Below are 57,533 nucleotides of genomic sequence, written 5' to 3'. Positions count from 1 at the left end.
GCCGGTTCGGGAATGCGCACCTTCTCCAACATGCGCAGCGCCTCCGCCCGCGCCGCCTTGCGGTCGAGACCCTGGTGCAGCATCACCGCCTCGGCGATCTGGTCGCCGATGGTGAAGACCGGGTTCAGCGACGTCATCGGCTCCTGGAAGACCATGGCGATGTCGTTGCCGCGCATGTCGGTCAACGCTTCGGCCGGCGGGCCGGCGAGGTCACGTTCGCGCCCGTCACGACCCTTGAAGCGGATGCGACCGCCGACGATGCGGCCGCCGGCATAATCGACCAGCCGCATCAGCGACAGCGAGGTCACCGACTTGCCGCTGCCGGACTCGCCGACGATGGCGACCGTCTCACCGGGCGCCACGGTGAAGCTGACATCGTCGACCACACGCACCGGACCATGCTCGCCGTCGAAGGCGACGCTCAGCCCCTCGACCGACAGCAGGGCCGGCGCGGTGTCGACCGCTTTCGCGGCAGCGGCCACGCTCATCGGCCGAGCCTTTCGGCGAACAGCGCGAACAGGCGGCGCCACACCATGCCCGGCGCGCCGCTGCCGACCGGCTTGCCGTTCAGGCTGGTGACGGGGGTGATTTCCTTGGTGGTGCTGGCGATCCAGATCTCGTCGGCGGACTCCAGTTCGGCCGCCGGGATGTCGCGCTCCTCCAGCCGCAGGCCGGCCTCGGCGGCCAGCCGCAGGATGACGGTGCGGGTGATGCCCTCCAGGATGCGGGTGTCGTTGATCGGGGTGGCGATGACGCCGTTCTTGACCACGAAGATGTTGGTGGCGGCGCCCTCGGTCACCATCCCGTCGCGCAGTTGCAGCGCATCGACCACGCCGGCGTCGGTCGCCGCCTGCTGCGCCAGCACGCTGCCGAGCAGCGCCACCGTCTTCAGGTCGCAGCGGCCCCAGCGGATGTCGGGGATGGTGATGGCGGCGACGCCCTGGTCGCGCCACGCCGCGGGCGGACGCTTCAGCGGGCTGGCCATGCCGAAGACCGACGGAGTGACGCCGGCCGGGAAGGCATGGCCGCGACTGGCGGCGGCGCCGCGGGTGATTTGCAGGTAGACGGTCAGATCGCCGTCGATGCCGGACTCCGCCGCCAGCCGTTCCATGATGTCCAGCCAGTCACCGGCCGACAGTGCGCAGTCGATGCGCAGTTCGGACAGGCCGCGCTGCAGGCGGGCGATGTGCGCCTCCGGCTCGAACAGGCGGCCGTTGTAGGCGGCGGTCACCTCATAGAGGCCGTCGGCGAACAGGAAACCGCGGTCCAGCGGCGACACATGGACCTCGTCCAGCGGCAGGTAACGCCCGTTCCAATAGGAGATCGTCATCGCTTTTCGGCTTCTTTGTCGCGTGGAAGGGAAAGCCCGGCTCAATCCGTCGGCTGCTTGCTTTTCGGCACGACGTGGAGGTAGGGCAGGATGCGTTCGGCCATGTCGGCGGCCTGATGGACGCTGTCGGGACCGGAGCGCGACAGCGCGGTGCCCAGCGCGACGATCAGCGCCATCAGCCCGGTGGGGGAGCTGTGGCGCACGCCATGGTCGGCCCCGGCCAGCAGGGTGACGTCGGCCAGCGGCACGATCGGGCTATCCGGCGCGTCGGTCAGCGCGATGGCCTTCGCCCCATGCTCCCGGCACATCTGCAGATGCTCGATGGTCCGGCGTGAATAGCGCGGCGAGGTGATGGCGATCACCAGATCACCGGGCTTCATCGTCATCAGCCGGCGGATGGTGCGCTCGGTGCCCGCGAACTCGATGGCTTCGTGGACATTGTCGACATAGGGTTCCAGCACGTCGGCCAGGAACAGGGCGAGATAGGCGCTGTCGCCCAGGCCCAGAGCCACGACGCGGCCGGCCTCGCGGATCATGCGGATCGCCGCCTCGCACTGCTCCGGCTGCAGCAGATCCATGGTGCGGGTGATGTTGCCGGCGTCGCTGGCCAGCGATTCCCGCATGATCTCGGCATTGGAGGTGTCGCGCTGCACCGCGACGCGCAGCTTCTCCACCGGCGCGAAGGTGGATTCGAAGGCGCGCAGCAGATCCTCGCGGAACTCCGGAAAGCCGTCATAGCCGAGGAAGCGGGCATAGCGGTTGACCGACGCCACCGACACTTCCGCCGCCGCCGCCAACTCACCGATCTTCAGGGTCGCAGTGCGGAAGGGATAGGCCAGCGCCCACTCCCCCACCTTGGCGAGGGCGGCCGGAAGCTGCTGCTGGCAGTTCTGCATGCGGATCAGCAGCGATCCCGTCTGAATGGGCGACTCCATTCCCCCGAACCCCTTCGCAGCATCAGCACGGCCTCTATGTCGATAGAGTTACAGGATCGACATATTTCTGTAAATCCATTTTCACATAGTGGCGTATGCGATGGGCATGGGTCCGGGTGAGGGGCATTTCCGCAATGTTGGGGACGCAACCAGCCCCTACCGCGAACGGTCTCGAAGAAGCTGGTCGGACTGGTTCAGCCACTCTTCCAGCTTCTGCGGCCGGCCGGTGCGGATCGGCAGCGAAGCGGGGTCGGACTCCGCGGCCGACGGGATCGCCGCGGATTGCGGCGGGCGGTCCAGCGGCGCGCCGGCGCTGACGATGCCGCGGGCGTCGATCCGTGCCCGATAACGGCGGCCGTCCGCGGTGACGAATTCGCCCGGTCCGGTCGGGCGGTTGCGGTGGAACTGGCCGACATATTTGTTGCCGCTGGGGAAGGTGAGCGTGCCGAAGCCGGTCCGGCGGTCGTCCTTCCACTCCCCCTCATACACGCGCCCGTCGGGCCAGACATGGGTCGCCTGCCCCGAAACCAGCCCGTCGCGGAAAGTTCCGTCGAGGCGGCGGCCGTCGCGCCAGGCGACGAGGGCCTGCCCTTCCAGCCGCCCGTCGACCAGCGTGCCCTCAACCTGCCCGTCATAGCGGCCGTCGTAGGACCAACTCAGCACGCCGGGACCGCTCGCCCAGCCGTTCGGGCAGGCCCCGGACCAGCGGATGGTCTTGCGGCGGTCGGGATACTGGTCCCAAACCTGGCAGTCGGATCCCTGAACCGTCACCGCCCGTTCCGCCAGGGCGGACGCCGGCAGAATTGCCGACAGGACGGCAGCGAGACAGGGCGGCAGAAGGGCGGCACGGGCGGGCATGGACGCCACCTTTCGCGCGGTAGGTTGGGGCTGCACCCTCCAACCGCCCCGCCCGGATTCGGTTCCGGCCCCGCCATTTCACACGTCGCTACGCCCTTCCTTATCGTTTGTTAACGATGTTTGCCGCAATCATCGCGCATTGTTGGAATCGCGCATCATGAAGGGTAGCAATGGCTCAGAAGGTTCGTGAGGACTACCGGACCCTCACCGGCCCGGAAAAGGCCGCCATCATGATGCTGGCGCTGGGCGAGGAGCATTCGTCCAAGCTGTTCTCGCTGATGGACGACGAGGAGATCAAGGAACTGTCCCAGGTGATGGCGAACCTGGGCACGGTGTCGGCCAACCTGATCGAGCGCCTGTTCGTCGAGTTCGCCGAACAGATGTCGTCGAGCGGCACCGTGGTCGGCTCCTTCGATTCGACCGAGCGGCTGCTGCTGAAGACCCTGCCGAAGGACAAGGTCGACCAGATCATGGAGGATATCCGTGGTCCGGCCGGCCGCACGATGTGGGACAAGCTGACCAACGTGAACGAGTCGGTGCTGTCCAACTATCTGAAGAACGAGTATCCGCAGACCGTCGCCGTCGTCCTGTCCAAGATCCGCTCCGACCATGCCGGCCGCGTCCTGGCGCAGCTGCCGGAAAGCTTCGCCATGGAAGTCATCATGCGCATGCTGCGGATGGAGGCGGTGCAGAAGGAGGTTCTGGACGATGTCGAGCGCACCCTGCGCACGGAGTTCATGACCAACCTCGCCCGCACCAGCCGGCGCGACAGCCACGAGATGCTGGCGGAGATCTTCAACGGTCTGGACCGCACCACCGAGCACCGCTTCATGGCCGCCCTGGAGGAACGCAACCGCGACAGCGCCGAGCGCATCAAGTCGCTGATGTTCACCTTCGAGGATCTGTCGAAGCTCGACCCCACCGGCGTCCAGACGATGCTGCGCACGGTCGACAAGCAGAAGCTCGGCACCGCGCTGAAGGGCGCCTCGGAGTCGCTGAAGGATCTGTTCTTCTCCAACATGTCCGAGCGTGCGGCGAAGATCCTGCGCGAGGACATGGCGGCCATGGGTCCGGTGCGCGTCCGCGACGTGGACGAGGCGCAGATGTACATGGTCCAGCTGGCGAAGGACCTTGCCGCCCGCGGCGAACTGGTCCTGGCCGAAGGCAGCGGCGAGAACGAGCTGATCTACTGACCGGCGGATGCGTTGCAGCCAATAAGCGGCGGGCAGCGCTGACTTTTTTTCCCGCATTCCTCACAGGAGATTTGACGGAAGGTCCGGAACGGTGAACCTTTGGAGTCCGAAGCAGGGCGGGATCAGGGGGGCGGCCGGGCCGGTGATGCGGCTTCCGCTCCCGTCCGACCGGCCATAAGGCCGGCGGGTGCCGCATCGGCCAACAACAGGGAGCTTCCGAACATCATGACCGCTGACACGCTGCAATCCCGTCTCACCCGCCGGATCGCCGGTCCGGTGGTCGCCAGCCTGCTCGGCCTCGGCGTCGTCGCCGCCGGGCCGCTGGCCGCCGCGGCCGAGACCTGGGACATGCCGACCCCCTATCCGGACACGAACCTGCACACCGTCGTGGTGAAGCAGTTCGCCGACGACGTGAAGGCGGCCACCAACGGCAAGATCAGCATCACCGTCCACACCAACGGCTCGCTGATCCGCCATCCGGAGATCAAGCGCGCGGTCCAGTCCGGTCAGGCCCAGCTGGGCGAGGTGCTGATCAGCTCCTGGGCGAACGAGGATCCGCTCTACGGCCTCGATTCCGTTCCCTTCCTCGCCACCGACTTCAAGGCCGCGCACAAGCTGTACGACGTCTCCAAGCCCTTTCTGGAGAAGAAGCTGGAGCGCCAGCGCCTGAAGCTGCTCTATTCGATCCCGTGGCCGCCGCAGGGCCTGTATGTGAAGGACGAGATCCAGTCGGTCGAGGGGCTGAAGGGCCAGAAGTTCCGCGCCTACAACCCGGCCACCACCCGCATCGCCGAACTGTCCGGCGCCATCCCGGTGAAGATCGAGGCGGCGGAGGTCGCGCAGGCCTTCGGCACCGGCATCGTCACCGCGATGATCACCTCGGCCGCCACCGGCGTCGACACCAAGGCCTGGGACTTCGTGAAGGTCTATTACGACGTCCAGGCCTGGCTGCCGCGCAACATGGTGTTCGTCAATTCCGAAGTCTGGAAGGGTCTGGACGCCAACACCCAGAAGGCGATCCAGGACGCCGCGGCGAAGGCCGAGGCCAAGGGCTGGGCCGAGTGGGAGAAGAAGACGGCCGAGCTGAACAAGACAATGTCGGACAACGGCATGAAGGTGCTGCCGCCGTCCGACAAGCTGAAGGAAGGCCTGTCCGCCATCGGCAAGACGATGACCGAGGAATGGATCAAGTCGGCCGGCGCCGACGGCGAGGCCATCATCGCGGCCTATCGCAAGTAAAGCGCAGGGAACCCGGCCGGCAGCCATCAGCAAGGGCGGCCGGCCGGGCCTCTCCATTCCTGACGCCCCTTCGTCACGACCGACCGCAGGAGGTGGTTGCGCCATGCGCACCGCACTGTCCATCCTTTACCGAACCGCCGAGATTCTGGGCGCGGTTTCGCTCGCCGCCATTGCCGTCCTGATCGTGACCCAGGTGGCGAGCCGCCTGTTCGACCGAATGGTGCCGGGCGCCGACGAGCTGGCGGGCTACTGCATGGCCGCGTCCTTCTTCCTCATGCTGGGGCCGGCGCTGCGCCGCGGTGCCCATATCCGCGTCGGCGTGCTGGTGGAGCGGCTGAACGGTCCCGCCCGCCGCGTCATGGAGCTGCTGTGCCTGGGCTTCGCCACCGCGCTCAGCGCCTATTTCGCCTGGTACTGGGTGCGCATGACCTATGATTCCTACGATTTCGGCGACCTCAGCCAGGGCGTGCTGCCGATCCCGCTGTGGATCCCGCAGGCGCTGATGGCGGCGGGGCTGGTGGTGCTGGTCATCGCCTTGATCGACGATCTGCTGGCCGTGCTGCAGGGGCGCGACGCCTCCTACCAGCATGCCGGCATGCAGAGCGAGGGCTGAGCGATGGACGAGACGACCGCATCCATCGTCGTCGTCGTGACGATGTTCCTGATGCTGGGGGCCGGCGTCTGGGTGGCGCTGGCGCTGGCTGGCGTCGGCTTCGTCGCCATGGCGCTGTTCACCGCAAGGCCGGTCGGCATGGTGATGGCGACCAACGTGTGGGGCGCCAGCACCTCCTGGACGCTGACCGCCCTGCCCCTGTTCATCTGGATGGGCGAGATCCTGTTCCGCACCCGCATCTCGTCCGACATGTTCAAGGGGCTGGCGCCCTGGACCGGCTGGCTGCCCGGCCGGCTGATGCATGTGAACATCATCGGCTGCTCGATCTTCGCCGCGGTGTCCGGCTCGTCCGCCGCCACCGCCGCCACCATCGGCCGCATGACCATTCCGGAGCTGAACCGGCGCGGCTACGACCCGATGATGACCTTGGGGTCGCTGGCGGGGGCCGGCACGCTGGGGCTGCTGATCCCGCCGTCGATCATCATGATCGTCTATGGCGTGGCCGCCGACGTGTCGATCGCCCGGCTGTTCATCGCCGGCGTCATTCCCGGCATCGTGCTGACCGGGCTGTTCATGCTGTATGTCGGCGGCTGGTCGCTGCTGAACCCCGGCCGGGTCCCGCCGCCGGAGGCGTCTCAGAGCTTCGCCGAAAAGATCCGCGACACCGGCGCGCTGATCCCGGTCATGCTGCTGATCGCGGCGGTGCTGGGCTCCATCTATGTCGGCATCGCCACCCCGACGGAGGCGGCGGGCATCGGCGTGCTGGGCTCTCTGGTGCTGGCCCTGGTGACCGGCACGCTGAACTGGACGACCTTCCGTGACAGCCTGTTCGGTGCCGCCCACACCTCCTGCATGATCGGCTTCATCCTGGCCGGCGCGGCCTTCCTGACGGTGGCGATGGGCTATACCGGCATCCCGCGCCTACTGGCGGAGTGGATCACCACCATGCAGCTGTCGCCGGCGGCGCTGCTGGTGGCGCTGACCGCCTTCTTCGTCGTGATGGGCTGCTTCCTCGACGGCATCTCGATGGTGGTGCTGACCACCTCGGTGATCCTGCCGATGGTCCAGCAGGCGGGGATCGACCTTCTGTGGTTCGGCATCTACATCATCATCGTGGTGGAGATGGCGCAGATCACCCCGCCGGTGGGCTTCAACCTGTTCGTGCTGCAGGCGATGACCGGCAAGGACATCTTCACCATCGGCAAGGCCAGCATGCCCTTCTTCCTGCTGATGGTGGTGATGGTGGTCCTGCTGTGGGTGTTCCCCGGCATGGTGTCCTGGCTGCCGTCGATGATGATCGGGTAACGAGGAAAACGTGCAAGTCCGCTTCACCAGCGCCGGCGACACCGCCTTCAACGTCGAGTTCGGCGAGACCATCGACCGGGCGACCAACGCCCGCGTCATGGCCCTGCACGCCCGACTGAAGGCCGCGCCGCCGCCGGGACTGGTGGAAACGGTGCCGACCTTCCGCTCGCTGCTGGTGGTCTATGATCCCGTCACGACCAGCCGCCGCCAGATGCAGGCGGCAGTCGAGGCGGCGCTGGCCGGCAGCGACGCCGCCCCGGCGGAAGGCCGGTTGTGGCGCCTGCCCGTCTGCTACGACCCCGACCTCGGCCCCGATCTGGCGGAACTGTGCGACACGCTGGGCCTGACGGCGGAGCGGGTGGCGGAGTTGCACGGATCGGTCGAGTATTTCGTCTACATGCTGGGCTTCATGCCGGGCTTCGGCTACATGGGCGATCTGCCGGCCGAGCTGGAACGGTCGCGCCGGACCGAGCCGCGGGTGCGGGTGCCGGCCGGTTCCGTCGCCATCGCCGGGCGACTGACCACCGTCTATCCCTGGGAAAGTCCCGGCGGCTGGCACCTGATCGGTCGCTGCCCGGTGCCGCTCTATGACGGTGACCGGCCCGATCCGGTGCTGCTGGCGGCCGGCGACCGGGTGCGCTTCGACGCGGTAGACCGCGCCACCTTCGACGCCATCGCCGAGGCGGCAAGCGCCGGCCGCTTCGACCCCGCCGGCCTGAGGGCCGCATGATGGCCGCCTGTCTCACGGTGGTCCGGCAGGGCCTGTTCGCGACGATCCAGGATTTGGGCCGCTTCGGCTATCAGGAGCTGGGCATGCCAGTGGCCGGGGCGCTCGACCCGGTGGCGCTGCGGCTGGCCAATGCGCTGGTCGGCAATCCTCAGGGAACCGCCGGGCTGGAGATTGCCCTGCTCGGCCCTGCGCTGCGGGTCGATACGCCCACCGTCCGCATCGCCGCCGTCGGACCGCTGGCCCTGACACTGGAGCGCGAGGGAGATGCCCCGCAGCCGCTCGCCCCGCACCGCAGCCACACCCTGCGGCAGGGCGACGTTCTGCGGCTGGGCGCGGTGGACGGCGCCTCCGTCGCCTATCTGGCGGTTGCCGGCGGTTTCGCGCTGGCGCCGGTGATGGGCAGCCTGTCCACCTATGTGCGCGCCGGCATCGGTCCGCTCGGCGGGCGGCCGCTGGCCGAGGGCGACCGGTTGCCGCTGGTCTGCGACAGCGCCCCGGACGCTTCGGATGTCGAACTGCCGCAGCCGCCCGACTATGGCGCCGGCCCGCTACGCGTCATGTTGGGACCGCAGGAGGACCGCTTCACCGAAGCCGCGATCGACAGCTTCCTGTCGGCGACCTACCGCGTCGGCAAACAGGCCGACCGCATGGGACTGCGGTTGGAGGGGCCGGCGCTGGCGCATCGGGGAAGCGCCGACATTCCGTCCGACGGGCTGGTCACCGGCTCCATTCAGGTGCCGGGCAACGGGCAGCCGATCCTGCTGCTGAACGACCACCAGACCGCCGGCGGCTATGCCAAGATCGCCACGGTGATCTCCGCCGACCTGCCCCGCGCCGGCCGCCTGCGCCCCGGCGACAGCCTGTCCTTCCAGGCGGTGACGGTGGAGGAGGCCGAAGCGATCCGCCGCCGCCAGGAACAGGCGATCGCCGGCTGGATCCGCGCCATCCGCCCGGTGCGCCCCACCGGCGGCGTCGACCTGGAGGCGCTCTATGCGGAGAACCTGATCTCCGGCACCGTCGACATCGTGAACGGCGGCAGCGACATCCCCCTGCTGTGATGCCCCCTGGTGTAACGGGCACCCGCCGGGGACGGCTCAGACACCGACGATCTGCAAGCCGCCGCTGGGCAGGGTGAAGGGCTGCGAGCTGGCGAGTTCCCTCACCACGCCGCTGTCCACATCCATGCGGAACAGGGCACCGGCCTGGGTGGAGTCCGTCGCGCTGAAATACAGCTGGTCGCCGACCGCATCCACGCCGGTGGGCTGAGTCCAGGTCGTACGATGGGTCTTGTCGGTGACCATCCGCGTGCCGGCCTCGGTGCCGTCGGTTCTCCACAGGGCGTTGCCATGCACGCCGTCATCCGCGGTGAAGAACAGCCTGTGATCGGCGACGGTCAGGTTTCCAATGGCGGCGCTGGCGCTGCCGGGCGCAATGTCCTTGACCATGTGGGTTCCCTGCGCCGTCCCGTCCGAGAACCAGAGTTCGTAGCCGGTCTGCTCGGTGCGGGTATTGAAGACGACGTTGTCGTCGACGGCAAGGAACTGATTGGGACCGGAAAGACCAGCTGGTGGGAACGTCTTGACCAGGACCGTGCCCTTGGGTGTACCGTCGCTCTTCCACAGATCGTTGCCGCTGTTGAAGAACAGCGTATCTTCGGCGGCGACCAGAGACACCGTGCGCCCGATCCTCACATTCTCACCAAGACCTTCCAGCAGCTTGACCGTGCCCTTCTCCGTCCCGTCGGTCACCCACAGCTGGCTGTAGGAGCCGGTGCCGTTCCAGGCCATCAGGAACAGCCGGTCGCCGACCGCCGTAAGATGATGGGGCAAAATCGGCACAGGGACCGGCGGATCGAATCCCCCGGCATAGAAATCCTTCACCAGAACCGTCCCGGCTGCCGTTCCATCCGACCGCCACAGCGCCCTGCCATGCTCGCTGTCGGTGGCGGAGAAGAACAGCTCGTCCCCCACCGCCGTCAGATCGCCCGGCGAGGAACCGGCCGGTCTGTCGCTGATGTCCTTGACCATGTGCGTCCCGGCGGCGGTGCCGTCGCTGACCCACAACTCCGCTCCGTGCTGGCCGTCGTCCGCCTGGAAGAACAGCTTGCCATCCGCGACGGTGAACGCCGTCGGCGACGAGCCCGTCGCCCCCGGATTGATATCGGCCACCATGTGTGTCCCGCCCGCCGTTCCGTCGGTCGTCCACACTTCGCGGCCATGCACCCCGTCATCCGCGCTGAAATACACACGCTTGCCCAGTCGGACCAATTCCCGCGGGTCCGACGAGGCCGCACCCGGAGCGATGTCCCGCAGAAGGAAAGTCCGGTGGCCGTCCGTTCCCCACAGCTCATCGCCATGACCCGTGTCCACGGCCGCGAAGACGGCATCGGCCCGGACATGGCTGGTCTTGAGCAGCAGATTGTCGGCGCTCAGGTCGTCCCGTGTCAGCCCCATCAGCTTGACCCCGTCGCGCGGCCCGAAATCGAGGACCAGCCCGTCGCGATCCTGATGGGAATGGGCCAGCACATCCTCCAGGCTGCCGATGCCGCCCCAGCCCCGCAGGTCCAGCAGGTCGCCGCCCGCACCGCCCTGGAAATCGCCGATGCAGTCCCAACCGTCACCGGGCTTGAGGACGAAACGGTCACTGCCGCCATCGCCTTCCATATAATCGTTGCCGCGATTGCCGGTGATCGTGTCGTCCCCGCTGCCGCCGAACAGAAGATCGCGATGCGGGCCGCCCGTGATCCGCCGACCGGACACGCCGTGATTCTGCGCCTGATCCCACGCCATGACCGCACCCTCCCAATGGTGCCGACGCGGATGGCATCGGCAGGGTGTCTATATTATACGGTTCTCATGTGTGCATTCTGCATGTGCACGCAGCCAGTGATCCATCGCTCCGCGCCGCTACCCCGGTTCGGCCGGGGACATCCCCGTATCGTCCGAAAGAAAGTACGGCGGACGCTTCACTCCGCAGCCGGCACCGGCTCCTTCACGCCGCTTTCCCGATGGCGGCAGACCCGGTCCCGGCCGCCCTGCTTGGCGCGGTAGAGCGCCATGTCGGCCGCCTTGATCATGGCGTCGGCCCGGCCGATGTCGGGGGTCAGGGTCGACAGGCCGATGCTGACGGTCACATGCAGGATCGTGCCGTCCTGCGGAATGCTCATGTCGCGGACGGCGCAGCGCAGGCGTTCGGCGAGTTGAAACGCCCCATCGCCCGGCGCATTGGGCAGCAGGATGGCGAACTCCTCGCCGCCGAAACGGGCGACGAGGTCGCTCTGCCGCACGCTGCACTGGAGCAGACGGCTGAGCGCCACCAGCACGGCGTCGCCGGCATCGTGCCCGCGGCTGTCGTTGACCTCCTTGAAATGGTCGATGTCAAGCATCAGGAGCGACACCGGCGTGTCGTGGCGCAGCGCGCTGGCCACGGCCCGGTCGATGAAAGCGAAGAAGGCCCGGCGGTTGGCCAGTCCGGTCAGCGGATCGCTCAACGCCGCGTTGCGCAGCACATGCTCGGTGTCGACGCGGCGGCGTTCGCGCGCCAGCATCGTGCCCAGCAGCAGGATGCCCGCCATCGTGAACAGGGCGACGGGAATCCCACCTTCGATCAAGACCGGCAGCGCGACCTCCCACGGCAGCACGAAGATGCTGAGGGGGTGGAACGACGCAACCGGGCCGAGGATGAGCAGCGGTCTGGTGTTTCGCCACTCCGCATCCGGCACCAGCCGCCGGAGTAGCAGACCGACCGACGCCGCCAGCAGGATCCCGAGCACCCCCGGAAGCGTCCCGGCGCCGCCGATCGCGATGCGGACCGCCGACACGATCCCGGCGGCGAGCACGGCGGCCAGCGGTCCACCGAAGGGAGCGGCCAACGCGACCGGCACCGCCTTCACGTCCAGAAAAACGCCGGGGGAGATGGGAACCGATTGCAGCATGGCGGCCACCCCGCCGAGGCCGAACAGCAGCCCCAGGCAAAGCTGCCGGACCCGGGGCCGTTCCTCCATCCGATACAGGATCGTCCCGTAAACGAGCGTCACCAGCGCCAGCAGCCCGACACCGCCCGCGAGTGCCGTTGCGATCGTCGTCGTGGCGCTGGGTTCCTCCACCTGCCGCTCCCCTTCGAACCGCCGGGTTGCCGACCTTCAGGCATCCATCTTCGTGTGAATATTCTAATATGCTTAGTGCGGACATCCTAGTGTGATGCGGAGGGTTTGTCGCAAATGCGGTTCATTGTCCGGGACGTTGCCGGACCGGAACCGGTTTTCGGGCACCGCCTCCCCGCCGATAAGCCGAAGACGCCCGACGGAGTGATGCGTATTGCGCGAAAAGAAGGCCGATCGCGACTTGTCAGCTCTCCCCATCGCCGACGGGACACAGCGACTCGCCTCTCCCGCCCACGGAAGCCGCCGTCACCGGACCGAACGCCAGCTTGAACGCAGGATCGAACGCTTCTGCCGGAAGGGGCCGGCCGAGGAATGCCCCCTGCGCGAAGCCGCAGCGGACCTCTTCGGCCAGGAGGTGCTGCTCTCCCGTCTCGACCCCTTCGGCGATCACCGTCAGGTCCATGCTGCGGGCCAGTGCCACGATGGCGCGCACGGTCTCCTGGTTGGCGGGATTGCGGATCATATCCTGCAGGATGCCCTGGTCGATCTTCAGGAATTCCACCGGAAGCCGCCTCAGATGGCCGAGCGACGCATAGCCGGTGCCGAAGCCGCCGACGGAGAAGGTGACACCCAGCGTCCTGAGCGACTGCATGGTCCGCGTCATCTCCGCCGACGGCGCCAGCATGGCGGCCTCCGGCAGTTCCAGGATCAGCCGGTCCGGCGACGCGCCATGGCGGGCGAGGCAGCCGGTGACCTGATCGCCGAAACCGGAATGCTTGAGCTGCAGGGTGGACACCGGCACGGTCAGCCGCAGCCCGGCGGCGCCACGGTCGCGCCAGCCCGCCAGTTGCCGGCAGCCGGCGTCGAGAAGCCATGCGCCGATCTGCAGGATCAGCCCGTTCGCCTCGGCCAGATGCAGAAAGTCGATGGGGGGCAGCAGGCCACGGTCGGGGTGGTTCCAACGCACCTCCGCCTGCGCGCCGGCCAGCAGGCCGCTGCCGACCTCCACCACCGGCTGGAGGAACAGCGCCAGCTGGCCCTTGGCCACCGCGTCGTGCAGCAGGTTCTCCATCTGCAAATGGTCGAGCGCGTCGGCGTCCATCTCCGGATCGTAGTAGGTCCAGTTGGCCGTCCCCTGCCGCTTGGCCTGATACATGGCGACATCGGCGTTCTTCACCAGCAGTTCGGGGTCGGTCCCCTGTTCCGGCGAGAAGGTGACGCCGATGCTGGCCGAGATGTGCAGGGTCTGGCCGGCGATGTGGAAGGGTTCGCCCAGGCTTTCGAACAGGCGGCGGGCCACCGTCTCCGCCTCCGCCCGGTCGCCGACCTGCGACAGGATGACGGTGAACTCGTCGCCGCCGATCCGGGCGATGGTCTCCGACCCGCGGACGCAAGCGGCCATCCGGTGCGCCGCCTCGCGCAGAAGCACGTCGCCGGTCTGATGGCCCAGCGTGTCGTTGACCCATTTGAAGCGGTTCAGGTCGATGAACAGCAGCGCCATGCAGGTCCGGTCGCGCGCCGCCCGCCGCAGCGCCTGTCGCAGCCTGTCATAGAACAGCGGCCGATTGGGCAGCCCGGTCAGCGCATCGTAATTGGCCTGATGGCGGATCGTCTCCTCCGCCCGGCGGCGCGCGGTGACGTCCTGGATGGCGGTGATCAGCCCCAGCACGAGGCCGCCGGCATCATGGAAGGGCTCCCCGACCTCCTGAAGGTCCAGATGGTCGCCGTTGGGCCGGGCGACGCGGTATTCGATGTCGAACCGCGCGTTCTCGGCCCAGGCCCGGCGATAGGCGTCCTGCACGTCCGGCCGCTGTTCCGGCACCACCCGGTCGAGAAGCTGCCCGACGGTGAGCCGTTCGGCCCCGCCGCCCGAGCCGATCGGGTTCAGGCCATTCGGGTCCACGCCGACCAGTTCGTGGAAATTGGCCGAGACCTCCACCAAGTCGTCGGGCAGATGGACGGTGTAGGCCAGCTTTGCGACCCGCTGCGCCTGGGCCAGCCGGGCCTCGCTGAGGCGCAGCGGTTCCTGCCGCTTCAACCGTTGCAGCACGCGCTGGAACAGGAACAGCAGGGCCAGCAGCGCCAGCGCGAAGCCGCCGGCATAGGGCGCCGTCTCGCGGACAAGGGTGTGGCCGGGCTGCTCCGGCGTCCAGGTCAGCACGCCGAACCGCTGCCCGGCGATGCTCTCCAGCGGCAGGCTGACGACATCCATCAGTGCAGGTCCGTCGGCCGCAGCCACGTGCAGATCGGCGATCCGGCGCGAGCTTGCGAGTTTCGCCAGCTCCGAGTCGAGCCTGGTCATGAAGACCTGAACCGGCCGGTCGGGATTCGGCGGCAGCGGGGCGTGTCCAGTTTCGTATTCGATCACCCGCGCGCCGAAGACGAAGGGGATTTGCCCGATATGGACGATGCCGCTGACCGGCTTTCCGGTGGCGCGCGCCGCCGTCAGAACCGGCCGCAGATCGGCAGCCTCGCTGGTCGCCGCGTCCAGGTCATCGCGCAGGGCGCCGTCCTTCGACGCATAGATCAGCCCGTCACGGCCATTCCAGGCATAGGAGCGGTCGAGCCCCCACAGCCGCTCCGCATAGGGGCCGACATTGGCGTTGGCCCAGACGGGGTCGTAGCCGACGACCAGATGGTCGACGGCATCGTTCCACAGGCTGTATTCCTCGGCCTTCTTTCCCATCGCGGCGCCGAGGTCCGCGACCGCGTCGGCGATCTCGTCCTTCGTCCGCTCCGCCGTGGCCATGTCGATCCGACGGGCCGTCTCCAGTGCCATGAACAGCACGAACGCAATGGTCATCACAACCATGGCGACAAAAAGCAGTCCGGCCATGTTAAGGCGACGGGCATCGCCCGTTGCATGATCGAAGTTTCCTGGAGTGCGGGCGGAGATCATCGCAGCGGTTACCAAATTCCCGACATTGCAATTATTCTACCCCCGCCTCCGTTAATTTTCCGCTTATGAGAACAGTTCGCAACGCAAGCACACCAATCTTTTGTTTACGCCGAGCTGCCCATGGCCGGAATCCCGCCAGTCTTTCGGCGATTTGCGCCGATACAGACAAACCGCAATTGAAAAAGCGACCCGGCGGCTGGACCGGGCGGGCGGTTTCGCCTTCGCCCACTTCGCCATCGTCCATTTCAAGGAGCCTATGCGCCGGGCCATGGTTCTGGCGTTCCACACCGGCCGGAGGTCATCGGACCTCATCAGGATGCGGTGGGATGATTATGACGGCCCCGAGATCCAGGTTACCCAGAAAAGACCGATAGCCGGCTGTGGGTACCGTGTCACGCGGACCTAAAGGTCGAGTTGACGGAGTGGAAGAGAAACGCTACCTCCGTAACAATACTGGTCAACCCCGCTTCCGGACATCCCTGGAACAGAATAGGATTTTCCAACGCCCTATGTTTGGCAATCAAAGCTCATGCGGAGGTGAAGGGTTACGTTTTCCATGGCTTGCGGAAAGCCTCTGCCTCGCTGCCGGCGCAGACCGGCTGTTCGGCTCTGGAGTTCGCGGCCGTCACCGGGCACATCTCACTGAAAAATCCCGAAATCCACACAGGTCGGGCGGACTGGCGACAAACGGCGAACGCCGCCATCGCGAAGCTGGAAAGCCTCCGGCGGTAAACACAGAAAAATTGGGCAGGTAACCCGTTGGAAACATTTGTTTATTGCAGATTGAAACAAAAGTTGACTTGGGCTTCCCCGGCGTGCTGTGGCACACCACTCTCGGAATTGCCGATGGTGCGGCGCCCACTCCGGAAGAAGCGTCGTCCTTTCCGGCAGTGATGTCTTAACCTTTCCCGGCTCAAGTACGACGCCATTTGCGACCGGTTTCCCCCTCCACACAAGGCTCGACCAGGAACACCACCATGGCCAATCGTCCGCTCGCCTGCGTGATCCTCGCCGCCGGCAAGGGCACGCGCATGAAATCCGATCTGCCCAAGGTGCTGCACCGGGTTGCCGGCCGGCCGATGGTCGGGCATGTGCTGGCCGCGGTGAAGACGCTCGACCCCGACCATGTGGTGGTCGTGGTCGGCCCCGGCATGGACAGCGTGGCCGCCGCCGTCGCCCCCTACCCCACCGCGGTCCAGCATGAGCAGCGCGGCACCGCCGACGCCGTGCGCGCCGCCTTCGGCCTGCTGGAGGGCTTCACCGGCGACGTCATCGTCCTGTACGGCGACACGCCGCTGGTCACGCCGGACACGCTGCGCGCGCTGGTGCAGGCGCGCCGGCAGGCGAGCGACCCGGCGGTGGTGGTTCTGGGCATGCGCCCCGACGATCCGGGCGCCTATGGCCGGCTGATCCTGAACGCCCGCGGCGGGCTGGAGAAGATCGTCGAGTATCTCGACGCCAGCGAGGAGGAGCGCGCGGTCACCCTGTGCAACGCTGGCCTGATGGCGTTCGACGGCGCCCGCATGTTCGACCTGATCGGCAGCGTCGGCAACGACAATGCCAAGTCGGAATATTACCTGACCGACGTGGTCCAGATCGCGCGCCGCGCCGGCATGGCCTGCGCCGTGGTGGAGGCCGCTCCGGCCGAGGTGGTCGGCGTCAATTCCCGGGCCGAACTGGCGGAGGTGGAGAAGCTGCTGCAGCGCCGCCTGCGCAAGGCCGCGATGGACAACGGCGCCACCCTGATCGATCCCGACAGCACCTTCCTCAGCGTCGACACAAGGCTCGGACGCGACGTGGTGGTGGGGCCCGGCTGCTTCTTCGGCGCCGGCGTGACGGTGGGCGACCGGGTGGAGATCAAGCCCTACTGCCATCTGGAAGGCGTGCGCATCGACAGCGGTGCCGTCATCGGCCCCTATGCCCGCCTGCGTCCGGGTGCGGAGATCGGTCCGGACGTTCACATCGGCAACTTCGTCGAGGTGAAGAACGCGGTGATCGAAGCCGGGGCCAAGGCCAACCACCTGACCTACATCGGCGACGCCCGCGTCGGCGCCAAGGCCAACATCGGCGCCGGCACCATCACCTGCAATTACGACGGTTTCACCAAGAGCCGGACGGACATCGGCGCCGGGGCCTTCATCGGCTCCAACAGTGCGCTGGTCGCCCCGGTCGTCATCGGCGACGGCGCCATCGTCGGCGCCGGCAGCGTGGTGACGATGGCGGTGGAAGCGGATGCGCTGGTGGTCGCCCGCGGCAGCCAGAAGCTGTACGCCGGCTGGGCACAGCGGTTCCGCGAACGGAAGCAAAACGAGAAAGCGAAAAAGGCGTAAGGTCGGTTCGGGTCTTCTCTCCGGTCGGCATCTATTCAGGAGCATCAGGTCCATGTGCGGCATCATCGGCATCAACGGCATTCACGACGCGTCCCCCCGGCTGGTGGAAGGCCTGCGCCGGCTGGAATACCGCGGCTATGACAGCGCGGGCGTCGCCACCCTGGTGAACGGCCACATCGAGCGCCGCCGCGCCGAGGGCAAGCTGAGCAACCTGGACATGAAGCTGCGCGACCAGCCGCTGTCCGGCACGGTCGGCATCGGCCACACCCGCTGGGCCACCCATGGCGGGCCGACGGAGAACAACGCACACCCGCACGCCACCAAGCGCGTCGCCGTCGTCCACAACGGCATCATCGAGAATTACCAGGAGCTGAAGGACGAGCTGACCGGCCACGGCTACGTCTTCGAAAGCGCGACCGACACCGAGGTGATCGTCCATCTCGTCACCTATTACCTGGACCAGCACGGCATGACGCCGGTCCAGGCGTCGGCCGCCGCCTTCAAGCGCTTCACCGGCGCCTTCGCCCTGGTGCTGATCTTCGCCGGCGAGCACGAGCTGATGATCGGCGCCCGCCACGGCACGCCGCTGGCCGTCGGCTATGGCGAGGGCGAGATGTATCTGGCCTCCGACGCCTTCGCCCTGGCGCCGCTGACCAACCGCATCTGCTATCTGGAGGACGGCGACTGGGTCGAGGTCAGCCGCACCGCCGCCATCGTCCACGACGCCACCGATGCGGTGGTGGAGCGGCCGGTGAGGACCACCGCGGTGTCCGGCGCGCTGATCGGCAAGGACGGCTACCGCCACTACATGCTCAAGGAAATCTATGAGCAGCCGCAGGTCATCGGCGACACGCTGAACGCCTACATCAACCCGGAAACCGGCACCTTCTCCCTGCCGGACTTCCCCTTCGATCTGGCCGGCGCCAGCAAGCTGACCATCGTCGCCTGCGGCACCGCCTATTACGCCGGCTTCGTCGCCAAATACTGGTTCGAGACGCTGGCCCGCATCCCGGTCGAGGTCGACATCGCCTCGGAGTTCCGCTACCGCGAGGCTCCGCTGCCGCCGGGCGGCATCGCGCTGTTCATTTCGCAGTCGGGCGAGACGCTGGATACGCTGGAGGCGCTGCGCTACTGCAAGCGCCAGGGCCAGAAGATCCTGTCGATCGTCAACGCCCCGGAAAGCACGATCGCGCGGGAATCCGACGCCGTGCTCTACACCATGGCGGGTCCGGAGATCGGCGTCGCCTCGACCAAGGCCTTCACCACCCAGCTGACCACGCTGGCCTGCCTTGCCGTCACCGTCGGCCGCGCCCGCGGCGCCATCGACCAGGAGCGGATGCAGCAGATCGCCCACGCGCTGCGCGAGGTTCCCGCCCGCGCCGCCGACGTGCTGGCCCATGACGAGCGGCTGAAGGAACTGGCGCAGGAGGTGTCGGAGGCCCGCGACGTGCTCTATCTCGGCCGCGGCGCCATGTACCCGCTGGCCCTGGAAGGAGCGCTGAAGCTGAAGGAAATCAGCTACATTCACGCCGAAGGCTACGCCGCCGGCGAGCTGAAGCACGGCCCCATTGCGCTGATCGACGACAATGTCCCGGTGATCGTGCTGGTGCCGTCCGACGCCCTGTTCGAGAAGGTGGTGTCGAACGTGCAGGAGGTCTGCGCCCGCTCCGGCAAGGTCCTCCTGCTGGCCGACCGGAAGGGCATCGACAAGCTGAAGGACAAGGTCCGCTGGTCGGTCGAACTGCCGGCCTGCGATCCGCTGGTGGCGCCGCTGCTGTATGCCATTCCGGTGCAGTTGCTGGCCTATCACACCGCGGTGCTGAAGGGGACCGACGTGGACCAACCGCGGAATTTGGCGAAGAGCGTGACGGTGGAGTAAGAGACCGCTTGAAAAGGATTGGTGTTGTTCACGGGGAACAAAGTCTCACACTGAAGAATAAACCATCATACCCGAGAACAAAGCTTCATCCTGAATGACCTTGCACCGTCTGGGGATTCGGCACGCCATCGAAAGAGGTAGCCGCACCCCGGAGGTGCCATGGCTCGCCGCCGTTACGCGTTCGATGAGGACAGGAAGGCGGCGTGTCTCAACACAAGCAGCCACCGGAAAACCCGGAGCGGTTTACTGTGTCCCTCTTTCCATGCCGGTTCACAGGTCGGGCTGCTCGGTTGCGCTGCGCAGATCGCGTTTCAGGATCTTGCCGATGATCGACGTGGGCAGGGCCGATCGGAACTCGATCGTCGACGGCCGTTCGAAACGCGACAGGCGAGGAACGAGGAAGCTGTGCAGGTCCTCCGCCGACAGCCCGGCGCCGGCCTTCGCGACGACGAACGCCTTGACCGTCTGGCCGCGCATCGGATCGGGTTCGCCGATCACGGCGACATCGCTCACCGCCGGGTGTTCGCGGATCGCGGCTTCGACCATGCGCGGATACACATGCTGCCCGCCGGCAATGATCAGGTCCTTCAGCCGATCGACGATGTGGAGATAGCCGTCCTCGTCGAGAAAGCCGATGTCGCCCGTGTGGAGATGTCCGCCGGCCATCGCCGTCGCGGTCGCTTCGTCGTCGCTCCAATAGCCGGCCATGAGCTGGGGACCCCTGACGCACACTTCCCCAACCCTGCCGACCGGTTGGGGCGTCGTGCCGTCTTCAACGGACACGATCTCGACGATGGTCCCCGGCAGGGGCAGCCCGGCCGAACCGGGTTTGGTGGCGCCTTCGTAGGGAGTGCAGGTGACGACGGGGGATGCTTCCGTCAGGCCGTACCCCTCGACCAGCCTGCTGCCGGTCATCGCCTGGAAGCGCTCCTGCAGCAGCGGCGGCAGGCTGTCGCCGCCGGAGATGCACAGCCGCAGCGACGACAGATCATGGAGAGCTGCGGTGGGGCAGTCGATCAGCGCCTGGAAAAGCCGGGGAACGCCGGTCATCATGGTCGGGCGCTTGTTCTGGATGGTGGCGAGAATCTCCCGCACGTCGATCCGCGGCAGCAACACCAGCTCGGCGCCGAGTGCGATGCCGAAGTTCATCACCGCGGTCATGCCGAAGACATGGAACAGCGGCAATACGGCAAGGAGGCGCTCCTGCTCCACCGTGCTTCCGGTGAGCCAGTCCCGGCATTGGCAGGCATTCACGAAGAGGCCGGCATGGGTGAGGACGGTCCCCTTGGGCAGTCCGGTGGTGCCGCCGGTGTATTGGATGACGGCCGGCGCATGCTGCGGATCGAGGCCGACCGGAACACAGCGGCCGTCATTGTCGAGCAGGCTGGAAAAGGAGAGATGGCGTCCGTCTTCCGGAAAGTCGGCGACGTCCCCGCGGTGCAACAGGGGATACAGCCAGTTCTTCGGGAAGGGCAGGCTTTCCGCCAGGGAGGCGACGATGATCCGGCGCAGCCGGCCCGGCCATCCCACCGCCGACAGCGTGGCCTGGAATCTTGGCAGGTCGAGGGTTATCAGGATCTCGGCGGCGGAGTCGGCGATCTGCCGTTCAAGCTCCAGCTCGGCATTCAGCGGGTTGGCGTTCACCACCGTGCCGCCAGCCTTGAGGATGGCATAGAAGGCGATGATGAAATAGGGACAGTTGGGCAGCAGAAGCATGACCCGTGTCCCCTCGCCGACGCCCAGTTCCTGCAGTCCCTTTGCGGTCCTTTCGACCAGATCGAGGGTTTCACCGAAGGAATGGCGCCGCCCGAGGAAATCCATGCAGGACCGGTCCCGGTGGGTCGCCGCCGCCTCCTCGAGCAGGGCAGGCAGGGGCCGCGCCGGCGGCGGGCGGCGCCAGTCCAATCCGGGAGGATAGCTGCGCTCCCAAGGGTAGGTGCCCCCCTGCGCGCCTGCCGTGGCGTCGGCGATGGACCTGATCATGGCGTCGGTTCCGATCACGGGTGTGCCGGACACAGTCTATCGGATCTGCCGGGACCGCCTCTTGATGCAGGTTAAAGCCGTTGCCCTGTCGCCATCACCCGAAGGATGGATGATGCCTACCGGCGCGAAGTCTCACTGCGTGCCGAGAATGCACCGCGGGGCTTCGGCAAAAGCCTTCGACTCATCCGGCACGGTCTCCGCGCTCTGTTTGCTTTCTCCTTCAGGGCCTTGTTCCGTGCCCTCCGATTCCGGCAGCGGCTTCGGCAGTTCGTCCGCGGTCAGGGTTTCACGCTCCAGCAGGCTTCTTGCCCCTTGTTCCAGCATGGCGTGGTTCCTGCGCAAGATGTCCGATGCCCGCGACGCGGCGGCCTCGACCAGGGTGCGGACCGCCGCATCGATGCGGCTGGCCGACGCTTCGCCGTAATGCCGGGGTTGCCAGAAGGCGCCCTGGGGTTGACCGAGAAGATGGCCCGGCTCGGTGTCGTAGCAGACCGCCCCCAGCGTTTCGTCCATGCCGTACCGCATCACCATGCCCCTGGCGATGTCGGTGACTTTCGCCAGATCGTCGGCTCCGCCCGTCGATACCTCGCCGAACACGATCTGCTCCGCCGCCCGGCCGGCCATCAGGACGGTCATCTTGTCTTCCAGCTCGTGGCGGCCCATCAGGAAGCGATCCTCCGTCGGGCGCTGGATGGTGTAGCCGAGCGCCCCGATGCCGCGCGGGATGATCGATACCTTCTGGACGGGATCGGTGCCGGGGATCGCCATGGCGACCAGGGCGTGCCCCATCTCGTGGTGGGCGACGATGGATCGTTCGTGCAGGCTGAGAATGCGGGATTTCTTCTCCAATCCGGCGACGATCCGTTCGATGGCGGCTTCGAAATCCTCGGTCGACACGGCGTCGGCGTCCCGCCTCGTGGCGATCATCGCCGCCTCGTTGACCAGATTGGCGAGATCGGCGCCGGTGAAGCCTGGGGTCAGAGCCGCCAGATGGGTGAGGTCCACATCCGGGCCGAGAGGGACCCGTCTGGTGTGGATCGCAAGGATTTGCGCGCGTCCGGATTTTTCCGGCCGATCCACCAGGATCTGCCGGTCGAACCGCCCCGCGCGGAGCAGGGCCGGATCGAGGATTTCCGGGCGGTTGGTTGCCGCCAGCAAAACCAGCCCGGCACTGGGGTCGAAGCCGTCCAGTTCGGCCAGAAGCTGGTTGAGCGTCTGTTCCTTCTCGTCGTGCCCGCCCATCATCGGCAATGATCCGCGTGCACGGCCGAGCGCGTCGAGTTCATCGATGAAGATGATGGCCGGCGTTCGCGCCCGTGCGAGCGTGAACAGGTCCCGCACCCTCGCGGCCCCGACACCCACGAACATCTCGACGAATTCCGATCCGTTGGTCGAAATGAAGGGAACCTTGGCTTCGCCGGCGACGGCCCTGGCCAGCAGCGTCTTGCCGGTTCCAGGCGGACCCACCAGCAGAATCCCCTTGGGCACATGGGCGCCCAGGCGTGAAAACTCCTTCGGATTCTGCAGGAACTCCACGACCTCCCGCAGTTCGTCCTTCGCCTCGTCGACACCGGCGACATCATCGAACTTGATGGAGATATCGGTCTCGGCGAACAGCTTGGCCTTGCTGCGGCCGATCGACAGCAGGCCTCCGCCCGCCCGCATGCCGGACATCCCGGCCAGACTCCACACGGCGAACAGGATCAGGAGCCAGCCGAACCAACTGACGATGCCCGATGCCCAATTTGACTCGGTGATGCCGCTGAAGGGGATGTGACGGGCCGTAAGATCGCGGGCGATGTCGGGCGCGACACGGACGGTCTCGAACGTCCGCGACCCGTTGGGCAGAGGTTCGCTCAGCGTACCGGTCAGGGTGGTTTCGCCGACCATGACCTGCTCGATCTTGCCGCGATCCAGCAGTTCCTGGAACTGGCTGTAGGGTATCGTTTGCGCCTGATGAACGCCGGGGAGCGCCCACAGCAGGAACAGCCCGACCCCGATCGACAGGGCAAGGGCAAGCCACAACAGCAGGTCGGCGCCGCGGTCGCTGTCCTTCTTGTCGTCCATGACACCTCCCGCTGCGGTCCGAACCGTCCGCATCCCCTGAAGGCTGCAGGGGCGTCCGCGTCCTGTCCTTTACTCAGGTTAAGGCCGGCACCGTGAAGCCGTGGATCAATGGCGACATTCTCCCGATGCGGTTGCACGGATACCGTTCAGGGAGTCCGCCAAAGGAGTCCGGACCGCCATGGCCAAACCTGCTCCTCCCCAGCCAGCCCCATCCGCCGAACCCCCGTCCGCCGAATCGGTGCCCGAGCTGAACGTCGGATTGCAGAAGCTGTGCTTTCTGATCGTCAAGGCCCGTGAATTCGACGCCAAGGTGGAGCCGTCCGATCTGGATGAGGGCTCCAACCCGAGCGACGACGGCATGCGGGCGGTGCTGGAGGATTACGCCGACGATCCGACCCTGGCGGAACTAAAGGACGCCATCGACGGCCTCGACGACGACGAGGTGGTCGATGTGATCGCGCTGGTCTGGCTGGGGCGCGGCGATTTCTCAGCGGAGGAATGGGCCGAGGCGCAGGCGCTGGCCCGGGAACGCCATACGGCCCGTTCCGCGGATTACCTCATCGGCATCCCCAACCTGGGAGACTGCCTGGAGGAGGGTGCCGCCCAGCTCGGCTATTCCTGCGAGGAATTCGAAATCAACCGGCTTTAGGACGGATCGGCGGCGGAATGGTTGAGACGCGGCTTCGGCATCCGTCGCGGTCCGGCGGGGCCAAGCGGCGGGGCCGAGCCGCAAGCCCCACTCAGAAATGGTTGCGCACGGCCGCGCGGATGCGGCGGATGTCGTCGTCGACCTGCGCGGGCGTGGTGTGCGGCCCCAGATCGTCGAAATGCAGATGCTCGACCACCCTGATGCCGCACAGTCCCATGATCGCAACGTCCTGCGTCACCGTGAAGGCCTGCCTCTCACCGGTCGCTTCCAGAAAGGCCATCGGGGCGCCGGAACTCGTGACGATCAGCCCCTTGCGCCCATGCAGTTTGCCCTCGACCTCCTCGCCCCGCATTTCCCAGGCAAATCCGTAACTGAAGACACGGTCCACATAGCCTTTCAGCATCGCCGGCATGCCGGCCCACCAGATCGGAAACACGAAGGAAACCGCCTGGGACGCCGTGATGAGGTCCTGCTCGCGCTGGATGTCTTCGGGTACCGGACCCGTGCCGGCCAGTTCCTCCTCCGAAAGGACCGGGTTGAAGCCCATGGCGTAGAGGTCGCGGACGGTGACCGCGTGCCCGCATTGCTCCAACTCGTCCACATAGGCGCCCACCGCCTGCCGGATGAAGCTGCCGGAGCGCGGATGCGCGAAAACGACGACGTGCTTCATGACACTCCTCCCGTTCCGGGCTCGCGCGGCGCGCGGCCGAGTTTCCGTTCCAGTTCCACGACCGCGCGCAGCGTCCTGAGCACGCTGTCCGGCGTCAGGCTGATGGAGTCGATGCCGAGGCGCACCAGGAACTCGGCGATCTCCGGATAGTCGGAGGGCGCCTGTCCGCAGATGCCGCAAGGCCGGCCATTGCGCCGCGCGCCCTCCACGGCCTGGCGCAGGAAGGCCAGCACGCCGGGATCGCGTTCGTCGAAATCGAAGGCGACCAGCGGGCTGTCGCGGTCCACCCCGAGCGTGAGTTGCGTCAGGTCGTTCGACCCGATGGAGAAACCGTCGAACCGTTGGGCGAACTCATCCACCAGCAGCACGTTGTTGGGGATTTCACACATCACGTAAACTTGGAGACCGTCACGCCCGCGCTCCAGCCCGTGGCGCGCCATGGCGGCGATCACCCGGTCGGCTTCCTCCAGACGGCGGCAGAACGGCACCATCACCTTCACGTTGGTCAGCCCCATCTCGCCACGCACGCGGGCAAGCGCCCTGCATTCCAGCGCGAAGCCTTCCTCGTAAGCCGGATGGGCGTAGCGCGCAGCCCCCCGGAAACCCAGCATCGGGTTCTCCTCGACCGGCTCGAACCATCTCCCACCAAGCAGGGAAGCGTATTCGTTCGTCTTGAAATCGGACAGCCGGACGATCACCGGGCGCGGGAAGAAGGCCGCCGCGATGGTGCCGATCCCCTCCGACAGGCGCTCCACGAAATAGGCGCTGCCGTCCGGGTGGTTGCGGGTCAGGTGGGCGATGCGGGCCCGCACGTCGGCGTCCTCGACACGCTCCGGGTGGACGAGCGCCATCGGATGGACCTTGATGGCCTCGTTGACGATGAACTCCATGCGCGCCAGCCCGACACCGTCCACCGGCAGCCGGCCGGTCTGGAAGGCTTGATCGGGATTGCCGAGGTTCACCATGATGCGCGTCTGCGGCCGCGGCAGTTGGCCAAGATCCAGGCGCTCCACCCGGAACGGCACGGCGCCGTCATAGACCTTGCCGGTTTCACCCTCCGCGCAGGAGACGGTCACCGTCTGCCCATCGCGCAGGGCCTCCGTCGCGCGGTCGGCTCCGACCACGGCTGGAATGCCCAGTTCGCGGGCGACGATGGCGGCATGGCAGGTGCGGCCACCCCGGTTGGTGACGATGGCGGCGGCCGTCTTCATCACCGGCTCCCAATCCGGCGTCGTGGTGTCGGCCACCAGAACCTCGCCCGGACGGAAGGCCGACAGATGGTGGGCGTCGGTCACCACGCGCACCGTCCCGGTGGCCATGCGTCCGCCGACGGCGCGTCCCGACGCGAGCACGGTGCCCTTCGCTTCCGGAACGAAGCTCTCCAGTTCCAGCGCCGTCCGCTGGGAGGCGACCGTCTCCGGCCGGGCCTGGACGATGTAGAGGCCACCGTCCAGCCCGTCCTTGGCCCATTCGATGTCCATGGGCTGGCCGTAATGGTCCTCGATCCGGATGGCGTATCCGGCAAGCCGCAGCACCTCCTCGTCGGTCAGGCAGAAGCGCTCGCGATCGGCATCGGGGGTGGGGACGGTCCGCGTCGGCTCGCGCGTGCGGCCCGGCCGATAGACCATCTTCACCTGCTTCTCGCCCAGCCGCCGCTGCAGCACCGCGCGGTGGCCCTGCCGGAAGGTCGCCTTGTGCACATAGAACTCGTCGGGATCGACCGCCCCCTGGACGACCGTTTCCCCCAGCCCGTAGGCGCCGGTGATGAACACGGCGTCGCGGAATCCCGATTCCGTATCCAGCGTGAACATCACCCCGGCCGAGGCGAGGTCGGAACGCACCATTTTCTGCACGCCGACCGACAGCGCGACCTTGAAGTGGTCGAAGCCCTGGTCAATCCGGTAGGAGATGGCCCGGTCGGTGAACAGCGAGGCGTGGCAGCGCCGCACCGCGTCGAGCAGCATGGCCTCTCCGGACACATTCAGATAGGTCTCGTGCTGGCCGGCGAAACTGGCGGTCGGCAGATCCTCCGCGGTGGCGGAACTGCGGACTGCGACGGTCAGGCCCTCCCCGTACTCGGCCAGCAGGGCGCGGAAAGCCGTGCGGATTTGCGCCTCCATCGCCGGCGTGAGGCCGGCCGAGTAGACGATGTCACGCGCACGGGCTCCGGCGCGGGCAAGCCGGGCCACGTCACTCTTATCCAGCCCGTCGAGCAGCGCATGGAGGTCCTCCCACGCCTTGGCCGCGGTCAGCGCATCGCGGAAGGCCGCCGCGGTCAGGGCGAACCCGTCGGGCACCTCGACCCCCAGCGGCTTCAGGTGGCGGTACAACTCACCAAGCGACGCGTTCTTGCCGCCGACCAGGGCGACGTCGTCGCGGCCGAGGTCGGAGAACCAGCGGATGTATGTGGCGTCCGGCATATCCGGCCTCCTTGTTCCGGCCTCTTTGTCCCAAAGGCGCAGCATGGCCGGATGGCGGGTTCGCCTCGTGCGCACGGGCGTGACGGGTCGCTAGCCGACGACATGATGCTTGCCGACCGGGGTGACCGTGGTCGCCTGCGGCCCTTGGGCGCTTTCCTTTTCGGCGATGCTCAGGCGGACCTCCTGGTCAACCTTCAGGGCGTCGAAGGACCCGTCCGCCACGCTGTTGCGGTGGAAGTAGACCTCCTGCCCGTCCGTCGTTTCGATGAAGCCGTAGCCGTCTTCGGCGAACAGGCGGACCACGCGGCCGTGCAAGGGAACCACATGCGTCTTCACGTCCGCCCGGCGGCGGCGCGCGTAATCCTCCAACTCCCGGCGGGCCGCGTCGAACGCGTCGCGCACGGCGACTCTCGGATTTTCGTGAGCGTGGTCCTCGGGCTTCGCGTGACGCACGGCCAGCTTCTCCCCCGGCACGGTCAGGTCGATCCGGACCGCATAGAGCTTGCCCTGATGCTGGTGCCGGTGCGGCGCGTCGATGGTCACATGGCACGCCATGATGTGGTCGAAGAACCGCTCCAGCTTGGCGGCGTGCTCCCGCACGACCGTCTCCAGGGCGGGCGACGGTTCCAGATTGTCGAAGGTGATCTGCACCGGGAATTGCATGGCATTCCTCCTGTCGGTTGCCACCTGTCAGCGGCCGTGCGCGCCCCTTGAGTTCGGCGTTCGCCAGAGTGTGCCGGCTAGGGTGTGCCGGCGAGCGGCGCGTTCCACGACCATCACCTCGACCGTAAGGAGCAGACCTGCCACCTGGGATGCACAGCGCGCTGGCAGCCATTCTGGCGGCTCCAGAAGTCCCGGCGTTAACCTGGATCAAGCGGCGACCCGAAGTCTTGCGGTCTAATGATCCGAGCCAACACTCCCGCAGCCAGCCATCCAGGAGGAAGTCGCCATGGAACCCTCAGGCATGAAGCCTCTGAGCCAGCGGCTTACTTCCGAGGACATCGTGGAGACGGTCGGCCGGATCGACAATGCCAGCATCGCCGCCATTCTGGAAACCGGAGCGAGCCGTGAGGAACTGCTCCAGGCATTTGCCTGGTTCTCCCAGGAGAGCGATACGATGGGAGAAGCGCGCCATGCACTGTCCGGCCGTGTCGAACAGGTGTACTGCATCCTGATTGGCGACAACGAGTTCCCGGACCCGCGATAGCGGCCGGCCGTTCGCCGTCGCAAGGGCTGTCGCCACTTCCAAGTCGGCGCTGCGCCGGGAAAAAATGGTGTGATCAGGAACCGGAGGATCCGGGCCGGGCAGGTGCATGAGCGAGCCCGGCCTCCGTGGGCGGCTTCCATACCCTCTTACCCTCCCGACCGCCACCAGCCAAAAATTTCTCCACCCACTTTGTGAATTTCTATCATCTTGGGTAGAGCACAATCCATTATGTACAGGTTGTCGTATATTTGACTTAGATCAAATCACCCACCCTTCCGGGGGCGCAAGTTCTGTATTTTTAAAGAACGCCCCAATCTCCGTCGTCGTCCCATGACGGTTCTGTGGAGACGAACCATGTCTTCATCGCATGGCTTTTCGAACAGCGAAGCGCTCTACGCGGAACTCTTGAGTTTTTCTGTTGTAGCACTTGCAACCGGTTCGCACAGCGATCACGCTCTCCTGCTGCTGCACGAACGCTACCGGGAATCCGAAGACGGTGAAACCGCTCGGCGGAAGTGGCTGCTGCGCTCGCTGATCAGCACCCCCGCCCAAACGCCGCTCGGCGTCGCCGTCAAGCTGACCGTGGCCTGCCGCCTCGACGGACACCTGGATGCGGCCCAGGAAGCGGCCGAAGGTCCCATTGGCAGCCACATCATCGTTTCAGCCCTGATCGACTCGCTGGCGCAGGCCGAACTACTCCCCCAGCTGCGCTCCGCAAACCCGAGCGAGCCGAGACATTAGGTACATGCGAGAAAGGCGTCCCATGCGGCCCGAATGCCAATCCTGCCCGGTTCGACGCGACGGGCTATGCGCAAGCGCCTCCGACGCGCAACTCCAGGCGCTCGGCACCATCAAGCACCCGCTCTGGCATGTGCCTGCGGGCGGCTGCGTCTTCGCCGAAGGGGATGGTAGCGAGATGGTGTTCATCATTCGCCGCGGCTGGGCGGCGGTGTCCGTCTTCCACGAGAACGGGCGTCGCCAGGTGCTTCGCTTCGCCATGCCCGGAAGCATGGTCGGGTTCGAGACGACCGCCGACGGCTGCATGCCCTGCACGGTGGAGGCGCTGACCGATCTCACCACCTGCCCGATCCCGCGCCAGTCGCTGATGCGGTTCTGCCAGACTGCACCGGAACTGACCTTGCGGATGTGGTCGCTTCTGGCGGCGGAGACGATTTCGGACTGGCGTCTGCTGGGCGGGCTCGGCACCTGCACCGCGACCGAGCGGATCGCCCGCCTGCTCGTCGCGCTGTGCCAGCGCCAGAACCGGGAGACCGGCGCCTGTGTGGATGACGCCCGTGTGGATGAGTTCGCGCTCCCGATCAGCCAGACGGTGATCGCCGACGCGACCGGCCTGACCTCGGTTCATGTCTGCCGGACCTTGAAGGAGATGCGGGCCGCCGGACTGCTGTCGTTCACCAAGGGGCGCCTGCGCGTCATGGACTGGCCGCGGTTGGCCGATCTGGCGGAGATGTCCGAGACGCCGGTGCCCCAGTCTGCATTCCTGCCGCCTCCTCCGGGGTTGGAGCCGGACACATGGTGCGGGGGTGCCTGGCACAACGCATCCGGCCGATGCCATGGACATCGCCCATATCATCGCCCATCGGCCCCTCGTGACCAACTGGCCGTGACCAACTGGCCGTGACCAGGTGGCGCAGGCAAGACCGGCCCACGCCACCTGGTCCGCAACGCCTGAGAAGCCCCGCTCCCTGCAACTCCGCTCCCAGCCGGTCCGCGTCTCAATCGGTGTGCCAATTCACCCTGAGGAAGCACTCGCCCTCGGCGTACTTCCACGTCACTTCACCGTGGTGATGGTGAGCGAGCGCTTCGGCGATACGCCGGGGCAAGTGAAGATCCGTGGTCGTCACGTTGATCCCGTCGGCGTCGTCGTGGATGTCCATGATCCTGTTGAGCGGATGGTCGGCGGTCTCGAGCTTCTCCTGATGACGGACCTGCGCAATGATCTCGGCACGATGGGCTTGGACGAAGGCGCCGCTCATCGTCAGGATGCCGGCCGGGATCCGCTCCTCGATGCGCTGGCAGGCCTGGCAGACGGTCTCCGTCGCATCGGCGGGCCTCGCCCCCCACCGCCAGCGACCGTCCTCGTAGACCGCATGGCAGCGTGAACAGACGCTGGGGTCGGCGGGTTTGAGGTCCGATTTGTAGGGGTCGTGCTCCTTCTCCTGGATCAGCCGGTCTCGCCGTTCCGGTTGCAGGCGGCCATCGATGACCGCGCGGCGGTTCTGAGGTTTTTGTCCCATGGCCACGTCCTCCCCGGTGAGCGGAAAGCGGTATACTCGCGCCCAGGCAAAACGCCGCCTTAACCTGGATAAACCCGTTCGCGATTGACTGAAGATTCACCGTCGGGGTCGGTCAGGTTAACCTGGATCAAGGTGGGCTGCGATTTTTGGCGCGACGGTACGGAACCTATCCTCCGCTGCAGGAGACGGTTCATGTTCAAGCATATTCTTGTCCTGCTCGATGGTGACGCCGCCGACGAACGGGCGCTGAACGCCGCCTTTACCCTCGCCAAGCTGTTCCATGGGCATGTTGATGCCTTCCACGTTCGGCCCGACCCGCGGGTAGCCATTCCACCGGTTGCCGAGGGCTTCTCAGCCGACATGCTGGAGCGCCTGATCCGGGAGGCGGAGCAGGCGGACCAGGAACGGGCATTGCACGCAAGGCACAGCTTCGACACCGCTGTTGCGACCGCCGGCATTCACAGCGTCGGCTATCCTGACGCCGATACCGCCATCGCGTCCGGTTCCATCACAGCGACATGGCGCGAAATGGTTGGCCAGCCGGAGGATATTCTCACTCAGCGTGGGCGCTGTGCCGACCTCCTCCTGTTCGCACAGCCATTCGATGCTCCGGCCAATGTCCTGCGGCTGGAGACGGCATTGTTCGAAACCGGTCAGCCGATCCTGCTGGCGGCACCAGGCATGGACGGAGGGGCGCTTTCATCGGTCGCAATCGCCTGGGACGGCAGCCGGCAAGCGGCAAGGGCGATCGCCGGGGCCATGCCGCTCCTGCGGCGGGCGCGGAATGCCACCATACTGACGGTGGACGGAGACGATGACGTCAATGGTCCGGCGGCGCCGATGATCACATGCCTTTCCGACCATCTGGCCTGGCACGGCGTCTCCGTGGCGGTCGATGTCCTGCACAAGGATGGCCGCCCGACCGGCGAGTTGCTGACCGGACGGGCGAAGGAGATCGGTGCGGGTCTTCTGGTCATGGGCGGCTACGGACACAGCCGGTTCCGGGAAATGGTCCTGGGCGGCGCGACCCGCCATGTGCTGGGGACCGCTCTCGAATGCTCGGTCCTGATCGCACACTGAGGCGGCCAGCCACTGATAGTCCGGCATGGGAGGCATCGATGACGCACGATGGAATGCTGCTGTTCGATCTGGACCCGCATTGGCGGCATGGCCGCCGGATCGCCACACATCTGGAGATTCCCGTTTCCCCGCATGAGGAGAGGCGCTTCGAGGATGGCGAAATGAAGGTTCGCCCCTTGATCAGCGTCAGGGACCGCGATGTGTTCGTTGTCCAGTCCCTGCTGGGCGACGCCCATGACAGCGTGCATGACAAGCTCTGGCGGCTCCTGCTCTTCACCGGGGCCCTGAAGGATTCGTCCGCGCGCCGGGTGACGGTGGTGGCCCCCTATCTGGCCTACAGCCGCAAGGACCGCCGCACGAAATCCCGCGACCCTGTGGCAACGCGCCAACTGGCGGTCCTGTTCGAGGCGGCCGGTGTCGATCGGGTGGTCACGATGGACGTGCACAATCAGGCCGCATTCGAGAATGCTTTCCGCTGCCGGACCGAGCATCTTCTGGCACGCCCCCTTTTTGCCGATCACGTCAAGGCGACGGCGGGGAATGACCCGATTGCCCTGGTTTCCCCCGATGTCGGAGGCATGAAGAGGGTCGAACAGCTTCACGAAACGCTGGAACACAGCCTTGCCCGGCCGGTCGGTCTTGCCTTCATGGAGAAGACCCGCAGTGCCGGAGTTGTCGGTGGCGGACAGCTGGTCGGCAACGTCGCCGGCTGCAGAGTGCTGATTCTCGACGATCTCATTGCGACGGGAACCACCATGCTGCGGGCCGCCGATGCGTGCCGGACGGCGGGGGCCCTTTCGGTGATGGCACTGGCAACCCACGGAGTGTTCGCGCCAGGTGCCGTCGAGATGCTGCAGTCGCCGGCTTTCGACAGCGTCGTGGTGACCGATACCGTACCGCCGTGGAGGTTGGAGGGCGACATATCGGTTCGAAGACTGACCGTTCTGGACACCGCTCCGCTGTTCGCGGAGGCGATCGCCCGCATGCATGCCGGCGGTTCGTTGAGCGATCTTCTTTAGAACAGATGGCGGATCGCCCGACGTGGATGACCATCCGATGCAGCGCGCGGATCGAATGCCGGCGGACCAGGACTATCCGCTCGAATTGAAGGTGGAGTTCTTACAGAGACCCGATGCTTATTTCGATCGCCCCAGCCAGGTCGAAGCGATCGAAACCCGTCTCTCCTGGGTCTTCCTGACCGAGGGACATGCATACAAACTGAAGAAGCCACGACGGCTTCCCGAAGTGAACCTGTCAACGGTGGCGTTGCGGCATGCAAATTGTCTGACCGAAATACGGTTGAACCGTCGACTCAGTCCGATGGTTTATCACGCCGCCCTTTGCCTTGCCCTTCGGCCGGATGGTGGCCTCAGCTTGTGCGAGCGGCCTGGACCTGCCGATCGTGTCGTCGATTGGGTGGTTTGGATGCAGCGCCTTCCGACCGACCGGCGGATGGACGAATTGATCGGCTTCAACAGCTTGCAGACGAGCGACGTCCGCAATCTCGGGATTACGCTGGCGAGATTTTACCGCTTCAGTCGACCCGTTCCGATGCCGGCCGACAGGTACCTGGGCCGATTTGCCCAGGATGTTGAGAAGAACCAGATCGCGGCCAGAACCACACTCCCCAAAGAAATGGCCGACCGGGCGAACAAGGCTGCGATCTGGCAGCGAGGATTCCTGAAAACACAACGCGGGCTGTTGCGGAAGCGGGCGGAAGGCCGGCGGATCATCGAAGCTCATGGCGACCTTCGCCCCGAACACATCTTTTTTACGGTTCCCCTTCAGATCATCGACTGCCTTGAATTCGACCGGGCTCTCCGGCTGCTCGATCCCGTTGATGAGCTTTCCTATCTCGGCCTTGAATGCGATCGCCTGGGAGAAGGGTGGATCGCCAGCCATCTTCTGAAGATTTACGAGGCGCGGAGCGGGGACAGGGCCGACCCCCATCTGGTTGCCTTCTATCGCAGTGTCCGCGCCTGTATCCGCATCCGGCTGGCCGCACACCGGCTGGCCGATGCCACTGCCGCCCAACGGAGACGGTGGTTGGAACGCATTGATCAATATCTCACATGCATCGAGAAACATTGACCCTATTCAGCCAGAGGATCGGAGGTCCGGACAGCGGCATCGATGGGATGCAACTCGCTTGCCCCCCAGATTTCGGTGTGGGCGTAACCGGACGCACGGACGGTGGTCGCCACCCTCATTGCCGCGTCAATCCCTGGAGCGGCGAAGATGTCGAGGAAGTCGTAGGGACCGAGAACGGCAAAGCTGCTTCGCCATTCGACATCCGGGCAGTTCTGGCCGATCTGTTCGGCAAGGTGCTGCCGGATCTTGTCGGTGGATTTCGGTGGAGCTTTCGTCCCCTGGATAAGCCGTGTCAGCATGATGAATGTGGCCATGGCGTGCCTCTCCATTCCCGTGGCCGCTGGCTGGGAGGTCAGCCGGGCAGCCGAGCTGCGTTCATGACTTTTCTTCGGCTTTCACAATGGACGCCAGGGGAGCGATCCTCGTTAACCGAGATCAAGAGATCGCTCAAAATTGTCCGGCAGCGTCGAGGAGATCGATCACGTCGGAGTCATCCAGTTGGCGGAAGTCGCGGTAGAACGCTCCGATGGACATGAAAGAGGCGGGAGTTTCCAGACAGATGACCGTGTCGGCTGTTTCGGTGAGTGCAGCCAAGCTGTCCGCCGGCGCCACCGGAACGGCCAACACGAGCGCCTTCGGCCCCTCCTTGCGCACCGCCTGAAGTGCGGCGAGCATGGTGGCACCGGTGGCAATGCCGTCATCGACCAGGATGGCGGTACGGCCGGCTATGGCCGGCTGACGCCGACCTGCGAGATAAGTGGTGCGGCGTCGCTCCAATTCCTTGAGTTGACGACCTGTCTCCTCTTCGAGCCATGCATCGGGCAAAAGGAGGCCGACGTTGGAATTGATCACGGTCTCGATCGCCGCGTTCCCTCCTGCCCCACAACTGGCAATCGCGCCGATCGCCAGTTCCGGTTGGTACGGAGCACCAAGTTTGCGGACCAGAACGAGCCCGAGCGGGGCGTGAAGCCTCCTTGCGATCTCCACCGCCACCGCAACACCGCCGCGCGGGAGGGCCAGGACAACGGGCGCCTGATCCCGCAAGGGCGACAGCTTGTCGGCCAGCCGCCTGCCGGCATCGGTCCGGTCCCTGAAAAGGGCCGTGGTTCCGTCGCCCCCATCCATCGCTGGCCAATGGCTCATGTCCCCTCCTCCCGATGCTTCTTCAGGACAGCGGCTTCAGCCGCGCGCTTCCTCGGGCTTGCCGTCGCGCCGGCCCTCGGCGTTCCCAAAGCGCCGTTCCCTCGGATGGAAGGGCCGGTCGACCGATGCGCTGGCGGATGCCTGTTCGGCCATGGCGCGGGACATGCCCTGCGCCTGCTCGATCACCGCGGTCGCCTCTTCCGACCAGCGTTTCAGGCGGTCAGTCATCCAGTCGTTCCAGAGAGAGGATCGTTCCGCCGCATCCTCCACCGTTCCCATCCGCTCCACGGTGGACAATGCCGATTGGAGATCGTCCTGGCGATGTTCCAGCCAGTTCCGGCTCATGGTCTCGAAACCGCCGAACAGGTTCGACTGCATGCGCAAGATTGCCTCGGTCCGTTGCAGAAAGTTGGTTTGCAGCAGTGTGTTGGCGGTCCATATTGGAAACGCCCCTTCCAATTGGGGGGAAGCCGGTGTGTTGATCGCGTGGCTCCTCATCGATACTCCTCCTCTTCTGCCCGGCATTTGCCGCCGGCCAGCCCAGGCTGGGCATCGCGGGATTTAGAAGAGAATCTTTTTCTCGGCCCTTAATCCACGTTAAGAACAAGATGGTGCATTCGGACGGGAATACTTCTTTGGAGATTTCGAGGCCGAATTTGGCTGATCGGTTCAGCCTTCGGCGGATGGGAGTCAGGAGGACAGGATCACGGACGAGATCTGGACAAAGCCAATCTCCGCCGTCCTGACGGAGCTGGGGACGACGAGCATCGGGTTGGCCCGGACCGAGGTGGCTAGCCGCCGCAGGCGATACGGGTTCAACCGCCCCACGACGCATCACCGCCGGCCGCTGTGGCTGGAGTTCCTGTCGCGCTTCCTCAATCCGCTCGTTCTCATCCTGCTGTTTGCCAGCGCCTTGTCGGCGGCCACCGGCAATCTCACCAGCTTCGTCATCGTCTTCATCCTGGTCATACTCAGCGTCACCCTCGACTTCATCCAGGAGATGCGGGCGGAAAACGCGATCGAGGCTTTGCGCCGGTCCGTCGCCATCCGTGTCCAGGTCAGACGCGATGGAGTCGAGATCTCGGAAGCGGCGGATCTGCTGGTTCCCGGCGACATCGTCCGTCTGGCGGCCGGGGATCTCGTGCCGGCCGATTGCCGTCTCATCGAGGCACGCGACCTGTTCGTCAACCAGGCGACGCTGACCGGAGAACCCTATCCGGTCGAGAAGCACGCCGATGCGCCCTGCCCGTCGGCCGGCGGACCAGCCGAGGCGATCAACACCGTCTTCATGGGGTCCTCCGTCATCAGCGGCAGCGCCACCGCCGTGATTTGCCGGATCGGCGACGCCACCGTCTTCGGCCGGCTGAGCGGCAGCCTGACGGCATCGCCACCACCCACCGCCTTCGAACTGGGCATCCGGCAATTCGGGTTTCTGATCCTGCGGCTGACCATCTTCCTGGTCCTGTTCGTTCTGGCGGTGAACGTCCTGTTTCACCGCCCCTGGCTCGAGTCGCTGATGTTCGCCCTCGCCCTGGCGGTCGGGCTGACGCCGGAACTGCTGCCGATGATCGTCACCGTCACGCTGGCGCGCGGTGCGCTGCGCCTTGCCAAGCGCCGGGTAATCGTCAAGCGGCTGGCCGCCATGCACAACATCGGCGCCATGGACGTGCTGTGCACCGACAAGACCGGAACGCTGACCGAGGCCACGATCCGCATGGTCCGTCATCTGGATTGCCTTGGCGCCGAGAGCGAGCGCGTCTTCCGGCTGGCCTACCTGAACAGTCATTTCGAGAGCGGCATCAAGAGCCCCCTGGATGAGGCCGTCATCGCGTTCCGCAAGATGGATGTGACGGGCTGGGAGAAGATCGACGAGGTGCCCTTCGACTTCGAACGGCGCCGCGTCTCCGTTCTCGTCACGGACGGCACCCAGCGCCTGCTGGTGGTCAAGGGAGCGCCGGAGGACGTGCTGCGGCTGTCCACCCACTATGAAGCCGACGCTGAAGTCGTGAAGCCGCTCGACCCGGCGGCGCGGGCACGGCTGGATGCCCTGTTCCAGACGCTGGGAGAGGATGGCTTTCGGGTGCTGGCCGTCGCCTCGAAGGTGATGGGGGCCGATCACCAGACCGCCACCCTGGGCGACGAATGCGAATTGGACTTCGCCGGCTATGCCGTCTTTCTCGACCCGCCCAAGGCGAGCGCCACCGCGGCGATCGGTGCCCTGAGCGGCGCCGGCGTCGCGGTCAAGGTTCTGACGGGCGACAATGAACGGGTGACGCGACATGTCTGCGCGGAGCTTGGCCTCGCCATCACCGGCCTCGTCACCGGCGACGACCTGCGCGCGATGAGCGAGGAGGCCCTGCGCGCCCGTCTCGGCGAGGTCAATGTGTATTGCCGGGTGACGCCGCAGCAGAAGGAACGCGTGCTGTTGGCCTACAAGCGGTCCGGCCGCGTGGTCGGGTTCCTCGGCGACGGGATCAACGACGCATCCGCCATCCACGCCGCCGACGTCGGCATCTCGGTGGACAGTGCCGCCGATGTCGCGAAGGAAGCGGCCGGTCTCATCCTGCTCGACCACGACCTGTCGGTGGTGGGCGAGGCGGTGACGGAGGGGCGCCGCACCGTCCACAACGTCACCAAATACGTTCTGATGGGCAGCAGTTCGAATTTCGGCAACATGTTCAGCATGGCGGGCGCCTCCCTGTTCCTGCCGTTCCTGCCGATGCTGCCGACCCAGGTGCTGCTCAACAACCTGCTGTACGACGCGTCGGAAGCCGGCGTTCCGCTCGACAATGTCGAGGCGGACGTGCTGAGCGCCCCGGTACGGTGGGACCTGCAGTTGATCCAGCGCTTCATGCTGGTGTTGGGACCGATCAGTTCGGTGTTCGACTTCCTGACCTTCTATGCCCTGCTTCACCTGTTCGATGCCGACGAAGCGCTCTTCCAGACCGGATGGTTCGTGGAGAGTCTGGCAACGCAGGTGCTGGTGATCTTCGTGATCCGCACCCGCCACGCCCCCTGGCGAAGCCGTCCTCATCCGGTCCTGGCCGGGCTGACACTGGGCGCCGCCACCGTCGGCGCATTGCTTCCCCTCACCCCGGCGGGAACCTTCTTCGGCTTCGTCGCGCCGCCGGCCTCCTTCTACGTGTTCCTGGCGGCGGCGGTGGTCACCTATCTGGCCCTGGTCGAAGCGATCAAGCGGCTGTTCTTCCGCCACACCGCTTTGCAATCGAAGGCACGGCGCCCGCGCTCCAGACCATCCTGGCGAAGCTGACCCTCGCTGTCGCGTCGCCACCCGCCTGCAACACGGCCGTTGTTCGGGGCCGCCGAAGCACGGCATCGACCGCCTTCTCCGACGAAACGTCGCGCGGCCTTAATCCAGATAAAGGCGGCCAGCCCCGCCGGGTGCTAAAAACCATCGCGTCACAAGGGTAATCCCAAGGGTAAACCAGGAGGATGCCATGAGCATGACTGAAACGAGCGCCGGCGAAAAGCCGAAGGAGCTCAAGACCACCGGCATGGCGGCCAAGGAAGTGGCGGAGCGCAATCGCCATCCGCTTTTCGCCCTGCGCGACGAGTTCGACCGCCTGTTCGACGAGGCGTCGTCCATGCTGCGCTTCCCGTGGAGCCGCCGCCCGATATTCGGCCTGGAGCCGCTGTTGCGCAGCGACGCCGATCTGGAAGCGATCGTGCCCCCGGCGGAAGTGGATGAACGGGAGACCGAATTCCGCGTCACCCTGGAAATCCCCGGCATGGACGAGAAGGACGCCGAGGTTTCCATCCAGGACGACATCCTGACCGTCAAGGCCGAGAAGAAGGAGGAGACGGAAGAAAAGGACAAGAACCGATATTTCTCGGAACGCCGCTATGGACTGTGCGCCCGCACCTTCCGGCTGCCGGCCAACGTGAAGGCGGACGCGATCACGGCCAGCATGAAGAACGGCGTGCTCACCATCGTGCTGCCGAAGAACGAACCGAGCAAGCCGACCAAGCGCACCATCGAAATCGCCAAGGTCTGATTTCCCGACACCGCCGGCTGCCGTGTCGGGCTGCGACATGGCAGCCGGCGCAAAACATTTGGGCGGAAGACGGCCATGAACATCCATCCCGGTCCACTGGGCGATGGCGACAATCTTCTGCTTACCGACCTCTACGAGGTCGCCATGGTCGACGCTTACCTCGACCACGGAATGAACGGCACCGCATCATTCGAGTTGTTCGTCCGCACCCTGCCGAACGAACGGAATTTTCTGATCGCAGCCGGCCTCGAACAGGCGGTTGCCTTCCTGGAGACGGCCAGATTTGCACCGGACGATCTGGCATGGCTGCGCGATCATGCCCAGTTGTCGAACCGGACCGCCGACTATCTTGGGGACTTCCGCTTCTCCGGGGATGTGGACGCGCTCCCCGAAGGGACTGCCTTTTTCGCCCATGAACCGATCCTGCGCGTGACGGCCAGCCTGCCCGAAGCGCAGATGATGGAAACGCGCCTGATCAACCTGATTCACCTTCAGACCGTCATCGCCTCAAAGGCCGCAAGGCTGGTATTGGCGGCAGACGGCCGCCCGCTGTTCGACTTCGGTCTGCGCCGGGCACACGGCGCTGAAGCCGGGCTCCTGGCTGCACGAGCCGCATACATCGCGGGTTTCGCCGGAACCGCAACCGCTTTGGCCGGCCGGCGTTTCGGCATTCCGATCGTCGGGACGATGGCGCATTCCTTCGTGCAAGCCCATCGGCAGGAAGCCGACGCATTCATCAACTTCGCCCGTTCACGTCCACGGAACCTGACCCTGCTGCTCGACACCTATGACACCGAGGCGGCGGCCGGGACTGTGGTGTCCCTGGCAGGCAAGCTGGCGGTCGACGGGGTCCATCCGTCTGCCGTCAGGCTGGACAGCGGCGACCTTGCCGCGCTGTCGCGCCGGGTGCGTGCAATCCTCGATGCCGGTGGATTGAGCGGGACGCACATCGTGGCGAGCGGTGGATTGGACGAGCATGCGCTCGGGTCGCTTCTGACCGCGAATGCGCCCATCGACAGCTTCGGTATCGGCACCAGCCTGACCACCTCCAGCGACGCGCCGGCGCTCGATTGCGCCTACAAGCTGGTCGAGTATGCCGGGTTGCCTCGGCGCAAGCGCTCACCCGGCAAAGCGACTTGGCCGGGGCGTAAACAGGTGTTCCGCAGCTACGATGCCGACGGCCGAATCCGGACGGACCTGCTGTCCGTCGCCGAAGCGCAAGAGCCGGGACGTCCGCTGCTGATCCCCGTCTTGCGGAACGGGTGCCGTGTCGGGGCACTGCCGGACCTGACCGCAATTCGCCTCCACGCTGCGGCCGAATTGGCAAGCCTGCCGGAGCCGGTGCGCGACCTGACGCATCATGCGACCATTGAAACCGTTATTTCGCCCGACCTTGAAGCGCTCGCCGAACAGGCCGACAGCATCGGTCAGGTCCGACCGCACCATCCATAACGGCAAGACACCGGATTTAGACATCGGATTTGGACATCGCATTTCCGGGCGGCTCCTAACCTGGGTTAAACCCAGCCCCCGGACACGGGCGTAACCTGCTGCGCGATACCGCCATCATCAGCACCTGCTCGCCGGGCGGTGCGTTCAGGATGAGGTGCAGCCATGCCCTGGGAGACCATTCGCAAGCGACCCGACGACAAGGCCACCGCCGTCCTGACGGATTACGATCAGGCCCGCGCCGCCTTCACGTGGTCGGGGGGGCGCGCCGATCTGGACGGCCTGCCGGACGGGGGGCTCAACATAGCATACGAGGCCGTCGACCGGCATGTCGCGCATGGCCGCGGCGACCGGATCGCCCTGCGCTGGCTGGCGAAGGATGGAACGTCCCGTGAGTTCCGGTATTGCGATCTCGCCGAGCACTCCAGCCGGTTCGCCAGTCTCCTGCGCTCGCTGGGCGTCGGCAAGGGCGAGCGCGTTTTCAGTCTGCTCGGTCGTCAGCCCGACCTCTATGTCGCCGCCCTCGGCACGCTGAAGAGTGGCTGCGTCTTCTCGCCCCTGTTCTCCGCCTTCGGTCCCGAGCCCATAAGAACGCGCCTGTCGCTCGGCGACGGCCGGGTGCTGGTGACCAGCGAAGCGCTCTACCGCCGCAAGATCGAACCCTGGCGCCACGAGCTTCCCGGATTGAAGCATGTGCTGCTCGTCGATGGCGGAGCCGGGCCGGGCGACGGTGTCCTGGATCTGCGGCGCGCACTGGCGACAGCGTCGCCGGACTTCGCCTGTGCGCAAACGGCACCGGACGACATGGCTCTTCTCCACTTCACCAGCGGCACAACCGGCCGTCCGAAGGGAGCCGTTCATGTGCACGAGGCCGTGGTCGCCCACCATGTCACGGCCCGCTGCGCCCTGGACCTGCGGCCCGGCGACGTCTTCTGGTGCACCGCCGATCCCGGCTGGGTGACCGGCACCTCCTACGGCATCATCGCACCGTTGACCATCGGCGCCACGCTGCTGGTGGATGAGGCGGAGTTCGATGCGGAGCGGTGGTACGGCATCCTCCAGCGGGAACGCGTCACCGTCTGGTACACCGCCCCCACCGCCATTCGCATGTTGCTGAAGGTGGGCGCCGAGGTGGCCCGGCGCTACGACCTGTCGTCGGTGCGCTTCATGGCCAGCGTGGGGGAGCCGCTCAACCCCGAGGCCGTGGTATGGGCGCAGGAGACGTTCGGCCGCCCCTTCCACGACAATTGGTGGCAGACCGAAACCGGCGGCATCATGATCGCCAACTACGCCTCCGCCGACGTGAAGCCGGGGTCCATGGGCCGCCCGATCCCCGGTGTGGAGGCGGCGATCGTCGAACGCACATCCGACGGCCGCGTCCATCCGGTGGAAGAGCCGATGACCGTCGGTGAATTGGCCCTGCGGCCCGGCTGGCCCTCCATGTTCCGCGGTTATCTGGGCGAGGAGGAACGCTATCGGCGCTGCTTCGTCGACGGCTGGTACCTGAGCGGCGACCTCGCCATGCGCGATGCCGACGGCTATTTCTGGTTCGTCGGCCGCGCGGACGATGTGATCAAGTCCGCCGGCCACCTGATCGGCCCCTTCGAGGTCGAGAGCGCGCTCATGGAGCATCCCGCCGTGGCCGAAGCCGGGGTGATCGGGGTTCCCGATCCCATCGCCGGCGAGGTGGTGAAGGCCTTTGTTGCGCTGAAGCCGGGCTGGACGCCGTCGGACGCGCTGCGCAAGGAGTTGCTCGGGCATGGCCGCGCCCGGCTGGGTCCGGCGGTCGCCCCGAAGTCCATCGATTTCCGGGCCTCCCTGCCGCGCACGCGCAGCGGCAAGATCATGCGCCGTCTTTTGAAGGCGCGCGAGTTGGGCCTGCCCGAAGGCGATCTGTCGACGCTGGAAAGGGACGAGCGATGACCGACCAGTCTCCGGCCCCGCACGCGAAGCCGCGCCTGACCCGCGACCATCTGCTGGGTCTGCTGCGGCAGATGGTGCGCATTCGCCGCTTCGAGGAGCGGTGCGGCGAGCTGTACCAGCAGGAAAAGATCCGCGGCTTTCTTCACCTCTATATCGGCGAGGAGGCGGTGGCCGCCGGAGTGATGGGGTGCCTGCAACCCGAAGACGCCGTCGTCGCCACCTACCGCGAGCATGGACACGCCATCCTGCGCGGCGTCCCGATGACCGCCGTCATGGCCGAGATGTACGGGAAGGCCGAAGGCTGCAGCCGCGGTCGCGGCGGATCGATGCACCTGTTCGATGTCGGCACCCGGTTTTTCGGCGGCAACGCCATCGTCGCCGGGGGACTGCCCCTGGCGGTGGGCATGGCGCTGGCCGACCGCATGCGTGGCCGGCCGCGGGTGACCGCATGCTTCTTCGGCGACGGCGCCGTTGCCGAGGGCGAGTTCCATGAGAGCCTGAACCTCGCCGCGCTGTGGAAACTGCCGGTCCTGTTCGTCTGCGAAAACAACCTCTACGCCATGGGCACGCGCCTCGATAGGGCACAGTCGCAGACCGACCTGCACCTCAAGGCCGCCGTCTATCAGGTCGCGTCGGAGGCGGTGGACGGCATGGACGTCGTCGCCGTCGAGGCGACCGCAAGGCGCATGACCGATGCGATACGCGATGACGCCGGGCCGCAATTCCTCGAATGCCGGACCTACCGCTTCCGCGCCCATTCCATGTTCGACCCCCAGCTCTACCGCGACAAGGCAGAGATCGAGGATTGGAAGCGCCACGACCCCGTCGCCCGGCTGTCCGCCTGGATGCGGGAAACCGGCATGCTGCACGACGCCGATCTCCCCGCCATCGAACGGGATGCCGAGGCGGAGATCGAGGCGGCGGTGGCGTTCGCCGAGGCCGGGCAATGGGAGCCGGTCGAGGATCTGGCGAAGGACGTCTATACCCGCGAGGTGCATCCATGACCGATGCGGACATCACCGTGACGGCGGCCAGCCGAACGATCACTTACCGCGATGCCTTGCGCGAGGCGCTTCGTGATGCGCTGCAGCGAGACGAGCGGGTCTTCCTGATGGGCGAGGACGTCGGGTGTTACGGCGGATGCTACGCCGTGAGCAAAGGCCTGTACGACGAATTCGGGCCGGACCGCATCCGCGATACGCCGCTGTCGGAATCCACCTTCGTCGGCGCCGGCATCGGCGCCGCGCTGAACGGCATGCGTCCGATCGTCGAGATCATGACCGTCAACTTCAGCCTGCTGGCGCTCGACCAGATCGTTAACAATGCCGCAACGCTCCGCCACATGTCGGGCGGACAGGTGAGCGTGCCGGTGGTCTTCCGCATTCCGACTGGGGCGGGGCGGCAGCTCGCCGCCCAGCATTCCCACAGTCTGGAGGGCTGGTACGCCCATGTACCGGGCCTGCGGGTGGTGGCGCCGGCCACCCTGGAAGATGCGCGCGGCATGCTGTGGACCGCACTGCAGGACCCCGACCCGGTGGTGATGTTCGAGCATGTGATGCTCTACAACATGGAGGGAACGCTGGATGCCGCGGCCGGTCCGGTCGACATCGACCGTGCGGTGGTCCGCCGCCCCGGCACGGACGTGACGCTGATCACCTACGGCGGCAGCCTGTTCAAGACGCTCGCCGCCGCGCAAGCCCTGGCGGCGGACACTATATCGGCGGAGGTCGTGGACCTGCGCAGCCTGCGACCGCTCGATGCCGAAACCGTGCTGGCCTCGGTCGCCCGCACCCGCCGGGCGGTGATCGTCGACGAAGGCTGGCGGACCGGCAGCTTCGCCGCGGAGGTCAGCGCCCGCATCATGGAGGGGGCCTTCTGGTCGCTCGACGCTCCGGTGGCGCGGGTCTGCACGGCCGAGGTGCCGATCCCCTACCCCCGGCATCTGGAGCAGGCGGCGCTTCCGCAGCCGGCCGCCATCGTGGCGGCGGTCAAGGCGCTGATGGGGGCGTGATGGGCATTTTCCGCATGCCGTCTCTAGGCGCCGACATGGAGGCGGGCGTCCTGGTCGAGTGGCTCAAGCGCCCGGGCGATGCCGTCGCCCGCGGCGATATCGTCGCCGTCGTGGAAACGCAGAAGGGCGCCATCGAGGTCGAGACCTTCGAGGCCGGCGTGATCGAACGGCTACTCGTCACTCCCGGCACCACGGTTCCGGTCGGTACGCCGCTCGCCCTGCTCGCCGGAGCCGGCGAGAGCGTCGTGCTGCCCAGTCTCGAGCCGCAGCCATTGGTTCCCCCTCCCCCACCGATGCGGGCGCCGGTGCCGCTCCCGTCCCCTCCGGTCACGTCCCCTCCTGTAACGGCGGCGACCGCCCATCCGCCGGCGTCGCCGGCGGCACGGCGGCTGGCGGACGAGCGCGGCATCGCCCTGACCGCCATTTCCGGCAGTGGGCCAGGAGGAGCGGTGCTTCTGGCCGACGTCGAGCGGGTGGCCGCCAAACCGTCCGCCGCCCCGCAGGCGCGCGGACTGGATCTGGCGCAGATGCGGCGGGCGATCGCTGCGGCCATGGCGCGCTCCAATCAGGAAATCCCTCATTACTACCTGAGCACCACGGTGGCCCTGGCCAAGGCGAGCGCCTGGCTCACGGAACGGAACACCGGGCGCCCGCCCGAACAGCGGCTGCTCCTGGCGGCACTGCAATTGAAGGCGGTCGCGCTGGCTTTGCGGCGCCTGCCCGAGTTCAACGGATCCTGTATCGACGGGGCGTTCCAGCCGGCCGAGGGCATCCACATCGGCACCGCAGTGGCGATCCGCGGCGGCGGCCTCGTCGCCCCCGCGATCCACGACACCGACCAATTGGCGGTGGACGAGGTGATGGCCCGCCTGCGCGATCTGGTCGCCCGGGCACGCTCCGGGCGGCTGCGCAGTTCCGAGCTGCAGGATCCCACCATCACCGTCACCAGTCTCGGCGACCGCGGGGTAGAGGGGGTGTTCGGTGTCATCTACCCGCCGCAGGTCGCCATCGTCGGCTTCGGCAAGCCGGTCGAGCGGCCTTGGGTGGTGGATGGCCAGGTCGTTCCATGCCCCGTCATGACGGCGACCCTCGCGGCCGACCACCGGGTCAGCGACGGCCACCGTGGCGCCCTTCTCCTTGCCGAAATCGATCGCCTGCTGCAGGAGCCCGGATCGCTATGACGCCCGACGATGTAAGACGTGTGGTGCTGGAGGAGCTGAGCAACATCGCCCCCGAAGCCGACCTTGCCCTCCTCGACCCGGCGGCCGACCTCCGGGAGGCGCTGGACATCGACTCCATGGATCACCTGAACTTCGTGACGGCGCTGCACAACCGGCTGGGCGTCGCGATCCCCGAGGTCGATTACCCGCGCCTGATCACCCTCGATGGAGCGGTCGCCTACCTCATGGCCGATCCGGCGATCGCGGCAAAAGCCGGGATCGCATGACGCGGAGGGCGATGTTCCGATGGACGATTGGACAAGACACGAAGGCTCACCCTCGCCGCTTGGAGTTTCCTTCATCCCCGACGAAGACGCCTACAACTTCGCTCTATATTCCAAGCACGCGACATCCGTCACTCTGTTGCTTTTCTCCGCACAGAATCCGATTGATCCCATCACGATCCAGCCCTTCGATCCCCGCCGCAACAAGAGTGGCCGTATCTGGCACTGCCGGTTGCCCGCGGCCACGGTCGACCGCGCGACCTACTATGCGTATCGCGTCGACGGACCGCGCGCGCCGGCCGAGGGGCAGCGGTTCGATCCCGAGAAGAACCTGCTCGACCCCTATGCGACGGCGGTCTTCTTTCCGTCCGGCTTCAGCCGCGAAGCCGCCCGCCATCCGGGACCCAATCCCGGCCGTGCCCCCCTCGGCGTCCTGCATGCCAGGGCGTCCGGCTTCGACTGGGCCGGCGACCATGCCCCGCGCCATACCCACGACACCATCATCTATGAACTGCATGTCCGCGGCTTCACCCAACGGGCGAATTCCGGCGTTCCGGCCGACCGGCGGGGCACCTTCGCGGGCCTGATCGACAAGATTCCGTACCTGCGGGACCTCGGCGTCACGGCGGTCGAACTGATGCCCGTGTTCCAGTTCGATCCCCAGGAGGGAAATTACTGGGGATACATGCCGCTCAACTTCTTCGCCCTGCATCACACCTACGCGGCCCACCCGGAGCCCGCCGGCCAACTCGACGAATTCCGGACGCTGGTCAAGGCGCTGCACGCCGCCGACATCGAAGTCATCCTCGACGTCGTTTACAACCATACGGCCGAAGGCGACGAGAACGGCCCCACCTACAGCTTTCGCGGCGTCGACAACACCACCTACTACCTTCTGGCCGAAGACCGCCGCCGCTATCGCAACGACAGCGGCACCGGGAACGTGCTGCATACGGCCAACCGCTACGTCTCCGGCATGGTCATGGACAGCCTGCACCATTGGGCGCGGCAGTTCCGCATCGACGGCTTCCGCTTCGATCTCGCCTCGCTGTTCACGCGCCGGGATGACGGCTCCATCGATCTCGAAGAGCCGCCGGTGATCAGCGCGATCCAGACGCATCCCGATCTGTCGCGCCTGCGGATGATCGCCGAGGCCTGGGACGTGGTCAGCTACCAGCTCGGCCGCTCCTTTCCCGGAACCACATGGCTGCAATGGAACGATACATTCCGCAACGAGGTCCGATCCTTCATTCGTGGGGATCGAGGGGTCACCGCCGGCCTGATCCGCCGGCTCGGCGGCAGCGACGACATCTTCCCCGACACGCCCGAGGACGCCTATCACGCCTATCAGAGCATCAATTTCGTGACCTGCCACGACGGCTTCTGCCTGTGCGATCTGGTCAGCTACGACCGGAAGCACAACGAGGCGAACGGCGAAGGAAACCGGGACGGCCGTGACGACAACCGATCCTGGAACTGCGGCTGGGAAGGCGACGTGGATCTGCCCGAGGCCGTGGCCAGGCTTCGGCGCCGGCAGGCGAAGAACCTGTTCTGCCTGCTGATGCTGGCGAACGGCACGCCGATGGTCGTGGCGGGCGACGAGTTTCTGAACACGCAGCGCGGCAACAACAATCCGTACAACCAGGACAATGAGACGACGTGGCTCGACTGGGATCTGCTGCGGACCAACGCCGACTTTCACCGCTTCTGCCGGGCGATGATCGCGTTCCGCAAAGCCCATCCCACGCTGTGCCGCAGCCGCAGCTGGCGCGAGGATGTGACGTGGTTCGGAACGACCGGCAGCCTCGACCCTTCGGCCGACAGCGGCACGCTCGCCTTTCTGCTGCGCGGCGGCACGCAAGGCGATGTCGATCTTTATGCCATGATCAATGCCTCGGCGGCGGAGCAGGAGTTCCTGATTCAGGATACCGCGCCACAGGGCTGGCGCCGGGTGATCGACACGGCGCGCGAAAGCCCCGGCGACATCGTGTCCCTGGACGATGCGCCACCGGTCACCGGACCGCACCACAGGGTGGAGGCGCGGTCAATCGTCGTGCTCGTCCGGCGCTGACACGCCCCGCTGAAATCCGGGAGCCCTACCCCCAATATCCGCCCCTGATGTGCATTGGCCTTAACCTCGATAAAGGCGCTGACCGGATTCCTTTGGGATACTCTCCGGACGGATGAGCCCCGAGCCTTGGGAGGTCGGCCATGGCACCGATACCGCACCTCAGCTACGTCGTTTGCCAGAACGAAAATCATTGGACCGTCGGCTTCGCGCCGGGCGACGATTGCGGAAAATACCCGTCGCGACGGGAGGCCCTGCAGTCGGCGCTGCATGATGCGGTGCGGGTTCGGGAACTGGGATATGACGTCGATGTCTGGGTCCGCCGGAAGGATGGATCGCTGCGACGGATCCGGGATCGGATCAATTTCGACAAATCCGCATCCGCCCGGACATGACTGTTCCGGTGCCGCCCGTGCCGAAAGATCGCACCATCCGACCCGCCTGCGGGCGCGACGGACGAATCGGATGAAGATCACGACTACGACACCGGACAGTTGAGGCTTCAGCGCCCAATGCGCTTGTCCACGACGCCGGGAATGTCCTGAGTCGGCCGCGGGAACTTGCCCTTGAGAGCATCCACGCCCTCCTGCGGCCGGGCGGTGGGCACGAGATCCTGACGGGCACGGCGGCGGTCCGCGGTCGATGTGTGCATCTCACGGTCACGGGTCTCGACCAGTCCCGGCTGGGCCTCGCCGTCACGGTTGAACGACCATGCCAACATGGGAGGACCATAGGGCAGCCGATCGCCTGGTTGCATGCCATTCTCCGACTGCCAAGTGTGCCAGGTCTTGCCGTAGCTGTTCATCTTGCTCTTCATCAACTCGTGCTCGGCGATGTTGGGCAGGTTTGGCGCCACCAGCTGTCCGGACAGGATCTCACCGTTGTGGGGATGCCAATACTGGCGCTCCCGCCGTGGCAGCTGCTCGAACAGGCGCTCGGAGATGATGTACTCGATGCCCGTCAGATTGGCGCCGGCGGTGTTGCCGTCGAACAGCGCGCACTGGGCGAAGTCCTCGTTCATCTGACGGCAGAAATGGTGCGCCTCCATCTGGTGGTTGGGGTCGTTCTTCATGGGATGGAAGCCGACGAGGTAGATGTCCATGCCACCGACCGGCGCGTTGCTCTGGAGCGCCGCCGCTCCGGCTTCGAGCACGTTGGTCTTCGTGCTCTCGGCGCTGCCCTGTGGGCTGACGGACGGCGCCACGGTGCCCATACCGGTGCAGGCGGCAAGCGTGCCGACGAGCGCGAGGGGCAAAGCGGTTCGCTGGATTTGCATGGCTGTGGTCCAATCCTTCCATCAGGATGATCAAGGTGGCTCAGGCGACATCTCTCCCGCCTATCGTCCTGGCGGATCGATCCTGCCCTGAAGTCGTCGGTTACCTTTCGACAGCCTCCAGCGCGGCCTGGGCTCGCCGGCGCGGATTCGCCTCCGTGGAGATCGCTTCAATCCGTCCGAAATCACCGCGCAGGGCCTTCAGCGCGGTGCGCTCGCGGTCGATCTCCGCCGTGGTGCGGATGCCGAGGCGCCGGAACACCGGAACCGGCGGGCACCAGCCCTGGAGAGCGTGCTGGAGAAGGAAGCCGGTCACGACGGCGGGCAGGACCAGGAAGCGCCGGTCGAGGAAGGCACCCAGCAGCGTACCCGTCAGCGCAAGCGTCGCCGCGTTCGCCTCCAGCGTCCGCTCGATGTCCCATTCGTGGTCGAGTTCGTCGAGGCGGTGGGCGATGTGTTCCGGGTGTTCGGCGTGGTGGCGCAGGCTCTCTTCGATCTCGGCGGCGAAATGACGGTTGAGGTCTTCGGACGTGGCGTTTTCCACGCGGGATGCGGTAGCGGGCAGCAAGGCTCCCTCCTCTGTCGGAAATGCAGAGCGGTGTCCCATCCCAACATTAGATATGGCTGAAGTGTTCCCGATCGGGCTCCGACCGAATTGGCGCCATGCCGTCCCGCGTTGGAAATGGAGGACGGCATGGCGCCAGATCCTCATTGCCGGCCCGTACCGATGCCGTCCGGCTGTTCGAAGCCGCTCCCGACGGGGCAGGTCACGGTCCGGGTGCGCTGCCTCCATTCCCACGAGACGGCCACCGCCATCACAGCCGCGCCGGCCGCGGCCAGCGACAGCCGGTAGGGCTCGAAATAGGTGAGCAGCAGGTCCGACCCGAAGGCGAAGAGCAGGATCTTGTTGCAGGTCGGACAGGCAATGCCGAGAAACCCGAGCAAGCTGCCGAAACCGGCGCCGCGAACAGGGCATCGGGGCCGCCGGATGGCGATGTACACGCCGACCAGCACGGATTGGATGGCCAGCAACCAGATCTCGAAGCCCTGGGTCGGCGTCATCCGCACGAACACCGGGTTCGGCCAGACCGCCGTGACCGTGCCGAGCACCAGGAAGGTGCCGATGGCCGCGGCGACGCCGTGCCACGGCCGCACCGGCGCGAGACCACCAACATCGGCCGACGGGGCGGCCACGTCTGCGTTCATCCCTGGCCCCCGTTCTTCCGCTTCGCGCGAACCTCGGCGACGATCTCCTTCATCGCCTTCAGGTCCAGCCCACCGGGAACGATATAGTTGCCGATGACAAAGCCCGGCGTGCCCCGGAGTTGCAGCAGGGCGGCCTGCGCCGACACCTCCTTGAAGGCCGCGTCGATCTGCGCATCACGCTCCTTCAGGTCGCGCTCGGCCCGTGCCAGGTCCAGACCGGCTTCCCCGGCGGCCTTCCGGATCTTTTCATCGTCCAGGCGGCCGGGGATGGTCATGAAGGCATCGTGAACCTGCTCGTAGCGGTCCTGCCAACGCGCGGCGAGCGCGAGCTTGGCGGCGTAGATCGAGGAGGCGCCGAACACCGGCCAGTGCTTGTGAATGATCCGGACGCCCTTATCCTCGGCGGCCAGCTGCTTGACGGCCGGATGGACCCGACGGCAGACCGGGCACTGGTAGTCGAAATACTCGATCAGGGTGACGTCGCCCTGGGGGTTGCCGGCCACCACGGCGCTCGGCCCGCGTGCCAGCGCTTCGGGGCCTAGCTCGGCGACCATGGGCGGAGCCGCCGTTGCTTCGGCGGTGGTCGGCGCCACGAGGGAGGAGACTGCGACGGCACCGGCGCCGACGGCGACGGTTGAAACCAGCAGAGCCGCGAAGATTTTGGTCCGGTGTGAAGTCATGATGGGATGAGTCTCCGTATTCGGGATGTGAGGAAGATCTTGAGCGTTCAGGGAAAGGCCGTCGGATGACGCACAGAAGAGAGGCCGCTTGACCGCTCCCGTCACCGATGGGCCCGCTTACCCGGCCGACCGGGCCCTGCGGAGGGCGTCGAGGACGACGTCCTCTGACAGCACCTCGGGCAGGACGACGCCATGCGGCGCGCCGGGGCCGTAGACCACGTTGAAGGGGATACCGTAGCGGCCGTGCTGCGCGAGGTAGGTCATGATGGCCGCGTCCGGGCTGGTCATGTCGGCCTTCATCGCCACGATGCCATCGGCCGACAGGGCGCCCGCCACCGGCTCGCGCTCGACCACCATCTTCTTATTGACGATGCAGGTGACGCACCACTCCGCGGTCACGTCGACGAAGACCGTCTGGCCCTGGGCGACCAGCTTGCCGATGTCCGCCTGGTCGAATCGCCGCCATTGGGCCGACGCCGCCGCGGCGTCCGGCGCCGCCATCGCGCGGTGGCCGAGGAAGGCCGGGATGGCCAGCGTTCCGGCAAGCGCCGCCACCGCCACCGGCACGGCCGCAAGGCGCAGATTCCGACCGCCGCGCATGGCCAGCGTCATGGCGGCGATGGCGACGGCGGCCACCGCCGCGATGCTCCCGGCCGCGGCGACCGAGGTCTGGGCGGCGAGGACCGTGAGAAGCCAGACCGCCGTCCCGGCCAAAGCCAGGGCGAGCAGATGGCGGAGGGCTCCCATCCACCGCCCCGGCCGCGGCAGCAGCCGGACCGCACTGGGAAAGGCCGCGACGAGCAAATAGGGGCTGGCGAGCCCGACCCCGAGCGCGCCGAACACGGCCAGGATCTCGAGCGGACCGCGGGCCAGCGCGAAGCCGACGGCGGTGCCGAGGAACGGCGCCGAGCAGGGCGTCGCCAACAGGGTTGCGAAAGCTCCCATGGCGAAGCGCCCGGCCAAGCCGTTGCCGCCGACACCTCCCAGCACGGTCATGACCGATGACGGAAGCCGGATCTCGAACGCACCCACCATACTGGCGGTGAAGGCGAGCAGGATGGCGACCATGGCGGCGATGAAGACGGGCTGCTGGAACTGCATGCCCCAGCCAACCACCCCGCCCGCTGCCTTGAAGGCGGCCAGAGTGCCCGCCAGGACAAGCATGGCAGCGATGGCACCCGCCGCCGTCGCCAGGAAGCCCAGCCGTACCCGGCGGAGTTCCTGCCCCTGTTGCCGGATGACCGACATCAGCTTGAGGGAGAGCACCGGCAACACGCAGGGCATCAGGTTGAGCACGAGGCCGCCCAACAGGGCCACCGCCAGGAACGGCAGGAGATCGGCCATGCGGCCGGCGACCGCGGGCGCCTCGGCCGACACGGTGACGGGGGCCTCGACAGCCCGCCCGCCGTCGACGACCGTCACGGTGAGCGGCTTGCCCGGCAGGGTGACGGGGTCGGGACCCGCCGCGATCGGCACGGTCAGAATTGCCGCTTTCCCACCATCCTCGAACGCCACGTCGGGCTTGCCGAACGCCCAGTCGCCGCCCTCGATGAAGGCATCCGGCTCCGCCAATGGCACCGTGAGCGATATCACGCGGACGGCGAGCGTCTTCTGCGCGGTGTCGGCCCAAACCCGCTCGACGGCCAGTCCCGAAGCGCTTCCGTCGCCAGGGACTTGGGCGGTGAACCGGGCGATCAGGTTTCCGGCATCCGCATCGGCCGCCGCCGCACCGGCGGGGAGGTCCAGTCGGACCTGATGCGCGGCCGGGACGCAGATATCGCCGCACACCAGCAGGTCGATTTTGCCGCGTAGCGAGATGGGGTCACCCGGCCGTTCAGGCTTCACCTCGAGGGGGAGGACGACCTCGCCCTTGTAGCCGAGGGTCTCGATGCCGAGGGTGGAGAACCGGTGCGGCGCGGGCCAGTGCACCTCGACCGAAGCGACATTCGTCGAGCCGGTCCAGTCCATCTGGGGCGGAATGCCTGCGTCCCCAGGGCTGCGCCAGTAGGTCTTCCACCCGTCCTCCAAGAGGATGCGCAATCCGGCGGGAATCGTCTCCAGGTCACCCGTGGCGTTCACCGGGGACAGGATCTGCGTGTGCGATGCCTGGCTTGCCGAGACCGGTCCGGCGGCCGCGTCGGCGGAGGCTGGCGCCAGCATGCCGACGAGGGTCGCCGCGATCGGCGCCAGCACGTGGCGCCGCATCAGAAAGGAGAGCATGTCATGGTCCGTGAGGCAGGGTCGAGCCAACGGGCACCGCGCCCTGCGGGCGGCGGTGTCCGGCGATCCGGTCACGAAAGGCAATGGCGAGACAGGCAATGCCCGTTCGCGTAGAAGGCTCCGTGACCGCTCAGGCGGACGGACGCGGGGGAGGCAGGTCCGGGGTGGTGGAGATGCCGCGCGACGGATCGTCGGTCACGAAGCCATGCGCGTCGCCATCCGCGGAGGGCAGAGGAATAGCGAATGCGGCCGTGGGCAGGCCGCCGCAGACCGTGATGCATTGAACCGTGGAACACCGCGCCAGACCGGGCGCGTTCCCGTTGCGACCGCAGGGCCGCTCGGCGTCGCGGACGGTGGACACGAACTCCTGCACGATGGCTTGCCGCTGGTCCGCCACCGCGGTGACCACCTCCGACCTCTGGGCGAAGGCCGCACCGGGAAACGCCTTGACGGTGCCCGAACCGGCAGCGGCAACCAGCGCGGCCAGCATGAGCAGGCCCGCCACCAGTCTCCGAACCATGCTCGCCATGCGATCCAACAGCGTCTCCCCGATGTGCTCCCTTGAGGCCTACCGCGATACGGACGTGGCCGCACCCCTACCCTGCTCACCCTTCCGCGAGCGGTGGCGGGATGCCGCGTCAATCCTGTCGTCAGTGCCGCATCACCGATGGAGCCACTCTGGCCCCTGCCTGTTCGGATCGCAAGCGAATCCATTAGACATTAGGAAACTACGTTCTATCGGCTGCGCCTCGACTTGGCTGGCGTGCCGATACGGATCTCTGTTTCCCTGACGAAGGACAATCATCATGGTAGCCATGTGGAGTGCCCAACTGTCGGTGATTTACCACCTCGGTTTCGGGGGGCACTCAACATGCGTCGGTCGCCCGTTTTTGAACAACAACTCGTATGTCGCCCGGTGATCGCCGCAGGAAAGAGCGCGCGGTCAGCGCCGTCGCCAGTACCAGACACCAGAACGGAGGGAGAGGTGGGCCAGCTTCGCCACGCCCGGCGTTGCGGGGTGCGCGCCGCCCGTAAGCTCTTGAAAGTGCTGGCCGTTTGGAGAAGGTGGTTGGGGGACTAGGATTCGAACCTAGGCTGGCGGAGTCAGAGTCCGCTGTCCTACCGCTAGACGATCCCCCAGACCGTCACCGGGGCGGCTCGTTTGCCGTGCCCCGTGGTGTGGGCGGGTTTATAGCGGCCATGTGCCGGGCTGTGAAGAGCTTTTTTCGCTTCGGATGCATTTTTTTCCAACAGTCACCGGCGGCCCGGACTCCCCCAGGGCCGCCGGTGGCGGACGGTGGTCAGCGCGGGGCGATGGTGGCGATCGGGGCGATGATGTGGCGGAGATCGTCGTCGGACTCCAACTCCTCCAGCTTGCGAGGAAGGCGGCGGCGCCAGTTGGGGTGCTGGTCCACCGTGCCGGGCAGATTGGGCTGCTCGTCGTCGGCCAGCGCGTCCTCGATCTGCACCATCACGATGCGGGACGGAGTGCGCGCCAGATAGGCGTGAACAGCGGCCGACAGTTCCACGCGGAAAGGCTGGTCGCCATCGTCGCTGGGATAGCTGTCCGGGCGCAGCCCCTCGCGCGACAGCGCTTGCAGCAGGCGCCAGCGGTCGACTCCACGGTCCCAGATATCCTTGTCGCGGCTGGCATCGTCCGGATAAAGGCCGAGGCGCCGGCGCCAGTCCAGGTCGCGGCCGGTCCAGAAGCCTTTGAAAGGCGCCAGATCATGAGTGCTGACCGTCGCCATCGACCCGGCGGGATAGTCGCCGGGGGGCTTGAAGCCGCCGTCGGCGGTGCGCTCGAAATAGAGCACACGGTAGCTGAGGATGCCGGCCTGCTCCAGCGCCGGACGGAAGCCCTCCGGCACCGTGCCCAGATCCTCGCCGATCACGACGCAGCGGTTGCGGCGGCTCTCAAGCGCCACGATGCGCAGCAGGTCGTGGAAGGGATAGGCGACATAGGCGCCGGGGCTGCCGTCCTCCGGAATCCAGAACAGGTGCTGCAGCGCCATCACATGGTCGATGCGGAGCGCCGCGGCGTGGCGCATGTTGGCGCGCAGAAGCTCGATGAAGGGGCGGTAGGCGGATTCGCGCAGGCCCAGCGGCGACAGCGGGGCAAGGCCCCAGTTCTGGCCGTTCATGTTGAACTGGTCGGGCGGCGCCCCGACATTGGCGCCCTGCACCAGCATGGACGGATCGGCCCAGGCGGAGCCACCGCCGGGATGGGCGGCGACGGCAAGGTCGCGGTAGAAGCCCATGGCAAGCCCGGCGGACCGCCCGCGCGCAGCGGCCTCGCCCAACTGTCGGTCGGCCTCGAACTGGGCCCAGGCGAAGAAGTCGACGCGGTCGGCATGCTCGGTGGCGAAAGCCGCGACCTCGGCGCTCCGCGGGTCCTGGAAGGCGGCCGGCCAGCTCCGCCACATCCACTGCAAGGCATCTTGGCGGAAGAAATGCTCGTGCAGGGCGTCGAACAGGGCATGGCGTTCCAGTGCCGCTCCCATGTCCTGCCGGAAGGCGGCATAGGCGGCCTTGCGCAGGTGGTCGTCGGGAAGGGCGCGGAATCGGGCGTGCAGAGCTTCCAGGAGCGGCAGCTTCAGCGCGGCGACGGCGGGGTAGTCGACCAGCTCAGCCTGACGGGCAGCGGCCAGTGCGGACTGGAAGGCGGGGTCCTCGATCCGGGCGCGAAGATCGTCGGCGTCGGCGAATTCGGGAACGGAGGCCGGATCGATGTAGAGGATGTTCAGGAACTGGCGGCTGGACGGCGAATAGGGACCGATGTGGTTGGGGTCGGCCGGGAACAGGGCATGCAGCGGGTTGAGGCCGACTAGCCCGGCGCCCAGTCGACCGGCGACTTCGGCGAAGCCGGCGAGGTCGCCGAAATCGCCCATGCCCCAATCATGCTCGGAGCGCAGCGAATAGACCTGCAGGCCGATGCCCCAGCTGCGGCCGGCCGGCACCATCTCCTCCACCGTCACGCAGCGGTCCGGCGCGACGATCAGGGTGGTGGAGCCGGACGGCCCCGCCGCCCCGCCGGCAGCCTCCACATGCAGGTCCAGCCGGTGATAGCCGATGGGCAGCGATACGGGCAGCAGGGCGCCCAGCGCGCGGCGCTCGTAGGCCGCACCGTCCAGGGTGGCGCGGTCGGTGACGGGCAGGTCGCGGACGGCGATGCGGCCACCCTGGGCGGTGCCGCCCTCCGGCGTCAGGTCCCACGCCAAGGTGGCATCGTCCAGGCCGGCCGGCAGAGCGACGCCCAGACCGATCCCCTGCCCTTCCCCGACCACCAGCACTGGCGGCAGCGGGCGACTCCAGGACCGGCACTCGACCGTACGCAGGCTGTCGGCGACCTGATCGTCGGTGGCGGCCTGCAACCCCATGGCGGCGATCAGCGCCCGCTTGGTAGCGGCGGAGGTCTCCCGCCGGTTGCCCCAGATGTCGTGATAGTGGGGTTCTAGTCCAAGCAGATCGGCCAGCCGGTCGAGATCACTCATGCAGGGTCCCCGCGGGTTGTACGGAAAGAGGGTGGGGCTTAGGGATTGGGGGCGCGGCTCGTGGCGTCAATGCCGCCCGGTGGCCTATGCCATCGGCGCTCCCCCATTGGCAGGCCCCATTGGCTGGCCCCATCAGCCAGCCGACAGGGCGGTGCTCGCCGGCCCTGCCGCGGCCGGCGGCGGAGCGGAGGAAGCGATGGAGTCGTTCGCGGCCTCGCCCGCCGCATCGGCGGATGACGCCGCCAGCGCCGAAGCGGCAGCGGCGGCCTTGGCTTGGGCGATCTGCTCCAGCCGGCTGCGATAACCGTCGACGGCGGAGGCCACCTCCCGCGTCATCGCCTCAAGCGGGCGGTCGGGATCGACGGCCTGCATCAGGGCGCGGGACAGGGCCTGCAGTTGGTCGCGGTCGTCGGCGGAGACGGGCCCCTTTTCGGCCGCGGCCCGCACCTTGTCAGCGAGGGACTTGATGGCGCGGGCGACCGCCTCCACCGGGGCATGGTCGCCGTCGTCGCCCAGCCGGCGCAGCAGATCGTCGAGGAAGCCGCCGATGCGGCCGACATGGTCGATGGACATGCGGTCCGGAACCGGCCGCGCCAGCCCCGCCAGGGCGAATTCGATCAGGAAGGCGACCTGGATGCTGGCGCGCAGCCGCTTCTGGGTGGTGACGGTGGCGATCGCTTCGTTCAGCCGCATGCGGGCGCCGGACTGGGTCCATTGGCCGGTCGCCTTCAGCCGCAGCGTGTTGGGGGCGTCCAGCACCGGCACCTG

At 66.7% G+C, this 57,533-nt stretch carries 48 protein-coding genes, 1 tRNA gene and 1 pseudogene (2 of these 50 cut by a window edge); 24 read left to right on the top strand and 26 right to left on the bottom strand.

Annotated elements, in window-relative coordinates:
- From M5E06_RS18450 to M5E06_RS18435, 4 genes are all read right to left on the bottom strand, one after another.
- On the bottom strand, positions 1-488 hold the 5' end (the start) of the coding sequence (locus M5E06_RS18450) for an ABC transporter ATP-binding protein (protein WP_252139446.1). The gene continues 1,423 nt to the left of window position 1, outside the view; the window shows 488 of its 1,911 coding nt (coding positions 1-488); it begins with the start codon at positions 486-488; its stop codon lies beyond the left edge, outside the window.
- Complete coding sequence (locus tag M5E06_RS18445) at positions 485-1,330, bottom strand: D-amino acid aminotransferase (RefSeq protein ID WP_252139445.1); 846 nt, start codon at positions 1,328-1,330, stop codon at positions 485-487. Before M5E06_RS18445 ends, M5E06_RS18450 begins: the two co-directional genes overlap by 4 nt.
- Before the next feature lie 41 nt (positions 1,331-1,371).
- Positions 1,372-2,265 (bottom strand): MurR/RpiR family transcriptional regulator, encoded by an 894-nt coding sequence (locus M5E06_RS18440; protein WP_252139444.1) that lies wholly within the window; start codon positions 2,263-2,265, stop codon positions 1,372-1,374.
- Positions 2,266-2,421: 156 nt separating this feature from the next.
- A complete protein-coding gene (locus tag M5E06_RS18435) occupies positions 2,422-3,123 on the bottom strand; it encodes an MORN repeat-containing protein (protein WP_252139443.1) in 702 nt (233 codons plus the stop codon).
- Between the two features lie 170 nt (positions 3,124-3,293).
- Between M5E06_RS18435 and fliG the strand changes: the two genes are divergently transcribed.
- The 6 genes from fliG (at position 3,294) to M5E06_RS18405 (ending at position 9,261) form a co-directional block, all read left to right on the top strand.
- Positions 3,294-4,316: a flagellar motor switch protein FliG gene (fliG, locus tag M5E06_RS18430; protein ID WP_085084489.1), complete on the top strand. Its 1,023-nt coding sequence runs from the start codon at positions 3,294-3,296 to the stop codon at positions 4,314-4,316.
- A gap of 225 nt (positions 4,317-4,541) precedes the next feature.
- Entirely contained in the window at positions 4,542-5,555 is a 1,014-nt protein-coding gene (locus M5E06_RS18425; protein WP_109152952.1) for a TRAP transporter substrate-binding protein, read from the top strand.
- A gap of 103 nt (positions 5,556-5,658) precedes the next feature.
- Entirely contained in the window at positions 5,659-6,168 is a 510-nt protein-coding gene (locus M5E06_RS18420) for a TRAP transporter small permease (RefSeq protein WP_109152953.1), read from the top strand.
- 3 nt (positions 6,169-6,171) lie between these two features.
- Positions 6,172-7,473: a TRAP transporter large permease gene (locus M5E06_RS18415; RefSeq protein WP_252139442.1), complete on the top strand. Its 1,302-nt coding sequence runs from the start codon at positions 6,172-6,174 to the stop codon at positions 7,471-7,473.
- Positions 7,474-7,483: 10 nt separating this feature from the next.
- Entirely contained in the window at positions 7,484-8,203 is a 720-nt protein-coding gene (pxpB, locus tag M5E06_RS18410) for a 5-oxoprolinase subunit PxpB (RefSeq protein WP_252139441.1), read from the top strand.
- Positions 8,200-9,261 (top strand): 5-oxoprolinase subunit C family protein, encoded by a 1,062-nt coding sequence (locus M5E06_RS18405; protein ID WP_252139440.1) that lies wholly within the window; start codon positions 8,200-8,202, stop codon positions 9,259-9,261. Before pxpB ends, M5E06_RS18405 begins: the two co-directional genes overlap by 4 nt.
- 36 nt (positions 9,262-9,297) lie before the next feature.
- Here the strand turns inward: M5E06_RS18405 and M5E06_RS18400 are convergent, their stop codons facing one another.
- The 3 genes from M5E06_RS18400 to M5E06_RS18390 form a co-directional block, all read right to left on the bottom strand.
- Positions 9,298-10,992 (bottom strand): ELWxxDGT repeat protein, encoded by a 1,695-nt coding sequence (locus tag M5E06_RS18400; protein WP_252139439.1) that lies wholly within the window; start codon positions 10,990-10,992, stop codon positions 9,298-9,300.
- Positions 10,993-11,168: 176 nt separating this feature from the next.
- Positions 11,169-12,308, bottom strand: coding sequence for a GGDEF domain-containing protein (locus tag M5E06_RS18395; protein WP_252139438.1), 1,140 nt, complete (start codon positions 12,306-12,308; stop codon positions 11,169-11,171).
- 241 nt (positions 12,309-12,549) lie between these two features.
- Positions 12,550-15,108, bottom strand: coding sequence for a bifunctional diguanylate cyclase/phosphodiesterase (locus M5E06_RS18390; RefSeq protein WP_252139437.1), 2,559 nt, complete (start codon positions 15,106-15,108; stop codon positions 12,550-12,552).
- A gap of 1,073 nt (positions 15,109-16,181) precedes the next feature.
- Between M5E06_RS18390 and glmU the strand changes: the two genes are divergently transcribed.
- Together glmU and glmS are read left to right on the top strand one after the other, a co-directional pair.
- Positions 16,182-17,534 carry a bifunctional UDP-N-acetylglucosamine diphosphorylase/glucosamine-1-phosphate N-acetyltransferase GlmU gene (gene glmU, locus M5E06_RS18385; RefSeq protein ID WP_252139436.1) on the top strand — a complete coding sequence of 451 codons (1,353 nt, stop codon included), beginning with the start codon at positions 16,182-16,184 and terminating at the stop codon, positions 17,532-17,534.
- A gap of 52 nt (positions 17,535-17,586) precedes the next feature.
- Positions 17,587-19,413, top strand: a complete 1,827-nt coding sequence (gene glmS / locus M5E06_RS18380; RefSeq protein ID WP_109152960.1) for a glutamine--fructose-6-phosphate transaminase (isomerizing) — start codon at positions 17,587-17,589, stop codon at positions 19,411-19,413.
- A 270-nt stretch (positions 19,414-19,683) separates the two neighbouring features.
- On the opposite strand, the gene M5E06_RS18375 is transcribed toward glmS, so the two are convergent.
- On the bottom strand, positions 19,684-21,396 hold the full coding sequence (locus M5E06_RS18375; RefSeq protein ID WP_252139435.1) for a long-chain-fatty-acid--CoA ligase: 1,713 nt from the start codon (positions 21,394-21,396) through the stop codon (positions 19,684-19,686).
- A gap of 132 nt (positions 21,397-21,528) precedes the next feature.
- Positions 21,529-23,463 (bottom strand): ATP-dependent zinc metalloprotease FtsH, encoded by a 1,935-nt coding sequence (gene ftsH, locus M5E06_RS18370; protein WP_252139434.1) that lies wholly within the window; start codon positions 23,461-23,463, stop codon positions 21,529-21,531.
- Between the two features lie 178 nt (positions 23,464-23,641).
- Between ftsH and M5E06_RS18365 the strand changes: the two genes are divergently transcribed.
- Positions 23,642-24,112 carry a DUF3775 domain-containing protein gene (locus tag M5E06_RS18365; protein WP_252139433.1) on the top strand — a complete coding sequence of 157 codons (471 nt, stop codon included), beginning with the start codon at positions 23,642-23,644 and terminating at the stop codon, positions 24,110-24,112.
- A gap of 91 nt (positions 24,113-24,203) precedes the next feature.
- Here the strand turns inward: M5E06_RS18365 and M5E06_RS18360 are convergent, their stop codons facing one another.
- From M5E06_RS18360 to M5E06_RS18350, 3 genes are all read right to left on the bottom strand, one after another.
- Positions 24,204-24,782, bottom strand: a complete 579-nt coding sequence (locus M5E06_RS18360; protein WP_252139432.1) for an NAD(P)H-dependent oxidoreductase — start codon at positions 24,780-24,782, stop codon at positions 24,204-24,206.
- Positions 24,779-27,202, bottom strand: coding sequence for a phosphoenolpyruvate synthase (gene ppsA / locus M5E06_RS18355; protein ID WP_252139431.1), 2,424 nt, complete (start codon positions 27,200-27,202; stop codon positions 24,779-24,781). Before ppsA ends, M5E06_RS18360 begins: the two co-directional genes overlap by 4 nt.
- Positions 27,203-27,292: 90 nt before the next feature.
- Positions 27,293-27,865, bottom strand: a complete 573-nt coding sequence (locus M5E06_RS18350; protein ID WP_109152966.1) for an HPF/RaiA family ribosome-associated protein — start codon at positions 27,863-27,865, stop codon at positions 27,293-27,295.
- 301 nt (positions 27,866-28,166) lie between these two features.
- Between M5E06_RS18350 and M5E06_RS18345 the strand changes: the two genes are divergently transcribed.
- Positions 28,167-28,409, top strand: coding sequence for a hypothetical protein (locus M5E06_RS18345; protein WP_252139943.1), 243 nt, complete (start codon positions 28,167-28,169; stop codon positions 28,407-28,409).
- Between the two features lie 6 nt (positions 28,410-28,415).
- On the opposite strand, the pseudogene M5E06_RS36080 reads toward M5E06_RS18345, so the two are convergent.
- Positions 28,416-28,526 (bottom strand): annotated as a pseudogene (locus tag M5E06_RS36080) (IS5/IS1182 family transposase); the annotation flags it as partial.
- 237 nt (positions 28,527-28,763) lie between these two features.
- Here M5E06_RS36080 and M5E06_RS18335 point away from each other — a divergent pair.
- Positions 28,764-29,150: a hypothetical protein gene (locus M5E06_RS18335; protein WP_252139430.1), complete on the top strand. Its 387-nt coding sequence runs from the start codon at positions 28,764-28,766 to the stop codon at positions 29,148-29,150.
- 22 nt (positions 29,151-29,172) lie between these two features.
- Positions 29,173-30,051 carry a Crp/Fnr family transcriptional regulator gene (locus M5E06_RS18330; protein ID WP_252139429.1) on the top strand — a complete coding sequence of 293 codons (879 nt, stop codon included), beginning with the start codon at positions 29,173-29,175 and terminating at the stop codon, positions 30,049-30,051.
- A 94-nt stretch (positions 30,052-30,145) separates the two neighbouring features.
- On the opposite strand, the gene M5E06_RS18325 is transcribed toward M5E06_RS18330, so the two are convergent.
- Positions 30,146-30,667 carry a BCAM0308 family protein gene (locus tag M5E06_RS18325; protein WP_252139428.1) on the bottom strand — a complete coding sequence of 174 codons (522 nt, stop codon included), beginning with the start codon at positions 30,665-30,667 and terminating at the stop codon, positions 30,146-30,148.
- Positions 30,668-30,751: 84 nt separating this feature from the next.
- Here M5E06_RS18325 and M5E06_RS18320 point away from each other — a divergent pair, with 84 nt between their 5' ends.
- The 3 genes from M5E06_RS18320 to M5E06_RS18310 are packed head-to-tail and all read left to right on the top strand — an operon-like array spanning position 30,752 to position 33,838.
- A complete protein-coding gene (locus M5E06_RS18320; RefSeq protein WP_252139427.1) occupies positions 30,752-31,747 on the top strand; it encodes a universal stress protein in 996 nt (331 codons plus the stop codon).
- 38 nt (positions 31,748-31,785) lie between these two features.
- Positions 31,786-32,766, top strand: a complete 981-nt coding sequence (locus M5E06_RS18315) for a ribose-phosphate diphosphokinase (protein WP_252139426.1) — start codon at positions 31,786-31,788, stop codon at positions 32,764-32,766.
- Between the two features lie 22 nt (positions 32,767-32,788).
- Positions 32,789-33,838 carry a hypothetical protein gene (locus M5E06_RS18310; RefSeq protein WP_252139425.1) on the top strand — a complete coding sequence of 350 codons (1,050 nt, stop codon included), beginning with the start codon at positions 32,789-32,791 and terminating at the stop codon, positions 33,836-33,838.
- A 2-nt stretch (positions 33,839-33,840) separates the two neighbouring features.
- Here the strand turns inward: M5E06_RS18310 and M5E06_RS18305 are convergent, their stop codons facing one another.
- The 3 genes from M5E06_RS18305 to M5E06_RS18295 form a co-directional block, all read right to left on the bottom strand.
- Positions 33,841-34,152, bottom strand: a complete 312-nt coding sequence (locus M5E06_RS18305; RefSeq protein WP_252139424.1) for a GYD domain-containing protein — start codon at positions 34,150-34,152, stop codon at positions 33,841-33,843.
- A gap of 133 nt (positions 34,153-34,285) precedes the next feature.
- On the bottom strand, positions 34,286-34,981 hold the full coding sequence (locus M5E06_RS18300) for a phosphoribosyltransferase (RefSeq protein WP_252139423.1): 696 nt from the start codon (positions 34,979-34,981) through the stop codon (positions 34,286-34,288).
- 36 nt (positions 34,982-35,017) lie between these two features.
- Entirely contained in the window at positions 35,018-35,479 is a 462-nt protein-coding gene (locus M5E06_RS18295) for a phasin family protein (RefSeq protein ID WP_252139422.1), read from the bottom strand.
- Positions 35,480-35,684: 205 nt separating this feature from the next.
- On the opposite strand from M5E06_RS18295, the gene mgtA reads away from it, so the two are divergent.
- The 9 genes from mgtA (at position 35,685) to M5E06_RS18250 (ending at position 47,895) form a co-directional block, all read left to right on the top strand.
- Positions 35,685-38,252: a magnesium-translocating P-type ATPase gene (gene mgtA, locus M5E06_RS18290; RefSeq protein ID WP_353654353.1), complete on the top strand. Its 2,568-nt coding sequence runs from the start codon at positions 35,685-35,687 to the stop codon at positions 38,250-38,252.
- A 187-nt stretch (positions 38,253-38,439) separates the two neighbouring features.
- Positions 38,440-38,997, top strand: coding sequence for an Hsp20/alpha crystallin family protein (locus M5E06_RS18285; protein ID WP_109152976.1), 558 nt, complete (start codon positions 38,440-38,442; stop codon positions 38,995-38,997).
- A gap of 75 nt (positions 38,998-39,072) precedes the next feature.
- The gene (locus M5E06_RS18280; RefSeq protein WP_252139420.1) at positions 39,073-40,449 is read left to right on the top strand and encodes a nicotinate phosphoribosyltransferase; all 1,377 of its coding nucleotides are present in this window, start codon (positions 39,073-39,075) and stop codon (positions 40,447-40,449) included.
- 162 nt (positions 40,450-40,611) lie between these two features.
- The gene (gene acsA, locus M5E06_RS18275; protein ID WP_252139419.1) at positions 40,612-42,369 is read left to right on the top strand and encodes an acetate--CoA ligase; all 1,758 of its coding nucleotides are present in this window, start codon (positions 40,612-40,614) and stop codon (positions 42,367-42,369) included.
- Complete coding sequence (gene pdhA / locus M5E06_RS18270; protein WP_252139418.1) at positions 42,366-43,373, top strand: pyruvate dehydrogenase (acetyl-transferring) E1 component subunit alpha; 1,008 nt, start codon at positions 42,366-42,368, stop codon at positions 43,371-43,373. The genes acsA and pdhA overlap by 4 nt, the downstream gene beginning before the upstream one ends.
- Positions 43,370-44,380, top strand: a complete 1,011-nt coding sequence (locus M5E06_RS18265) for an alpha-ketoacid dehydrogenase subunit beta (protein WP_252139417.1) — start codon at positions 43,370-43,372, stop codon at positions 44,378-44,380. Before pdhA ends, M5E06_RS18265 begins: the two co-directional genes overlap by 4 nt.
- 14 nt (positions 44,381-44,394) lie before the next feature.
- Positions 44,395-45,561, top strand: coding sequence for a dihydrolipoamide acetyltransferase family protein (locus M5E06_RS18260; RefSeq protein ID WP_252139416.1), 1,167 nt, complete (start codon positions 44,395-44,397; stop codon positions 45,559-45,561).
- Positions 45,558-45,827 carry an acyl carrier protein gene (locus M5E06_RS18255; RefSeq protein WP_109157249.1) on the top strand — a complete coding sequence of 90 codons (270 nt, stop codon included), beginning with the start codon at positions 45,558-45,560 and terminating at the stop codon, positions 45,825-45,827. Before M5E06_RS18260 ends, M5E06_RS18255 begins: the two co-directional genes overlap by 4 nt.
- 19 nt (positions 45,828-45,846) lie before the next feature.
- Entirely contained in the window at positions 45,847-47,895 is a 2,049-nt protein-coding gene (locus tag M5E06_RS18250) for a glycogen debranching protein (RefSeq protein WP_252139415.1), read from the top strand.
- A 499-nt stretch (positions 47,896-48,394) separates the two neighbouring features.
- Here the strand turns inward: M5E06_RS18250 and M5E06_RS18245 are convergent, their stop codons facing one another.
- The 9 genes from M5E06_RS18245 to M5E06_RS18205 form a co-directional block, all read right to left on the bottom strand.
- Complete coding sequence (locus tag M5E06_RS18245) at positions 48,395-49,168, bottom strand: OBAP family protein (protein WP_252139414.1); 774 nt, start codon at positions 49,166-49,168, stop codon at positions 48,395-48,397.
- A 100-nt stretch (positions 49,169-49,268) separates the two neighbouring features.
- Positions 49,269-49,733, bottom strand: coding sequence for a DUF2892 domain-containing protein (locus M5E06_RS18240; RefSeq protein WP_252139413.1), 465 nt, complete (start codon positions 49,731-49,733; stop codon positions 49,269-49,271).
- A gap of 140 nt (positions 49,734-49,873) precedes the next feature.
- Complete coding sequence (locus M5E06_RS18235) at positions 49,874-50,371, bottom strand: hypothetical protein (protein ID WP_252139412.1); 498 nt, start codon at positions 50,369-50,371, stop codon at positions 49,874-49,876.
- Positions 50,368-51,051 carry a DsbA family protein gene (locus tag M5E06_RS18230; protein ID WP_252139411.1) on the bottom strand — a complete coding sequence of 228 codons (684 nt, stop codon included), beginning with the start codon at positions 51,049-51,051 and terminating at the stop codon, positions 50,368-50,370. Before M5E06_RS18230 ends, M5E06_RS18235 begins: the two co-directional genes overlap by 4 nt.
- 117 nt (positions 51,052-51,168) lie before the next feature.
- The gene (locus M5E06_RS18225) at positions 51,169-53,271 is read right to left on the bottom strand and encodes a protein-disulfide reductase DsbD family protein (protein WP_252139410.1); all 2,103 of its coding nucleotides are present in this window, start codon (positions 53,269-53,271) and stop codon (positions 51,169-51,171) included.
- Between the two features lie 130 nt (positions 53,272-53,401).
- A complete protein-coding gene (locus M5E06_RS18220) occupies positions 53,402-53,776 on the bottom strand; it encodes a hypothetical protein (protein WP_252139409.1) in 375 nt (124 codons plus the stop codon).
- Between the two features lie 561 nt (positions 53,777-54,337).
- Positions 54,338-54,411 (bottom strand) — tRNA-Gln (locus tag M5E06_RS18215).
- 161 nt (positions 54,412-54,572) lie between these two features.
- Positions 54,573-56,765 carry a 4-alpha-glucanotransferase gene (gene malQ / locus M5E06_RS18210; RefSeq protein WP_252139408.1) on the bottom strand — a complete coding sequence of 731 codons (2,193 nt, stop codon included), beginning with the start codon at positions 56,763-56,765 and terminating at the stop codon, positions 54,573-54,575.
- A 132-nt stretch (positions 56,766-56,897) separates the two neighbouring features.
- Positions 56,898-57,533: the 3' portion of a response regulator gene (locus M5E06_RS18205; protein ID WP_252139407.1), read on the bottom strand. It continues 462 nt past the right edge of the window; only the last 636 of its 1,098 coding nucleotides appear in the window; its start codon lies off the right edge, out of view — the gene reads right to left on this strand; it ends in the stop codon at positions 56,898-56,900.

The organism is Azospirillum sp. A1-3 (genome assembly GCF_023806445.1).
Lineage (GTDB): Bacteria > Pseudomonadota > Alphaproteobacteria > Azospirillales > Azospirillaceae > Azospirillum.
This window is presented reverse-complemented; position numbering and strand designations above follow the sequence as displayed.

What these genes read in the sequence shown, in the direction of transcription:
- M5E06_RS18335 (WP_252139430.1), top strand. Translation starts at nt 28,764, where the DNA reads ATGTCTTCATCGCATGGCTTTTCGAACAGCGAAGCGCTCTACGCGGAA.
- pdhA (WP_252139418.1), top strand. Translation starts at nt 42,366, where the DNA reads ATGACCGACCAGTCTCCGGCCCCGCACGCGAAGCCGCGCCTGACCCGC.
- M5E06_RS18300 (WP_252139423.1), bottom strand. Translation starts at nt 34,981, where the DNA reads ATGAGCCATTGGCCAGCGATGGATGGGGGCGACGGAACCACGGCCCTT.
- M5E06_RS18315 (WP_252139426.1), top strand. Translation starts at nt 31,786, where the DNA reads ATGACGCACGATGGAATGCTGCTGTTCGATCTGGACCCGCATTGGCGG.
- M5E06_RS18445 (WP_252139445.1), bottom strand. Translation starts at nt 1,330, where the DNA reads ATGACGATCTCCTATTGGAACGGGCGTTACCTGCCGCTGGACGAGGTC.
- malQ (WP_252139408.1), bottom strand. Translation starts at nt 56,765, where the DNA reads ATGAGTGATCTCGACCGGCTGGCCGATCTGCTTGGACTAGAACCCCAC.
- M5E06_RS18295 (WP_252139422.1), bottom strand. Translation starts at nt 35,479, where the DNA reads ATGAGGAGCCACGCGATCAACACACCGGCTTCCCCCCAATTGGAAGGG.
- M5E06_RS18405 (WP_252139440.1), top strand. Translation starts at nt 8,200, where the DNA reads ATGATGGCCGCCTGTCTCACGGTGGTCCGGCAGGGCCTGTTCGCGACG.
- M5E06_RS18420 (WP_109152953.1), top strand. Translation starts at nt 5,659, where the DNA reads ATGCGCACCGCACTGTCCATCCTTTACCGAACCGCCGAGATTCTGGGC.
- acsA (WP_252139419.1), top strand. Translation starts at nt 40,612, where the DNA reads ATGCCCTGGGAGACCATTCGCAAGCGACCCGACGACAAGGCCACCGCC.
- M5E06_RS18250 (WP_252139415.1), top strand. Translation starts at nt 45,847, where the DNA reads ATGGACGATTGGACAAGACACGAAGGCTCACCCTCGCCGCTTGGAGTT.
- ftsH (WP_252139434.1), bottom strand. Translation starts at nt 23,463, where the DNA reads ATGGACGACAAGAAGGACAGCGACCGCGGCGCCGACCTGCTGTTGTGG.
- M5E06_RS18305 (WP_252139424.1), bottom strand. Translation starts at nt 34,152, where the DNA reads ATGGCCACATTCATCATGCTGACACGGCTTATCCAGGGGACGAAAGCT.
- M5E06_RS18350 (WP_109152966.1), bottom strand. Translation starts at nt 27,865, where the DNA reads ATGCAATTCCCGGTGCAGATCACCTTCGACAATCTGGAACCGTCGCCC.
- M5E06_RS18230 (WP_252139411.1), bottom strand. Translation starts at nt 51,051, where the DNA reads ATGACTTCACACCGGACCAAAATCTTCGCGGCTCTGCTGGTTTCAACC.
- M5E06_RS18280 (WP_252139420.1), top strand. Translation starts at nt 39,073, where the DNA reads ATGAACATCCATCCCGGTCCACTGGGCGATGGCGACAATCTTCTGCTT.
- M5E06_RS18400 (WP_252139439.1), bottom strand. Translation starts at nt 10,992, where the DNA reads ATGGCGTGGGATCAGGCGCAGAATCACGGCGTGTCCGGTCGGCGGATC.
- M5E06_RS18225 (WP_252139410.1), bottom strand. Translation starts at nt 53,271, where the DNA reads ATGCTCTCCTTTCTGATGCGGCGCCACGTGCTGGCGCCGATCGCGGCG.
- M5E06_RS18360 (WP_252139432.1), bottom strand. Translation starts at nt 24,782, where the DNA reads ATGAAGCACGTCGTCGTTTTCGCGCATCCGCGCTCCGGCAGCTTCATC.
- M5E06_RS18390 (WP_252139437.1), bottom strand. Translation starts at nt 15,108, where the DNA reads ATGACCATTGCGTTCGTGCTGTTCATGGCACTGGAGACGGCCCGTCGG.
- M5E06_RS18375 (WP_252139435.1), bottom strand. Translation starts at nt 21,396, where the DNA reads ATGATCAGGTCCATCGCCGACGCCACGGCAGGCGCGCAGGGGGGCACC.
- M5E06_RS18415 (WP_252139442.1), top strand. Translation starts at nt 6,172, where the DNA reads ATGGACGAGACGACCGCATCCATCGTCGTCGTCGTGACGATGTTCCTG.
- M5E06_RS18425 (WP_109152952.1), top strand. Translation starts at nt 4,542, where the DNA reads ATGACCGCTGACACGCTGCAATCCCGTCTCACCCGCCGGATCGCCGGT.
- fliG (WP_085084489.1), top strand. Translation starts at nt 3,294, where the DNA reads ATGGCTCAGAAGGTTCGTGAGGACTACCGGACCCTCACCGGCCCGGAA.
- M5E06_RS18440 (WP_252139444.1), bottom strand. Translation starts at nt 2,265, where the DNA reads ATGGAGTCGCCCATTCAGACGGGATCGCTGCTGATCCGCATGCAGAAC.
- M5E06_RS18245 (WP_252139414.1), bottom strand. Translation starts at nt 49,168, where the DNA reads ATGCAAATCCAGCGAACCGCTTTGCCCCTCGCGCTCGTCGGCACGCTT.
- M5E06_RS18255 (WP_109157249.1), top strand. Translation starts at nt 45,558, where the DNA reads ATGACGCCCGACGATGTAAGACGTGTGGTGCTGGAGGAGCTGAGCAAC.
- M5E06_RS18285 (WP_109152976.1), top strand. Translation starts at nt 38,440, where the DNA reads ATGAGCATGACTGAAACGAGCGCCGGCGAAAAGCCGAAGGAGCTCAAG.
- M5E06_RS18330 (WP_252139429.1), top strand. Translation starts at nt 29,173, where the DNA reads ATGCGGCCCGAATGCCAATCCTGCCCGGTTCGACGCGACGGGCTATGC.
- ppsA (WP_252139431.1), bottom strand. Translation starts at nt 27,202, where the DNA reads ATGCCGGACGCCACATACATCCGCTGGTTCTCCGACCTCGGCCGCGAC.
- M5E06_RS18435 (WP_252139443.1), bottom strand. Translation starts at nt 3,123, where the DNA reads ATGCCCGCCCGTGCCGCCCTTCTGCCGCCCTGTCTCGCTGCCGTCCTG.
- M5E06_RS18345 (WP_252139943.1), top strand. Translation starts at nt 28,167, where the DNA reads ATGAAGCCTCTGAGCCAGCGGCTTACTTCCGAGGACATCGTGGAGACG.
- glmS (WP_109152960.1), top strand. Translation starts at nt 17,587, where the DNA reads ATGTGCGGCATCATCGGCATCAACGGCATTCACGACGCGTCCCCCCGG.
- M5E06_RS18325 (WP_252139428.1), bottom strand. Translation starts at nt 30,667, where the DNA reads ATGGGACAAAAACCTCAGAACCGCCGCGCGGTCATCGATGGCCGCCTG.
- M5E06_RS18265 (WP_252139417.1), top strand. Translation starts at nt 43,370, where the DNA reads ATGACCGATGCGGACATCACCGTGACGGCGGCCAGCCGAACGATCACT.
- glmU (WP_252139436.1), top strand. Translation starts at nt 16,182, where the DNA reads ATGGCCAATCGTCCGCTCGCCTGCGTGATCCTCGCCGCCGGCAAGGGC.
- M5E06_RS18365 (WP_252139433.1), top strand. Translation starts at nt 23,642, where the DNA reads ATGGCCAAACCTGCTCCTCCCCAGCCAGCCCCATCCGCCGAACCCCCG.
- M5E06_RS18260 (WP_252139416.1), top strand. Translation starts at nt 44,395, where the DNA reads ATGCCGTCTCTAGGCGCCGACATGGAGGCGGGCGTCCTGGTCGAGTGG.
- M5E06_RS18235 (WP_252139412.1), bottom strand. Translation starts at nt 50,371, where the DNA reads ATGAACGCAGACGTGGCCGCCCCGTCGGCCGATGTTGGTGGTCTCGCG.